Source organism: Derxia gummosa DSM 723 (assembly GCF_000482785.1).
Taxonomy (GTDB): domain Bacteria; phylum Pseudomonadota; class Gammaproteobacteria; order Burkholderiales; family Burkholderiaceae_E; genus Derxia; species Derxia gummosa.
The window spans coordinates 1-56,850 of record NZ_AXWS01000007.1 but is presented as its reverse complement, the minus strand read 5'-3'; the positions used below and the strand labels follow the sequence as shown (position 1 = coordinate 56,850).

The following is a 56,850-nucleotide window of genomic DNA, read 5'->3' as shown; positions in this document are numbered from 1 at the left end:
AAGCGCCACGGCGCCGTGAGCGTCATGCAGTACGACGACGACGGCTATCTGCCCGAGGCCATGTGCAACTACCTCGCGCGCCTCGGCTGGAGTCACGGCGACGACGAGCTGTTCACGCGCGAGCAGTTCGTGAGCTGGTTCGACGTCTCGCACCTGAGCCGCTCCGCCGCGCAGTGGGACCCGAAGAAGCTCAACTGGGTCAACCATCACTACATGAAGCAGGCTGATCCGGCGCGGCTTGCCGGCCTGGTCAAGCCGCGCATCAAGCGTCGCGGCGGTGTCGTGGAAGGCGGCGTCGATCTGGTCACCGCCGTGCTCCTGCTGCGCGACCGAGCCGAGACGCTGGAGCAGCTCGCCGATGCGGCCATGCTGTTCTACGCCCCGTTCAGGGACGACGCCGAGCTGCGTGCCCAGCATGTGACCGCCGCCGTTCGCCCGGCGATCGCTGCTTTCGCCGATCGCGCCGCAACCATTGAATGGAAGCGGGAGGCGATCGCCGCGCTCATCAAGGAAGTCCTGAAGGAGCAGGGCATCAAGATGCCGCAGCTCGCCATTCCGTTGCGCGTGCTGGTCTGTGGACAGACGCATACACCGTCGGTCGATGCGGTGCTGGAGCTGTTCGGCCGCGACATCGTGCTGGCGCGGATCGCAGCCGGCCTCGACGCAGCCTGAGTAGCAATTTAGCGACGCTGCAACACAAATGCGACAAGGGGGTTGCCAAGGCAGCGGCAGCTCCCCATAATTCGGCTTCTTCGCTGCTGACGCAGAAAAGCAAAAGCAACGAAGCGCTGCACATCGCAAGGGGGTATAGCTCAGCTGGGAGAGCGCTTGCATGGCATGCAAGAGGTCAGCGGTTCGATCCCGCTTACCTCCACCATTAACGGTGATGCGGCGATTGTGAGGTGATTCGGGTTTGAAGTGTCCCTATCGTCTAGAGGCCTAGGACACCGCCCTTTCACGGCGATAACCCGGGTTCGAATCCCGGTGGGGACGCCAAACCCGAGTCACCTCGGATGCCAGGGAAATGGCTTAGCAGATTTGCTAGGCCATTTTCATTTAGGCGACGGCAGTAATGCCTGCTTGTCTTGTTGTTGCGGGTCCCTATCGTCTAGAGGCCTAGGACACCGCCCTTTCACGGCGATAACCCGGGTTCGAATCCCGGTGGGGACGCCAGTCAAATCGTTCCGCAACAATCAGCATGATGTTCAAAGCCCGCGCATGCGGGCTTTTTCATTGCTGCTGCCGATTGCGCACCTATCAGGGGAAACGACGGATTCCCCGATGCGTCGTAAGCATTGGCCACTGCATGGCCGTTTCTCTATGGTTGACTGTGGATCGACGCTCAGACCAAGAGATTCAGACCGTGCCCAACTCCCCCGCCACCTTTACCGACCCGGAACGCGCCGCTGAGCATGTCGAGACGTTGTACGCCGACAGCATCCGGCAGTTGCGCGATGCGCTGCGGCGTTTTGTCGCCGGCGAAGACATTGGCCCGCACGTCCGCGCCTGCTATCCCTATGTGCGCGTGCATACCGATACCGTGGCCCGCGCCGATTCACGCCTTGCCTACGGCTTCGTCGCCGGCCCGGGCACCTACGAGACGACGCTCACCCGGCCCGACCTGTTCGCCGACTACTACCGCGAGCAATTTCGCCTGCTGCTGCGCAACCACGGCGTCGCGCTCGAAGTGGGGCTGAGCCAGCAGCCGATCCCGATCCACTTCTCCTTCGCCGAGCACGATCACATCGAGGGCAGTCTCACCGCCGACCGCCGCATGCGCATGCGCGACCTGTTCGACCTGCCCGATCTCGGCGCGATGGACGACGGCATCGCCAACGGCACGCACGAGACTGCGCCCGGCGAGCCGCATCCGCTCGCGCTGTTCACCGCGCCGCGCGTGGACTATTCGCTGCACCGGCTGCGGCATTACACGGGCACGGCGCCCGAGCACTTCCAGAACTTCGTGCTGTTCACGAACTACCAGTTCTACATCGACGAGTTCATCAAGCTCGGTCATCAGCTCATGGCAAGCCCGGCCAACGGTGGTGAGAACGATGCGTACTGCGCCTTCGTCGAGCCGGGCAATGTGGTGACGCGCCGTCTCGGCCACGGCGCCGAACCCGGCGATGCCCTCGGCGCACCGCCGCCGCGGCTGCCGCAGATGCCGGCCTATCATCTGGTGCGCAAGGACCGCGCGGGCATCACGATGGTCAACATCGGCGTCGGGCCGGCCAATGCTAAGACCATCACCGACCACATCGCCGTGCTGCGCCCGCATGCCTGGATCATGCTCGGCCATTGCGCCGGCCTGCGGAACACGCAGAGCCTGGGCGATTACGTGCTGGCCCACGGCTATGTGCGCGAGGACCATGTGCTGGATGAAGACCTGCCGCTGTGGGTGCCGATTCCGCCATTGGCCGAGGTGCAGCTCGCGCTCGAAGGCGCGGTCGAGGACGTGACCCGGCTTGAGGGCTACGAGCTGAAACGCATCATGCGCACCGGCACCGTCGCGAGCACCGACAACCGCAACTGGGAGCTGCTGCCGCAGCGCACGCCCGAGCGCCGTTTCAGCCAGAGCCGGGCGATCGCGCTCGACATGGAGAGCGCGACCATCGCCGCCAACGGCTTCCGCTTTCGCGTGCCCTACGGGACGCTGCTGTGCGTGAGCGACAAGCCGCTGCACGGCGAGATCAAGCTGCCCGGCATGGCCAACCACTTCTACCGCGAGCGGGTCGAGCAGCATCTGCGCATCGGCATCCGCGCGATCGAGCGGCTGCGCCAGCAGGATCTCGATCATCTGCACAGCCGCAAGCTGCGCAGCTTCGCCGAGGTCGCCTTCCAGTAACCGGGCGTGCCGCTTGACCGCCGTCAAGGCGGGTCAGGGCGTCGCGGGCGGAGCCTGCCCCTGGTTGCACACGCATCAGGAGGTAAGCCATGGGCAAGTTCATGAAGGCCGCGGTCGTCCGCGCATTCCAACAGCCGCTCGTCATCGACGAGGTTCCGGTGCCCGAAGTGGGGCCGCGGCAGATTCTCGTGAAGATCGCCGCGAGCGGCGTCTGCCATACCGACCTGCACGCCGCCGACGGCGACTGGCCGGTCAAGCCGAATCCTCCGTTCATCCCTGGCCACGAGGGCGTGGGCTGGGTCGCGGCGGTGGGCGCGGGCGTGACGCATGTGAAGGAGGGCGACCGCGTCGGCGTGCCCTGGCTCTACAGCGCCTGCGGTCATTGCGAGCATTGCCTCGCGGGCTGGGAAACCCTTTGCGGCGAGCAGAAGAACACCGGGTACTCGGTCAACGGCGGCTATGCCGAATACGTGCTGGCCGACCCCGACTTCGTCGGCAAGCTGCCCGACAAGCTCGGCTTCGTCGAGCTGGCGCCGGTGCTGTGCGCGGGCGTCACCGTGTACAAGGGCCTGAAGATGACCGACACCCGGCCCGGCCAGTGGGTCGCCATCTCGGGCATCGGCGGGCTCGGGCACATGGCGGTGCAGTACGCGCGGGCGATGGGGCTGCGCGTCGCGGCCATCGACATCGACGACGCCAAGCTCGCGCTCGCGCGCCAGCACGGCGCCGAGCTGCTGGTGAACGCGAAGGACCAAGACCCGGGCAAGGTCATCAAGGAGGCGATCGGCGGGGCGCATGGTGTGCTCGTCACGGCGGTGTCGCGCAGCGCCTTCGCGCAGGCGATCGGCGCGGTGCGGCGCGGCGGCACGGTGTCGCTCGTGGGGTTGCCGCCGGGCGACTTTCCGCTGTCGATCTTCGACATGGTGCTCAACGGCATCACGGTGCGCGGGTCGATCGTCGGCACGCGGCTCGACCTTCAGGAGGCGCTCGACTTCGCGGCGGCCGGCAAGGTGCACACCACCGCGAGCACCGACCGGCTGGAGAACATCAACGCGATCTTCGACCGCATGCGCGCGGGGCAGATCAACGGCCGCGTCGTGCTCGACATGGCTGCCTGAAGCTCCACGTCGGCGCGCGCCCGCAGACCTGCGCGCGCCGGTGTTTCCCGGGGCGGTTCCCCTTGCTGTCCCGGCTTTTTGAAGCCCTCCGCCGCGTCTGGCGAATCGCGCCGGCCGGCTTGAGGACGGCACGGTCCCGACGCCCGACGCAAGTTGACAGGCACCGCAGCACCGGCCATCCCGTGCGGATGTGACCGCGTCCGCGCCTGCGCCGCCCCGGGCTAGCATCCGGGTCATCGCCAACAATCACAGCCCCGCCATGCTGACGGCCGCCCGCTCCGCCGCCTCGCGCCAGCTCGTCTTTCTGGGCGGGCTGGTGATCGCGCTCGGGCCGCTGCTGCGCGGCCGGCCGCTGTTCCGCGCCAAGGATTTCGCGCGCGTGCTGGCCGATTGCAGCATCCACGCGCTCGGCATCACGAGCCTGGTCAACGTGCTGGTCGGCGCCATCCTCGCTTTCGTGGGCGCGGTGCAGCTCGTGAAGTTCGGCGCTGGCATCTTCGTGGCCGATCTGGTGGCGATCGCAAGCTCACGCGAGATGGCTGCGGTCATCACGGCGGTGGTGCTGAGCGGGCGCACCGGCGCCGCCTTCGCGGCCGAGCTGGCGACGATGCAGGCCAACGAGGAGATCGACGCGCTCGAAGTGCTCGGCCTGCCCGCCATCGACTACCTCGTGCTGCCGCGCGTGATCGCGCTCGTGCTCATGACGCCGCTGCTCTACGTGTACGCCTGCGTGACGAGCCTGCTCGGCGGCTTCGCGGTGGGCGCGGGCATGTTGCGGCTCACGCCCTCGGCCTACTTCGACCGCACCTTCGAGGCGCTCGATTTCACTTTCTTCGCGCTCGGCTTCGGCAAGTCGCTCGCGTTCGGCGCGCTCATCGCGCTCGCGGCTTGCTATTGCGGGCTGAATGCCTCGCGCAACGCGGCTGGTGTGGGCGACGCGACGACGCGCGCGGTGGTGTCGGGCATCGTCGGCGTGATCGCGCTCGACGCTGTATTTGCCGTGGCGGCCAATGCGATGGGGATCTGACATGGCGCTCGTCTCGGTACGCGACCTGGAGATGCGCTTCGGCGAGCGGCTGATCCAGCGCGGCATCAGCTTCGATGTCGAGCCGGGCCGCATCTTCGTGGTCATGGGCGGCAGCGGCTGCGGCAAGAGCACGCTGCTCAAGCACATGATCGGGCTGATCGAGCCGGCCGCCGGCAGCATCGCCTACGAGGGCGCCGACTACTGGCGCGCCGATGACCGCAAGCGCTTGCAGATGCGCGAGCACTTCGGCGTGCTGTTCCAGGGCGCGGCGCTGTGGTCGTCGATGACGCTGCTCGAAAACGTCTGCGTGCCGCTGGAACGCCAGGGCCGGCTCGACGCTCCGGCGCGCGAGGCGAAGGCGCGCGAGCTGCTCGGGCTCGTGGGGCTCGGCCGCTTTGCCGACTTCTTCCCGGCCGACATCAGCGGCGGCATGAAGAAGCGCGCCGGCCTCGCGCGCGCCATCGCGGGCGAGCCGAGGCTGATCTTTCTCGACGAACCCTCGGCCGGCCTCGACCCGATCAGCTCGAAGAAGCTCGACGACCTCATCCTGCGGCTGCGCGACCATTGCGGCGCGGCGGTGGTGATGGTCACGCACGAGCTGCCGAGCATCTTCGCGATCGCCGACGACGGCATCTTTCTCGACGCCGACAGCAAGCATCCGATCGCGCGCGGCAATCCGCGCGAGCTGCGCGACGGCTGCGATCACCCGACGGTGCGCGCCTTCCTGCGGCGCGAGGATGTGCCCGATCCGGTCCCGGAGCCGGGCGCGTCCGATGCCGTGGGCGCCGACGCCCTCAACTCACGCCGGGAGGCCGGATGAAAAGCAATGCCCTCAAGGTCGGCCTGTTCGTCGTGGCCGCCTTCGTGCTCATGGGGATCGGCGCGGTGCTGCTCGGCGGCACGGCGCTGTTCGCCAAGACGACGCGCGCCGTCACCTATGTGGACGGCACGGTCAGCGGCCTGTACGTGGGCGCGCCGGTCACCTTCCGCGGCGTGAAGGTCGGGCAGGTGGAGGACATCGGCATCGAGGTGGATGCGAAGACGCTCGCGGCGCGCATCCCGGTCGTGCTGCAACTCTCGCCGCGCGCGGTGCGCATCGACGGCGGCGGCGCGAAGCCCGGCTTCGATGTTGCGGAGCTGGTGCAGCGCGGCCTGCGCACCCGGCTGATGCTGCAAAGCTTCGTGACCGGCCAGGCGGCAATCGACCTCGACTTCCGACCCGACACCGCGCCGCATTTCGTGCGCGAGACCGATCCGGCCGAAACGCCGCCCGAGATCCCGATGATCAAGGACCGCTTCAGCGACCTGATCGACCAGCTCGCCGACGTGCCGGTGCGCGACACCTTCCAGCAGCTGCGCGACACGATGAAGACGCTCGACGTGACGCTAGCCGGCGCGCGAGACCTCATGGCCGCGAGCACCGCCGAGGTGGGTCGCACCGGCGTTGAGCTGCGCCGCACGCTGCTCCAGGCCAACGGCGCGCTGCGCACGGTTGAGCAGAGCGCCAACGCGACGATGGGCAGCATCCGCCAGCTGGCCGACACCACGCGCGGCACGCTCGGCGCCGCCGGCCCCGAGCTGCATGCCACGCTCGCCGCGACGCGCGAAGCCTCGCAGGCGGCCCAGGCGGCGATGACCCGACTGTCCGACCTGACCGCGCCTGGCTCGGCCGGCCGCGACGATCTCGAAAGCGCGCTGCGCGATCTTGCGCAATCGGCGCGCAGCCTGCGCGCGCTGTCCGAAACCCTCGACCAGCAGCCGAACGCGATCCTGTTCGGCAGGGAGTCGCAATGAAGCTCACCCCGATCCTCGCGCTCGCGCTGGTCCTGCTGGCCGGCTGCGCCGCGCGCGCGCCTTCGCTGCAACTCGTCGCGCTGCCGGCGGCACCGGTCGCGTCGGCCGCGCCGCAGGTGAACGGTCTCGTGCTCACGCTGCGCCGCGTGGCGCTGCCCGAGTACCTGCAATCGCGCGAGGTGCGCTTTCGCGATGGCGCGGCGGGCGTGACAAGCTGGCCCGGCAGCGTCTGGGCCGAGCGCGTGGAAGTGGGCGCGACGCGCGAACTGGCGATCGCGCTGCGGCGCGCGCTGCCGGCGGTGCTGGTATGCGACAGCGCCTGCGCCGAAGCGATGCCGACGCGGCGCGTGCTCGCGGTGGACGTCGTGAAACTCGATGTGGACCGCGCGGCGCGGCGGCTGGACAGCGAGTTGCGCTGGTCGCTGCTCGATCCGCGCTCGGTGCAGACGGCGCCGGTAACGGGCGTGGTCGCGCGCTCGCTGCCGCTCGACGGCGACAGCGCGGAAGCGGCGGCGCGCGGGCTGTCGGCGCTGCTGGGCGCGGCGGCGGAGGATGTGGCGCAAACGCTTGCAGCGCGGGCGGCGGCGGGCGGCTGAGGGCATCGCTCTGGCACAGTGCGACCGCGATCGCCGGCGCGGGCTGGCGCGGGCAAACCCACATTCCGCATCCATGTTCACTTCGACCTTCACCTTCCTGCCCGGCGACTACGACGCCGAGTTCCACGCGCTCGACGCGGTCATCGCCGAGGCGGCGCGCGGCATCGACGGCTATCTGGGCGAGGAAAGCTGGGAGAACCCGGCGACCGGGCTGGTCTCGAACGTCTATTACTGGCGCACTCGCGAGGCGCTGGACGCGCTCATGACCCATCCGGCGCACATCGAGGCCAAGCGTCGGCAGGCGAGCTGGCTCAAGGGCTATCAGGTGGTGATCGCCGAGGTGGTCGGCAGCTATGGCGACGGACGCATCGCGCATCCGCTGGCGGTAATCGGCTCGCTGGCGGGGCGCGGCGGCGCTGCTGCCGACTGATGCTCCCCGGCCGGCGGCAGACCGCTCGCGCATCAACGCCCGCGGGCGGCCTCGCGCGGGCCGGTGCAGCGCTGATCAGCGCGTGCGCACCGCCGTCTTCGGCCGGAAGGCCTTGCTGATCGCCGGATCGGTCTCGATCCACGGCCCGCCGATGAGGTCGATGCAATAGGGCACGGCGGCGAACACGCCTTCCACCATCGGCTTGCCGTCGGCATCGCGCAGGCCCGCCAGCGTCTCGCGGATCGACTTGGGCTGGCCCGGCAGGTTGATGAGGAGCGCCGCATGGTCGGGCGTCTCGCGGATCACGGCCACCTGGCGCGACAGGATCGCGGTCGGCACGAACTTCAGGCTCACCTGGCGCATCTGCTCGCCGAAGCCGGGCAGTTCCTTGGTGCCGATGGCGAGCGTCGCCTCGGGCGTCACGTCGCGGCGCGACGGGCCGGTGCCGCCGGTGGTCAGCACGAGGTCGCAGCGTTCGGCATCGACCAGCTCGACCAGCGTCGCCTCGATCACCGGGCGCTCGTCGGGGATGAGCTTTTCGACGACCTCGATCGGGTTCTTCACCGCGCTGGCGAGCCATTCGCGCAGCGCCGGCAGGCCGGCGTCCTGGTAGGTACCGGCGCTCGCGCGGTCGGAAATCGACACGAGGCCGATGCGCACCGGCTGGAGGGGGAGGGCGTCGGTGCTCATGCGTCTTCCTGATTGTCGTCGATGGCTTCGTCTTCGGCCTTGCCGCCGCCGAGCGCCGTCGCCTTCAGATGCTGGAACAGCTCGCGGAAGGCCTTGGGCGGCTTGTTGTCGGCCTTCTCGCGGCGCGCCTGGCGGATGAGGTTGCGCAGATCCTGAAGGTCGTCGATGCCGTACTCGTCGGTCCAGGCCTTGAGCGCGGCGTCGTCCTTGATCAGGCGCTCGCGCCAGCGTTCGAGGCTTTGCAGCAGCTTGACCTCGTCGCGCGACTGCTGGGTCACGATGAGGTAGCCGCGCTTCATGCGCTCGACGGTCTCGTCGTCGAGCGAGCGCATCAGCTTGCCGAGGTACTGGCGCTGGCGGCGCAGGCCGCCGTGGGCGGTGATGCGCTGCGTGTCGCGGACGGCGGTCGCAATCTCGTCGGGCATGTCGATGCGAGCGAGCTGATCCTTGCCCAGCTCGACGAGCTGCTCCGCAAACGCTTGCAGCGCCTCGCTTTCGCGCTTGAGCTGCGACCGCGACGGGCCGTAATCGTCGTCGTCATCCGGCATTTCTTCGATGCGCGATTTCATGCGTCCCCTTGCCGAGCGGCCTTGCTTGAATATGAAAATTGATGATTCATGACGTGCCTTGAAGCCTTGCGCGGCAGAAATGTTGCTGTCACGCGCTTGCTATGATAGCCGCCACCTCCCGCCGACTCTTCGCGCGACTCGCGCGCCACTGCCGAACGCCATGTCCAGCCAATTCAACTACCCGCTCGACCACCTGCGTGAACTCGCCGAGAACGTCCTCCACATCGCCAAGACACGAGGCGCCACCGAGTGCGCGGTCGAGGTGAGCGAGGGCGGCGGCATGTCGGTCAACGTGCGTCGCGGCAAGGTCGAGACGATCGAGCAGAACCAGGACAAGGGCGTCGGCCTGACCTGCTATCTCGGCAAGAAGAAGGGTCATGCGAGCACGTCCGACTTCTCGCTCAAGGCGCTGGAAGACACGGTGCAGGCGGCGCTCGACATCGCGCGCTTCACCTCGCCCGACGAGTTCTCCGGCCTGCCCGAAGACGAATTCTTCGAGCGCGAGCCGATGGACCTCAAGCTCTACAAGCCCTGGAACATCACCGCCGACGAGGCGATCGAGTTCGCGCGGCGCGCCGAGGATGCGGCCTTCGCCGTCGATCCGGCCATCCGCAACAGCGACGGCGCGAGCGTGTCGGTGCAGCACGCGCAGTTCATCTCGGCCAATTCGCGCGGCTTCATGGGCGGCTATCCGCATTCGCGCCATTACCTGACGGTCGCGCCGATCGCGCGCGTGCGCCGCGAGATGGAGCGTGACGACTGGTACACCGCCAGCCGCGACCCGAAGAAGCTCGCCGCGCCCGAGGCCGTGGGCGAGTACGCGGCGCGCCGCGCGCTGTCGCGCCTCGGCGCGCGCAAGATCAGCACGCGCAAGTGCCCGGTGCTGTTCGAGGCGCCGCTCGCGGGCGGGCTGCTCGGCAGCTTCGTGCAGGCGATCTCGGGCGGCGCGCTCTACCGCCGCACCACCTTCCTCGCCGATTCGCTCGGTACCCAGGTGTTCCCGTCGCATGTCAGCCTCACCGAGGATCCGCACATCAAGGGCGCGATGGGTTCGGCGCCCTTCGACGAGGAAGGCGTGCGCACCCGGCAGCGCGACGTGGTGCGTGACGGCATCGTGCAGGGCTATTTCCTGTCCACTTACTCGGCGCGCAAGCTCGGCATGCGCACGACGGGCAACGCGGGCGGCTCGCACAACCTGGTGCTGTCGTCGGCGCTCACGAAGCGCGGTGATGATTTCGAACGCATGCTCAAGAAGCTGGGCACCGGCCTGCTCGTGACCGACCTCATGGGCCAGGGCATCAACTACGTGACCGGCGACTACTCGCGCGGCGCGGCCGGGCATTGGGTGGAGAACGGCAAGATCGTCTATCCGGTCGGCGAGATCACCATCGCCGGCAACCTGCGCCAGATGTTCGAGAACATCGTCGCGATCGGCGCCGACCGCATCTCGCGCGGCACCAAGACGACCGGCTCCATCCTCATCGGCGAGATGATGATCGCCGGCAGCTGAGGCGGTTCAACCGCGCGGCGGCAGCGGCACCGTGTCGGCCATGTAGGACGGCACCGGTGCCGGCGTGGCGGGCGAGGGGCCGGCCACCGGCGCGCTCGTGAGGCGCTGGTTGGCTACGGCGAGCCGTTCGGCCAGCAGGCTCAGGAAGGCGCGGTTGAAGCGCAGCTGGCAGCCTTCGCTCGCGGCGGCCAGCGCCGTCGGCGAGACCCGGATGAGCGTGCAGGGCGTGACCGTGACCACATCGGCGCTGCGGCGCGCGGCGGGATGGCTCGCATCCTCGGCATGGTCGAGGCCGGCCAGATAGCCCATCTCGCCGATGCTGTCGCCCGGGCCGAGCGTGGTGATGAGCTTGCCCATCTTGGTCACGCGCACCTGACCTTCGGCGAGGATGAAGAAGTCGGTGCCCATGTCGCCCTCGGCGTACAGGCGCTGGGCATGGCCGCGGCGCTGCCAGTCGGCGAAGCGCACCACCTCCCACAGCTGGGCTTCGTCGAAGCGGTCGAAGAAGCGCAGGCTCTTGAGCAGGCTGAAGCGCTCGGTATCGGCCACTTCGCGGGCGCGGATTGAGCGCGGCTCGGCGCGCGCGGCACGGGCCAGATCGGCGGCCAGCGCATCCCAGCTCTGGTAGCGCTGGGCGCGATCCTTGGCCATCGCCTTGAGCGTGATGGCCTCGATGTTCTCGGCCACGCCCGGGCGCAGCTCGGACGGCAGCGGCGGCGTGGAATGCAGCACCTGATAGATCATGGCCGCGTTGTTCTGCGCCTCGAAGGGCAGGCGGCCCGTCAGCAGCTGGTACATCACCACGCCGAGCGAATAGATGTCGGTCTGGTGCGAGAGCGCACCTTCCGAAATCTGCTCGGGCGACATGTAGGCCGGCGAGCCGATGCCTTCCACCAGCGTCGAATCCTCGGCGAGGTTCATCGCGGTGCCGAAGTCGGTCAGCTTCACGTCGCGTACCTCGCCGTTCTCGCTGTTGACGAGGATGTTGGCCGGCTTGACGTCGCGGTGGGTGATGCCGATGCGGTGGGCGAACTCAAGCGCGCGCGCGCACTTGAACATCACTTCCACCACCTTCTCCTGCGGCAGCAGGCGCTCGGGGCGGCAGAACTGCTCCAGCGTGCCGCCCGGCACGTATTCGCTGACGATGTAGCGCAGGTCGCCCTCGTCCACCGCGTCGAGGATCATCGCGATGTGCGGGTGATGCAGCTTGCCCGCCAGATGCGCCTCGACCGCGAACAGCTTGCGGTAGACGTGGGAATAGCGCTCGTCGCGCAGGGTTTCTGACTTGGCCACCTTCACGGCCACGAGCCGTTCGGTGAACGGATCGCGGCACAGCCAGACGTTGCTCGAACTGCCCTCGCCGATGCGGCGGATGAGCTCGTACTTGCCGATGCGTTGATCCATGGACGAAGACATGAAGACGGTGCGCGCGACCTGTGTTGTTGTCGGCTCAGCCGCCCAGACGGGCGCGCGCTGCGGCGACCTGGGCGCGAACCTGGTTGGGAGCGGTGCCGCCCACATGATCGCGCGCCGCGACCGAGCCTTCGAGCGTGAGCACGGCCTTGGCGTCGTCGCCGACCAGTGCGCTGAAGGCCCTAAGCTCTTCCACGCTCAGGTCGGACAGGTCGCAACCGCGTTCCACACAGGCCTTGACGGCGCGTGCCACGGCTTCATGAGCATCGCGGAAGGGAAGGCCGCGTTTCACCAGGTAATCCGCGAGATCGGTCGCGGTGGCATAGCCCTGGAGCGCGGCGGCGCGCATCGCCTCAGGCTTCACGCGGATGCCGGCGGCCATGTCGGCGAAGATCGTGAGCGTGTCGACCAGCGTGTCGGCGATGTCGAACAGCGGCTCCTTGTCTTCCTGGTTGTCCTTGTTGTAAGCGAGCGGCTGGCCCTTCATGAGCGTCACGAGGCCCATCAGATGGCCCACCACGCGGCCGGTCTTGCCGCGCGCGAGCTCGGGCACGTCGGGGTTCTTCTTCTGCGGCATGATCGACGAGCCGGTGCAGAAGCGGTCGGCAAGGTCGATGAAGCCCACGCGCGGGCTCATCCAGATGATGAGTTCTTCCGACAGACGCGAGATGTGCACCATCACGAGCGAGGCGGCGGCGCTGAATTCGATCGCGAAGTCACGGTCGCTCACGGCGTCGAGCGAGTTGCGCGCCACGGCGTCGAAGCCGAGCGTGCGCGCGACGCGCTCGCGGTCGATCGGGAAGCTCGTGCCGGCCAGCGCGGCGGCGCCGAGCGGCAGGCGGTTGACGCGCTTTCGCACGTCGAGCATGCGTTCGGCGTCGCGCGCGAACATCTCGACATAGGCAAGCAGGTGGTGACCGAACACGACCGGCTGCGCCACTTGCAGATGGGTGAAGCCGGGCAGGATGGTGTCGGTGTTCTTTTCGGCCACATCCACCAGCGCGAGCTGGAGCTTGCCGAGCAGGCCGACGATGCGGTCGATCTCGTCGCGCAGCCACAGGCGGATGTCGGTCGCGACCTGGTCGTTGCGCGAGCGGCCGGTGTGCAGGCGCTTGCCCGCGTCGCCGGCAAGCGCAGTCAGCCGCGCTTCGATATTGAGATGAACGTCTTCAAGCGCCAGTTGCCACTCGAATTGACCGCTCTCGATTTCGTGAACAATCTTTTCCATCCCCGCGCGGATGGCCGCGAGATCATCGGCGCTCAGGATGCCGACATGGTTCAGCATCTCGGCGTGCGCAAGCGAGCCCTGAATGTCATGGCGCCAGAGGCGGCGATCGAAATCGACCGAGGCGGTGTAGCGCTGCACGAGTTCGGACACCGGTTCATCGAATCGGCCTGACCATGCTTCGTGCTTTTTGTAAAGCTGCTCTGTCATAATCTTTGAATACAAAAAAGGCGGTTGCGGTCTTGCCGGATGTGTAGCGCGGAAGCTTCCGCAGAACCGGCTGGGCGGGTTCGACGATCGCCTTGGCTTGCCCGGATTCCGGGGCCAGTCGCCGAGTGTCGGGCGGCTGACGCGAAGCAGCAGCGTGCCGTGATTGGCGGGCCGTCATGACAGACGGCCGCCGGGTGCGGTGCCAGGCTTCAAGGCGCGCCGACACGGGCGGATACATGTCGGGCCGCGATTATAGGTCGCACCCGTTTGCGCTCCCTCCCGATTCGTCGGGCGTTTCCACTACGCGAGTCCATGCGCGCAGGTTCATCCAAACCACAAGCCGAAACGATCGAAGTCTGTTCCCGCCCGCCCACCCCGGCGCCCGACTATTGCAATTTCGGGACCGTGCTGCGCGTGCTGGGGCTGGCCAATGTCGGGCTGTTCGTCTCAGGGCTGATGCGTTCGCATTCGCTCGACAGCTTCCTGCTCGCGGTACTGGAGCAGGGCGCCATCGTCGAGCCGCTCACGCTCGTGTGCATCACAACGCTCTGCTCGATCCGGGCGCGGCTCGGAGGAATCCATTCGCGCGCGCGTTCGGTCATTGCCGGTGCGATCGGTGCCGCCTGGGCGCTTGTGCTGATGCTGGCCACGGGCGCTTTTGTCGCGGTCGAATCCTGGCCAAGCCTGACGACGCTGCTGATGCGCGTGGCAGGCTTCGGACTTGCGGCGCTGATGATCGCGTGGACGATCGAGTTGCGCGCCCGGGCCGTCTCGCCCGCGCTGGCAGATGCGCGGCTCCAGGCGCTCCAGGCCCGCATCCGCCCGCACTTCCTGTTCAACAGCCTGAATGCCGCGATGTCCCTTGTGCGCATTGATCCGCCGCTTGCCGAACGCGTACTCGATGACCTCGCCGAACTCTTCCGCGCCAGCATGGGTGATGCTCGAGCGCTCGTGCCGCTCGAAGATGAAGTGCGGCTGGCGCGTCAGTACGTCGATGTCGAGCAGGTGCGCATCGGCGACCGGCTCAGCGTCGAATGGGAACTCGAAAGAATGCCGGGGAAATACCCGGTTCCCGCTTTGCTGCTTCAACCTTTGCTCGAAAACGCCGTACACCACGGCATCGAGCCCGCCGAGGGCCCCGGTCTTGTGCGAGTGCGCATCACCGGCGTTGGCCGCGAACTGATCATCGTCGTCGAGAACACCTACGATCCCGTGATACGTCGCAGGCCAGGCAACCGGCTGGCGCTCGCCAACATCCGCGAACGGCTTTCGCTGCTGTATGACTTCGAGGCGCGTCTGCGCGTCGGGGGCGACGGCAAGCTGTGGCGGGTGTCGATCACCTTGCCATTCAACCCGGAGGACGGGGACCAGGACTGAACATGAGACCACTGCGCTTACTGCTCGTAGACGACGAACCGCTCGCCAGGTCGCGGCTGCGCATCCTGCTCGAAGACCTGCGCTCGCAGATCGAGACCCGCATCGTCGGGGAGGCGGCCAACGGCCGCGAGGCGATCACCCAGATCGAAGAACTGCTGCCCGACGTGGTGCTGCTCGATGTGCAGATGCCCGGCATGAACGGTGTCGAGGTCGCGCGCCATGCGATGCACATCCGGCCGATGCCAGGGCGTCATGCGCCGCAGATCGTCTTCGTGACGGCCTTTGACGATTACGCCGTGCAGGCCTTTGACGTGCAGGCCATCGACTATCTGCTCAAGCCCGTGCGTTCGACGCGGCTCTTCGACGCGCTCGACCGCGCGCGCAAGCGCTGCGAGGAACGTGAGGCCGCGCTCAAGGTGAGCGATCCGGCCTTCAGCGAGGAGGCGCTCGAACGCGCCGCCGCGGTGGCGGGCCTGTCGCGTCGCCATATCGCGGTGACCGAGCGCGGCAAGCTCACGCTCGTGCCGGTGCTCGACATCCTCTATTTCCGCGCCGAGATGAAGTACACGACGATCCGCACGCGCGATGCCGAGTACCTCACCGAGGAATCGCTGACCGCGCTGGAAGAGGAATTCGGCGAGTACTTCGTGCGCGTGCATCGCTCGGCGCTGGTCGCGCGCAACGCGATCGCCGGTTGCCAGCGGGCGAGCCGCGAGGGCACCGAATCCGAATCCGGCGACCAGGGCTGGCAGATCCAGTTGCGCGGTCTCGACGAGACGCTGCCGGTCAGCCGTCGCCAGTGGCCGAACGTGAAGACGCTGCTGCGCGCCTGACGGCAAGGGGGCGGTGGCCGCGCCCCCGATCGCACAGGCCAGTCAGCCGGCGATGCCGGCGATCAGTGCTTCGAGCTTGACCGTGTCGATGCCGAACAGGCGGATGCCCTCGGCAAGCTTCTCGGTCGCCATGGCGTCCTCGTTGAGCGACCAGCGGAAACGCTTCTCGTCCAGATCGAGCTTCTCGATCACTTCCGGCGTGCCCGCGCCGAGCTTGCGCTCGACCGGCTGATCGGAGTTGCGCAGGGCTTCGAGCAGGTCGGGGCTGATCGTGAGCAGGTCGCAGCCCGCGAGCGCCAGCACCTGACCGACCGAGCGGAAGCTTGCGCCCATCACCTCGGTGCCGACGCCGTGCGCCTTGTAGTAGGCGTGGATGCGCCGCACCGATTGCACGCCCGGATCGTTTTCGGGTTCGAAGGTCTTGCCGTCGCGCTTCACGTACCAGTCGTAGATACGACCCACGAACGGCGAGATGAGCTGGGCGCCGACATCGGCGCAAGCCACTGCCTGCGCGAGTGAGAACAGCAGCGTCATGTTCGTGCGCGTGCCTTCGGCCTGGAGCACCCTGGCAGCCTGGATACCTTCCCAGGTGGACGCGATCTTGATGAGCACGCGTTCGCGCGGCACGCCAGCGGCGTCGTAGCGGGCGACGATCTCGCGCGCCTTGGTGACGGTGGCGGCGGTGTCGAAGGACAGGCGCGCATCGACCTCGGTCGAGACGCGGCCCGGAATCACCGCAAGGATTTCGCGGCCGAAAGCGACGAGCACATCGTCGATCAAAGCGTCGACCGGCTTGCCGGCACCATCGCGCACGACCTTGTCGAGGATGTGGCGGTATTCGGGCTTCTGCGCGGCCTTGAGCACGAGGGACGGATTGGTCGTCGCATCCTGCGGCGCGTATTGCGAGAGCAACTGGAAGTCGCCGGTATCGGCGACGACGGTGGTGAACTGCTTGAGTTGGTCGAGGCTGGTCATGGCGGACGGTAATCGCGGCGCGCCGACGGGCGCACCTGAGCCGAACCATGGTAGCGGAAGGTTGTGACGCCTTCCGTGCGGCTTCAACGTGTCACAGCACGCGCAGCGAATCGGCGTTCATCGACTTGAATGCCTTGCTGAACTCGCCGTTCTCGTAGGCCTCGTTGCGGCCCAGATGGCCTTGGTCGCGCAGGCGCTGGAGCGTGCGCGATAGCCCGCGCGCCTTGTGCTCGAACTCCTCGGCAACGTCATTCTGGCCACCAAGTCTGGCCTCGGCCGCACGCCCGAGCGCGATGCGGTGCAGATAGCGGGTCTCGACGTATTCCCGCGTGCACCAGGTTTCGCCGCGACCGTCGTCCCATACAAACTTGGTGTCGTGAATCACGGGATTGAAGGTGTTCATGGCTGCTTCCTGCGATGGCGATCGGCTTGGGGCCTACAACAACCCTGCCAATTGACCTAGTGTGCTGCATCACACGGATGGGTTTGCCCCGAAAAGGCGGGCAAGGTTGATGCATTCCACAGTGTTATGATTGTGCGGTTTACCCATCCCCGCCTCCTGTAGCGCCAATCCCCCCCAATCCTCCGCACAGCCTCGGCTCGCGCCGTCGCCGCGTCCTCTTCACGGATGCGCGCCGCGCCTGCAAGAAGCCGGGCGGTGATCGCACGGCGCTCGGTGGCAGATATCTCTTTCGGAGCCGCCCACTTGCTGCCGCTGTCTTCTTTCGGTCCCTTCGCGGGGGCCGGCAAGCATGCGCCGTCCGCAGCCATTCTCGCGCTGGCGGACGGCACCGTGTTCAAAGGCATTTCCATCGGCGCCGACGGTCACACCGTCGGTGAAGTTGTCTTCAATACCGCCATCACGGGCTATCAGGAAATCCTGACCGACCCGTCGTACTGTCGCCAGATCGTCACGCTCACGTATCCGCACGTCGGCAACGTCGGCACGAATGCGCAGGACGAAGAAGCGTCCGGCGTCCAGGCCGCAGGCCTCGTCATCCGCGATCTCGCCGCGGTCGCCTCCAACTTCCGCAGCACCGAATCGCTGAGCGACTACCTCAAGCGTCACGGCACGGTTGCCATTGCCGGCATCGACACGCGCAAGCTCACCCGCATCCTGCGCGACAAGGGCGCCCAACCCGGCGCGATCCTCGTCGGCGACGACGCCGAGAAGGCCGTCGAACTCGCCCGTTCCTTCCCCGGCATGGCCGGCCTCGACCTCGCCAAGGTCGTGAGCGCGCGCGAAGCCTACGAATGGACCGAGGGCGAGTGGATGCTCAACGACGGCAGCGGCAAGCCGGGCTTCGGCAAGAGCGACGGCCGCTTCCACGTCGTGGCCTACGACTTCGGCGTCAAGCGCAACATCCTGCGCATGCTGGCCGCTCGCGGCGCGCGCGTGACCGTGCTGCCGGCGCAGACCCCGGCGAGCGAGGTCATCAAGCTCAATCCGGACGGCGTCTTCCTCAGCAACGGTCCCGGCGACCCCGAACCCTGCGACTACGCGATCGCGGCGGCGAAGGAGCTGATCGAACTCGGCTATCCCACCTTCGGCATCTGCCTCGGCCACCAGATCATGGGCCTCGCCTCGGGCGGCAAGACGCTGAAGATGAAGTTCGGCCATCACGGCGCGAACCATCCGGTGCAGGACCTCGAAACCGGTCAGGTACTCATTACCTCGCAGAACCACGGCTTCGCGGTCGATCCGGCCTCGCTGCCCAACAACTGCAAGGTCACGCACGTGAGCCTGTTCGACGGCTCGCTGCAAGGCTTCCGCCGTACCGACAAGCCGGCCTTCTGCTTCCAGGGCCACCCCGAAGCTAGCCCCGGCCCGCACGACATCGCCTATCTGTTCGACCGTTTCACCACGCTGATGGCGGAGAAGAAGAATGCCTAAGCGCAGCGACATCAAGAGCGTCCTCATCATCGGCGCCGGCCCGATCATCATCGGCCAGGCCTGCGAATTCGACTATTCCGGTGCCCAAGCCTGCAAGGCCCTGAAGGCCGAGGGCTACAAGGTCATCCTCGTCAACAGCAATCCGGCGACGATCATGACCGACCCGGAAACGGCTGACGTCACCTACATCGAGCCGATCACCTGGCAGGTGGTGGAAAAGATCATCGAGAAGGAGCGCCCCGACGCGATCCTCCCGACGATGGGCGGCCAGACCGCGCTCAACTGCGCGCTCGACCTCTGGCACAACGGCGTGCTCGACAAGTTCAACGTCGAGCTCATCGGCGCCAAGCCGGCCGCGATCGACAAGGCCGAAGACCGCAGCAAGTTCAAGGAGGCCATGACCAAGATCGGCCTCGAATCGGCGCGCTCGGGCGTGGCCCATTCGATGGACGAGGCCTGGGACGTGCAGCGCCGCATCGGCGCCGAACTGGGCACGAGCGGCTTCCCGGTCATCATCCGCCCGAGCTTCACGCTCGGCGGCACCGGCGGCGGCATCGCCTACAACGCCGAGGAATTCGAGACCATCTGCAAGCGCGGCCTCGAAGCCTCGCCGACGAAGGAACTGCTGATCGAGGAATCGCTGATCGGCTGGAAGGAATACGAGATGGAAGTCGTCCGCGACCACGCGGACAACTGCATCATCGTCTGCTCGATCGAGAACCTCGACCCGATGGGCGTGCATACCGGCGACTCGATCACCGTCGCGCCCGCGCAGACGCTGACCGACCGCGAATACCAGCTCATGCGCAACGCGTCGATCGCGATCCTGCGCGAGATCGGCGTGGACACCGGCGGCTCGAACGTGCAGTTCGCGGTCAATCCCGACAATGGCCGGATCATCGTCATCGAGATGAATCCGCGCGTGTCGCGCTCGTCGGCGCTGGCCTCGAAGGCCACCGGCTTCCCGATCGCCAAGATCGCGGCCAAGCTCGCGATCGGCTACACGCTCGACGAACTGCGCAACGAGATCACCGGCGGCGCGACGCCCGCGAGCTTCGAGCCGACCATCGATTACGTCGTCACCAAGATCCCGCGCTTCGCGTTCGAGAAGTTCCCGACCGCCGACTCGCACCTGACCACGCAGATGAAGTCGGTCGGCGAGGTGATGGCGATCGGCCGCACCTTCCAGGAATCGTTCCAGAAGGCGCTGCGTGGTCTTGAAGTGGGCGTCGATGGCCTGAACCAGAAGACGACCGACCGCGAGGCGATCGAGGAAGAACTCGGCGAGCCCGGTCCGGAACGCATCTGGTACGTGGGCGACGCCTTCGCCCAGGGCTTCACGCTGGAGGAGGTGCACAACCTCACCCACATCGACCCGTGGTTCCTCGTCCAGATCAAGGAGATCGTGGACATCGAACTCGAGATCGAGAAGCGCACGCTGGCCGACATCGACCGCGACACGCTCTGGCAGCTCAAGCGCAAGGGGTTCTCCGACCGGCGCCTGGCCTATCTGCTCGACGTGAGCGAGGCCGAGATCCGCAAGCATCGCCACGGCCTGGGCGTGCGCCCGGTGTTCAAGCGCGTCGATACCTGCGCGGCCGAGTTCTCGACCACGACGGCCTATCTGTACTCGACCTACGAGGAAGAGTGCGAGGCCCAGCCCACCGGCGCGAAGAAGATCATGGTGCTCGGCGGCGGCCCCAACCGCATCGGCCAGGGCATCGAGTTCGACTACTGCTGCGTGCACGCGGCCCTCGCGCTGCGCGAGGACGGGTACGAGACCATCATGGTCAACTGCAACCCGGAAACCGTCTCGACCGACTACGACACGAGCGACCGCCTCTACTTCGAGCCGCTGACGCTTGAAGACGTGCTCGAAATCGTCGAGAAGGAAAAGCCGGTCGGCGTGATCGTGCAGTACGGCGGCCAGACGCCGCTCAAGCTTGCGAAGGCGCTCGAATCCAACGGCGTACCCATCATCGGCACCTCGCCCGAGAGCATCGACATCGCCGAAGACCGCGAGCGCTTCCAGAAGCTGCTGCACAAGCTGCAACTGCGTCAGCCGCCCAACCGCACCGCCCGCACCGAGGCTGACGCGCTCGCGCTCGCCAACGAGATCGGCTATCCGCTCGTCGTGCGCCCGAGCTATGTGCTCGGCGGCCGCGCGATGGAAATCGTCCATGAGCAGCGCGACCTCGAGCGCTACATGCGCGAGGCGGTCAAGGTGAGCAACGATTCGCCGGTGCTGCTCGACCGCTTCCTGAACGACGCGATCGAAGTCGACGTGGACTGCATCGCCGACGGCCAGCGCGTGTTCATCGGTGGCGTGATGGAGCACATCGAGCAGGCTGGCGTGCATTCGGGCGACTCGGCCTGCTGCCTCCCGCCCTACTCGCTGAGCGAGGCGACGATCGCCGAGCTCAAGCGCCAGACCGTGCAGATGGCCAAGGCGCTCAACGTCATTGGCCTCATGAACGTGCAGTTCGCGATCCAGCAGGTGCCGGACGAAGCCGGCGTCGTGCAGGACGTGGTGTACGTGCTCGAAGTCAATCCGCGCGCCTCGCGCACCGTGCCCTACGTGAGCAAGGCCACCGGCCTGCCGCTCGCCAAGATCGCGGCGCGCGCGATGGCCGGCCAGACGCTCGACGCGCAAGGCCCGACCTATCGCAACGGTCTCCAGGCCGAGGTCACGCCGCCGTACTACTCGGTGAAGGAAGCCGTCTTCCCGTTCGTGAAGTTCCCGGGCGTCGACACCATCCTCGGCCCGGAGATGAAGTCGACCGGCGAAGTCATGGGCGTGGGCAAGACCTTTGGCGAAGCCTTCGTGAAGTCGCAGATCGCGGCAAGCACCAAGCTGCCCGACGTGAAGAAGGGCGGCACCGTGTTCCTGAGCGTCAAGCACCAGGACCGCGCCAAGTGCTACGGCGTCGCCAAGGGTCTGGCCGAACTGGGCTTCAAGCTCGCGGCCACCAAGGGCACGGCCGGCTATCTGAACGAGCGCGGCCTGACGGTCATGCCGGTGAACAAGGTGGCCGAAGGTCGTCCGCACGTCGTGGACATGATCAAGAACAACGAGATGGTCCTGATCGTGAACACCGTCGAGGAAAAGCGCTCGGCCATCGCCGACTCGCGCTCGATCCGCACGACGGCGCTCCAGGCGCGCGTGACCGTCTTCACGACGATCGCCGGTGCCGCGGCGGCGGTCGAGGGCATGCGCGAGATGGCGCAGCTCGAGGTCTATCCGCTGCAGGATCTGCACGCGAAGCTGATGGCCTGATCCGGCCCTGAGCGGCGCGGCCGGCGGGCTTTCCGCTATCATCGGCCGCGCTTCAGACGAATTGCCCCGGGCACCACCCGGGGCGATTTTTTTGTGCCCCTGAATTCCGTAACCCACTGATTTTCAAGAGTCCGCCATGGCAACTGTCCCGATGACCAAACAAGGCGCGGAGATGCTCAAGGCCGAGCTGCACCGCCTGAAGACCATCGAACGTCCGTCCGTGATCCAGGCCATCAAGGAAGCGCGCGAGAAGGGCGACCTGTCGGAAAACGCCGAGTACGACGCCGCCAAGGAGCGCCAGGGCTTCATCGAGGGCCGCATCATGGAAGTCGAGGGCAAGCTCTCGGCCGCGCAGATCATCGATCCGACCACGCTCGATGCCGATGGCCGCGTGGTGTTCGCCTCGACGGTCGAGATCGAGGATCTCGAATCGGGCGACAAGAAGACCTACCAGATCGTCGGCGACGACGAGGCCGACATCAAGGTGCACAAGATTTCGGTGTCGAGCCCGATCGCGCGCGCGCTGATCGGCAAGTACGCCGGGGATACCGTGCATGTGCTCGCGCCCGGCGGCGAGCGCGAAGTCGAGATCATCGACGTTCGCTACGAGTAACCGGCATGAACGCGACCGCTGCATCAACCGTCGGGCGGGAACGCACTGCCGCGATGCTGCGATCACTGCGACTGCTGTTGATCACCGGCTGGTGCGGCATGACCTGGACGATCGGCTACGTGGTCGCGCCGACGCTGTTCCGCATGCTTGATGACCGGATGCTTGCCGGCAGTCTCGCGGGCGCGCTGTTCCGGCTGCAAGGCTGGACGAGCGTGGGAGTGGCATTGCTGCTGCTATGGATGACCGTGGCCGTGGGCATGAGAGGCAGGGTCATCTGGCGCGATCCTGACGTGCGCATCGTGCTGGGCATGCTGCTTTGCACGCTGATCGGCTATTTTGCGCTCCAGCCGCTGATGCAGGGCCTCAAGGAACTGATGGCGGTCCATGGCCCGGCCGTGCCCGACGAGATCCGCCAACGTTTCGGCATCGTGCATGGCGTGTCGGCCACCTTTTATCTCGCGCACAGCATGCTCGGGCTGTGGTTGGTGCTGCGCCAGGCGGGATGGCCGGCGCAGCCTTGATGCGCGGTCAGCCGCGCGATTTCTTGACCGACTTCTGGCGTTCCTTCACGCGCTTGACGAGGCCACCGGCGGTGACGCGCTCGTTGCCGAGCAGGGTGATCTTGGTGCGGGAGGGCGGGCGGCGACCGCTGCGCGACGGCTTGACGAGCAGCACCTCCTGCGGCGACTTGCCGCGCAGGCCGGCGCCGCGCGCGATGCCACGCGGGAAGGACGGCGCATCATCGGCCTCTTCCTGGCGCGGGCGGTACAACACCAGCAGCTTGCCGATGTGCTGGACCGGCGCGGCGCCCAGCTCCTCGCAGATGCTGTCGTACATCGCGATGCGTTCGGCGCGATCGTCGCCGAGCACGCGAACCTTGATGAGTTCATGCGCATTGAGCGCGGAACCGATTTCCTTCAGCACGGCGGGCGTGAGCCCGTCGGCGCCGATCATGACGACCGGATTGAGTGCATGAGCCTGTGAACGCAGTGCCGAGCGTTCCGCCGGAGTAAGAGCAAGTTTCATTCAAGTATTGTCGCATCGATGGCCAAGAAGAAACTCAACCGCAACTGGCTGCATGACCACCTGAACGATCCCTACGTAAAGATGGCGCAGCGCGAGGGCTATCGCGCCCGTGCTGCCTACAAGCTCAAGGAAATCGACGAGGCCGAGCGGCTGATCCGCCCTGGCATGACCGTGGTCGATCTTGGTGCCGCGCCGGGCAGCTGGAGCCAGTATCTGCGTGCGCGCATGGCCGGGAAGGAGAATCCGCTCGCGGGCGGTGGGGCCTCGGCCGGCACGCTCAAGGGCCGGATTTTCGCGCTCGACCTGCTGCCCTTCGAGCCGATCGCCGATGTGGTGTGCCTGCAAGGCGATTTCCGCGAGGAGAGCGTATTGCGCGAACTCGAGGCGCAACTCGGCGGCGAAAAGGTCGATGTCGTGGTTTCGGACATGGCGCCCAACCTTTCCGGAATCGAGTCAGCCGACATGGCGCGCATTGCACACGTTTGCGAACTCGCGCTCGATTTCGCGGCCGAATGGCTCAAACCCGAAGGCGCGCTGGTCGTGAAGACCTTTCACGGCAGCGGGTATTCGCAGATCGTCAAGGCATTCAAGGACCGCTTCAAGATCGTGAAACCGGTCAAGCCCAAGGCCTCACGCGACAAATCGGCCGAGACGTTCATTCTCGGGCGCGGGTTGAAATAGGGTTTTCGCCGACCCACTTACCAATTGAAGCAGGCGCGGCAAAACTTCTTTATCCGCGTGATTGAAATTGGCGAAAGCCGACCAAGATCGGATCGGTAGAATGAAACTGGGAAACGCACATGTTTCGTGCGGAACCGGGTCAGTCAGGAGCTCGAGTTGGACAAGAACATGCTCTCGAAGGCGGCGATCTGGATGGTCATCGCCCTCGTGTTGTTCACGGTTTTCAAGCAGTTCGACAACCGGCAGCGGCCGGCGGTCGATTCGGTGTCGTACACGCAGTTCATGGACGACGCCAAGGCGGGCCGGGTGCGTCGCGTGGACGTGCAGGGGCGCCAGCTCACCGTGACGAGCGCCGATGACAAGCGCTACCAGATCACTTCGCCCGGCGACAGCTGGATGGTCGGCGACCTCATGAAGTACGGCGTGCAGGTGTACGGCAAGGCCGAGGAGGAGCAGAGCTTCCTGATGACGATCTTCGTCAGCTGGTTCCCGATGCTGCTGCTGATCGGCGTCTGGGTGTTCTTCATGCGCCAGATGCAGGGCGGCGGGCGCGGAGGCGCGTTCAGCTTCGGCAAGAGCCGCGCGAAGATGCTCGACGAGAGCAACAACAGCATCACCTTCGCCGACGTCGCCGGCTGCGACGAGGCCAAGGAGGACGTGCACGAGCTGGTCGAATTCCTGCGCGATCCGAGCAAGTTCCAGAAGCTCGGCGGCCGCATTCCTCGCGGCGTGCTGATGGTCGGCCCTCCGGGTACCGGCAAGACGCTGCTGGCCAAGGCCATTGCCGGCGAAGCCAAGGTGCCGTTCTTCTCGATCTCGGGTTCGGACTTTGTCGAGATGTTCGTCGGCGTGGGCGCGGCGCGTGTGCGCGACATGTTCGAGACGGCCAAGAAGAACGCGCCCTGCATCATCTTCATCGATGAAATCGACGCGGTCGGTCGCCAGCGCGGTGCCGGTCTGGGCGGTGGCAACGACGAACGCGAGCAGACGCTGAACCAGATGCTCGTCGAGATGGACGGCTTCGAAACCGGCCAGGGCATCATCGTCATCGCCGCGACCAACCGTCCCGACGTGCTTGACCCGGCGCTGCTGCGTCCGGGCCGTTTCGATCGTCAGGTGGTCGTGAATCTGCCGGACATCCGCGGTCGCGAGCAGATCCTCAAGGTCCACATGCGCAAGGTGCCACTGGCGCCGGACGTCGAGCCGGCCGTGTTGGCGCGTGGCACGCCGGGCTTCTCGGGCGCCGATCTGGCCAACCTCGTGAACGAAGCCGCGCTGTTCGCGGCGCGCCGCAACGGTCGCGTCGTCGACATGAACGACTTCGAGAAGGCCAAGGACAAGATCATCATGGGCGCCGAGCGCAAGAGCGTCGTGATGCCCGAGGACGAGCGCCGCGCCACGGCCTATCACGAGTCGGGTCACGCGATCATCGGCAAGCTCATGCCCAAGTGCGATCCCGTCCACAAGGTGACGATCATCCCGCGTGGCCGCGCGCTGGGCGTGACGATGTCGCTGCCCGAGCGTGACCGCTACGGCTATGACAAGCAGTTCATGCTGGAGCAGATCAGCATGCTGTTCGGTGGCCGCGCGGCGGAGGAGGTCTTCCTTGACCAGATGACGACCGGCGCCAGCAACGACTTCGAGCGCGCCACGCATCTCGCGCGCGACATGGTCACGCGCTACGGCATGACCGAGGCGCTCGGACCGATGGTGTACGCGGAGAACGAGGGCGAGGTCTTTCTCGGCCGCTCGATCACCAAGACGACCAACACATCCGAAGCGACGATGCAGAAGATCGATGCCGAGATCCGCCGCATCCTCGACACGCAGTACGCCCTCACGGTGCGCCTGCTGAACGAGAACCGCGACAAGATCGAGGCGATGGTCGCGGCGCTGATGGAGTTCGAAACCATCGATGCCGACCAGATCGACGACATCATGAGCGGCCGTCCGGTGCGCCCGCCCAAGTCGAGCGGCGGCACGCCGCCGACTTCGGGCAAGGCGGGTGGCACGCCGCCGGCCGAACCCAAGGCCAGCCCCGATCCCTCGGCCGCCAATCCGGCCTGACGATCGACTGATCCGCATGAAGGCCGGCGCAAGCCGGCCTTCTGCTTTTCGGGAACAAGAAAATGAACCAGACTCCCGTGGCCCGCCCGACGCACTGGCGTTGCGGCCGCTTCAACCTGTCGCTCGAACGCCCGCTCGTGATGGGCATCGTCAACGTGACGCCGGATTCCTTCTCCGACGGCGGACGGCATTTCGCGCCGAATGCGGCGCTCGAATGCGCGCGGCGGCTGGTGGAGGAGGGCGCCGACATCCTCGACATCGGCGCCGAAAGCACGCGCCCCGGCTCCGACAGCGTGAGCGAGACCGACGAGCTGGCGCGACTGGAACCAGTGCTGGCCGACATCGTCGCGCTCGGCAAGCCGGTGTCGGTCGACACGATGAAGCCGGCGGTCATGCGCATGGCGGCCGAGGCGGGCGCTGCGATCATCAATGACGTGGCCGCGCTGCGCCTGCCGGGCGCGCTGGAAGCCGCCGCCGCGACCGACCTCGGCGTCTGCGTCATGCACATGATCGGCATGCCCAAGACGATGCAGGACGATCCGCGCTACGACGATGTGGTGGCCGAGGTCGAGGCCTTCCTGGCCGAGCGCGCGGCGGCCTGCGAGGCCGCCGGCATCGCTGCCGACCGCATCGCGATCGACCCGGGTTTCGGCTTCGGCAAGCGCACCGAGCACAACCTCGCGCTACTCAAGGCCACGTCGCGCTTCGTCGCGGGCGGGCGGCCGGTGCTGATCGGCGTATCGCGCAAGGGCTTCATCGGCAAGCTGTCGGGTCGGCCGGAGGCGCCGGCGGCCGAGCGCGTGGGTGGCAGCGTCGCGGTGGCGATCAACTCGGTGGCTCAGGGCGCGCAGGTCGTGCGCGTGCATGACGTGCGCCTCACCGTCGACGCGCTGCGGACTTGGCGCGAGATCGCCGGCTGACACGGCCGCCGACGGACCGTCGCGCCGGAAACGCGCGCCGGCCGATCCGGCTACTCTTTCCCCCCCGTTTCAATCCCCAGGAAATCCTCGATGGGACGCAAATACTTCGGTACCGATGGCGTGCGCGGCACGGTCGGCACCGCGCCGATCACGCCCGACTTCGTCCTTCACCTCGGCGCCGCCGCCGGTCGCGTGCTCGTGCATGCGCTCGGGCGCGGCAATGTGCGGCGCGACAAGCGGCCGCAGGTGCTGATCGGCAAGGACACGCGCATCTCCGGCTACATGCTGGAGTCGGCGCTCGAAGCGGGCTTCGCGGCGGCGGGCGTGGACGTGATCCTCTGCGGGCCGCTGCCGACGCCGGCGGTCGCCTATCTCACGCGCGCGCTGCGGCTGTCGGCGGGCGTGGTCATCTCGGCCTCGCACAACCCGTATCCGGACAACGGCATCAAGTTCTTCGCGCGTGACGGCTTCAAGCTGCCCGACGACGCCGAATTCGCGATCGAGGAAGCCATCGCCACCCAGCTGCGCGACGGGATGATCTGCACCGGCGCCGACGACATCGGCCGCGCGCGCCGCCTCGACGATGCCGCCGGCCGCTACATCGAGTTCTGCAAGAGCACCTTCCCCAACGACCTCGACCTGCGCGGCCTGCGCATCGTCGTCGACTGCTCGAACGGCGCCGCCTACCAGACCGCGCCCGCGGTCTTCCACGAACTCGGTGCCAAGGTGATCGCGGTTGCCAACCAGCCCGATGGCTTCAACATCAACGACGGCTGCGGCGCGACCCATCCCGAATACCTCCAGGCGATGGTGCGCGAGCACAAGGCCGACATCGGCATCGCGCTCGACGGCGACGCCGACCGCGTGCTCATGGCCGACGACACGGGCCGGCTCTACAACGGCGACGAGCTGCTCTACATCCTCGCGATGGAGCGCCGCGCGCGGCATGCGGCGTCCTGCGCCAACCAGGAACTCACGGGCGTGGTCGGCACGCTCATGACCAACCTGGGCGTCGAGAACGCGCTGCGCGGCGCGGGCTTCGAATTCGCGCGCGCCAAGGTCGGCGACCGCTATGTGCTGGAGGAATTGCAGCAGCGCGAATGGCTCATCGGCGGCGAGGGCTCGGGCCATCTCATCTGCCTCGACAAGCACACGACGGGTGACGGCACGGTGTCGGCGCTCCAGGTGCTGGCCGCCATGCGCCGCAGCCAGCGCAGCCTGGCCGAGCTGACCGCCGACCTCAGCCTGTATCCGCAGGTGCTGCTCAACGTGAAGGTCAAGCCCGGCTTCGACTGGAAGGCCCAGGCCGGCGTGGTGAAGACCGCTGGCGAGGTCGAGGCGACGCTCGGCCGGCGCGGGCGGGTGCTGATCCGTCCGTCGGGCACCGAGCCTGTCGTGCGGGTGATGGTCGAGGCCGATGACGAGGCGCTCGCCCAATCGAGCGCCGAAACCATCGCCGGCGCGATGCGCGAGGCGGTCGCGGCACTCGGCTGAGCGCCCACCGCTGACCGCGCGACCGGAAACGGCATGCGCCGTGGCCGGTCGACGGTTCGGACCGTCCCAAAGTCGTCCGTGACCGACGTCCAGCGTCGTCCCCGGCCGACGCCTGCTCGCATGGCCTGCCCGACAGGCGACTGCCGGCGCGTCTTTCAAGCTCCCGTGTATTGGCAGCACCGTGCTGCCACCTCACGAAAGGAGCACGCCATGAACGTCAGACCCGGTCACGCCGGTGCGCGCCGCCTCGTCGCGGTGCTGATTGCCGCCCTCGCAGGCGCGGGCCTCGCTGCTTGCGATCGCCATGAATCCGAACAACCGAAAACCCTCGGCCAGCAGGTGGACGGCGCGGTGGCCGACGGGCGCGCCGCGCTCGACAAGGCCGGCGCCGCCACCGATCGCGCCGCCGAGCGCGCTGGCGAGCAGGCGCGCGAACTCGCCGACGACGTACGCCAGGCCGCAGGCCGCGCCGGTGATGCCACGGCCGATGCGGCTCATGACGCGAAGGACAAGGCAGGCGCCGCCGCCGACGCCACCGGCCGGGCCGCCACCGACACCCGCATCACCGCCGAGGTCAAGACCGCGCTGGCCCGCGCGCCCGAGGTGAAGGCGCGTGACATCAAGGTGGAGACCGACGACGGCCGCGTGCGCCTCCAAGGCGAGGTCGAAACCTTCGCCGCGCGCGAAAAGGCCGAGCAGCTCGCGGCCTCCACGCCGGGCGTGCGCTCAGTGGACAGCCAGCTCATCGTCCGTCAGGGCAAGGCGAGCTGAGTCTTGGGGCGGCGGCCGTGCGAGGGCGTCGCCTTCGAGCGCACGACAACCGCGACAGCCTGCGCGGCAACCGCGCCAACCCTCAGGTACGCGATAGCTGCCGCACCGCCCGGTCCAGCCCCTCCACCGTGAGCGGGAACATCCGCCCGCCCATGATGTGCCTGATGACGTCGATGCTCTGGCGGTACTGCCAGAGCTGTTCCGGCTCCGGATTCACCCACGCAAAGTGCGGAAAGGCTTCGATCAGCCGCCGCAGCCAGACCGCGCCCGGCTCGACGTTGCTGTACTCGACGCTGCCGTTGGGCTGGAGGATCTCGTAGGGGCTCATCGTTGCGTCGCCCACGAAGATCAGCTTGTAGTCGGGCGTGTACTTGTGCAGCAGTTCGGTCGTCGGCGTGCGCTCGGCATAGCGGCGTGCGTTGTCCTTCCACACCCAGTCGTACACGCAGTTGTGGAAGTAGAAAAACTCCATGTGCTTGAACTCGGCCCGCGCGGCCGAGAACAGCTCCTCGGTCTTGCGCACGTGGTCGTCCATCGTGCCGCCCACGTCTAGTAGCATCAGCACCTTTACCGCGTTGTGCCGCTCGGGCCGCATGCGCAGGTCGAGCCAGCCGGCGTTGCGCGCGGTGCCGGCAATCGTCTGTTCCAGGTCCAGTTCTTCCGCCGCGCCCTCGCGCGCGAAGCGCCTCAGGCGTCGCAGCGCCACCTTGATGTTGCGGGTGCCGATCTCAAGGTTGGCGTCGTAATCCCGAAAGGCGCGTTCGTCCCACACCTTTACCGCGCGTCGGTGCTCGCCCTCGCCGCCGATGCGGATGCCCTCGGGGTTGTAGCCGCCGTGGCCAAAGGGGCTGGTGCCGCCGGTGCCGATCCACTTGTTGCCGCCCGCGTGCTTTTCCTTCTGCTCGTCAAGCAGCTCCTTGAGGCGTTTCATCAGCTCCTCCAGCCCGCCGAGCGACTTGGCGTTCGCCTTCTGCTCCTCGGTGAGCTGGCGTTCGAGTTCCTTGATGAGCCAGTCGAGCGGCACTTCCTTCAGCGCCTCGGCAACGCTCTCGACGCCCGCGAAGTAGTTGCCGAAGGCGCGGTCGAACTTGTCGTACAGCGACTCGTCCTTGATGAGCACGGTGCGCGCGAGCTGGTAGAACTCGTCGATCGACGGGCCGATCACCTCGGCCTTCAGCGCCTCGATGAGCGTGAGCAGCTCCTTGATCGAGACCTTCAGCCCGGCGTCGCGCAGGTGGAAAAAGAAGCCGATGAGCATTGGCGGACTCCATGGCCGATGCGCCGACGGCAAGTGCCGGCGCCGTGAACGGAAACGACGGTGGGCGCGCCGGCCTCAGCGCCCTCGATTGGCCATCGCCACCAGCTTCTCGAACAGCCCGAGATCCTGCTCGTTCTTGAGCAGCGCGCCGAGCATCGGCGGCACGACGGCGCGCCCGCCGTCGGCATGCAGCATCTCGGGCGTCACGTCCTCGGCGATCAGCAGGCGCAGCCAGTCGACCAGCTCGGATGTGGACGGCTTCTTCTTCAGGCCCGGCATGTCGCGCATCTGGTAGAAGGCCGCCAGCGCGCGCTGCAGCAGTTCGCGCTTCACGCCCGGATGATGCACCTCGACGATCTTCTCCATCGTGTCGCGGTCCGGAAAGCGGATGTAGTGGAAGAAGCAGCGACGCAGGAAGGCGTCGGGCAGCTCCTTCTCGTTGTTGCTGGTGATGATGACCACCGGCCGGTGCCTCGCGCGGACGAGTTCGCGCGTCTCGTACACGTGGAATTCCATGCGGTCGAGTTCGCGCAGCAGGTCGTTCGGGAACTCGATGTCGGCCTTGTCGATCTCGTCGATCAGCAGCACGACCGGCTGTTCGGCCGCGAAGGCCTGCCACAGCACGCCCCGCACGATGTAGTTGCCGATGTCCTTCACGCGCTCGTCGCCGAGCTGCGAATCCCGCAGCCGCGAGACCGCGTCGTACTCGTACAGCCCTTGCTGCGCCTTGGTCGTGCTCTTGATGTGCCATTGCAGCAGCGGCATGCCGAGCGCGGCGGCCACTTCCTCGGCGAGCAGCGTCTTGCCCGTGCCCGGCTCGCCCTTGATGAGCAGCGGGCGTTGCAGCCGGATGGCGGCGTTGACCGCGAGCTTGAGATCGTCGGTGGCGACGTAGTTGGAAGAGCCTTCGAAACGAGGAGCGGGACTGGTCATGGCAAGGCGATGTCGGTTGGGAGGCCGGGCGTCCGGCGGGCGCGGTGCGGCTGCCAGGGCGCCCAGCACGCAGGCGTATGGCGGACCAGCGCATTGTGCATCGCGGTTTCCGACCATGCCGCTGTGACTCCGTGTTTCACCGGGTTGGGTTCGGCGGCGTGGCGCCGGACAGTGTGCGGGCTTCGCTGTGTTGACCCGGAACCCCGGCCCCGCCAACCGTTTCCACAGGATCACGATGCGCATGCCCACCGTCCCCGCCTCGCAGGCCGCAGCGCTCGCGCTCGCCTGCGTGCTCGCCGCTCCTGCCTTCGCCCAGACCGCCGACGCGCCGCGCGGCGACCCCGAGGCCGGCCGCCAGAAGAACGCCGCCTGCATCGGCTGCCACGGCATCGCCGACTACAAGTCGTCCTTCCCGGAGGTGTACCGGGTGCCCCGCATCGGCGGCCAGTCGGCCGGCTACATCGCCAGCGCGCTGCACGCCTACAAGAAGGGCGAGCGACGGCATCCGACCATGCGTGGCGTGGCGCAATCGCTGAGCGATCAGGACATCCTCGATCTCGCGGCGCTGTATTCGGAGCAGAAGTGATGACGCCCGTCCTCAGCTTCCGTCTCGCGCTGACAGCGCTTGCAAGCCTCGCGCTGCTGACCGCTGCCGTGCCGGCCCGTGCCGGCGACATCGAGCGCGGCAAGGCTGCCGCGCAGAAGCACGCCTGCGCAAGCTGCCACGGCGCCGACTTCAACTCGCCGATCGATGCGAGCTACCCGCGGCTCGCGGGCCAGCATCCCGACTATCTGGTGCAGGCGCTGCGTGCCTATCGCAAGCCCGACGGCAAGCTGGAAGGCCGGCGCAACGCGATCATGCAGGGCATGGCGGCCCAGCTCACGACGGCCGAGATCGACGACATCGCGGCCTATCTGGCCTCGCTGCCGGGCAGTCTCGTCACGCGGCGCTGACGCGATCGGCGGGTTCCGACGCAGGCCGGGACGGGCCGGGCACCATGCGCGGGGCGATCCCGTTCAGCCCGCCTTGCGCCGCACGCAGTCCACATAGGCCTCGCCATCCGGCGGCTGGCTGCTGCGCTGGGCGGTCCAGAGCATCTCGCCCAGGCAGTCCATCGCGGCGTGATGCGCTTCGTGCAGCGAGCCGGCGCGACGCGCCAGCGTCTCCACGGCCGCCTTGATGCCGCGCGGCTGGTCCACCTGCACCTGCTCGGCCAGGCTCAGATGCATCGACAGATGCAGGAAAGGGTTGGTGCGGCCGGCGTCGATCGAGTAATCGACCTCGACCGTCGCGGCCAGATCGTCGTGGTACTCGGGATGCTCGGCGATCCAGTCGGCGGCGATCGCCTCCAGCGGTTCGAGCGGCAGTCGCTCGACATGCTTGCGCCAGGCGTTGCGGAAGAACTCGCGCACCTGGTCACGGCTCGGGTTGAACATTTTTGGCTTTCTCACCACCGGCTGGGGGTAGCCGGCAAGTAACACTTGGACATGAAATCGGCTAATTCGGTATAAACGACAGCCGATTCCTCTAGCGGGCAGATTTGTCTAATGACCAACTACAGCTTCCGGCCGGATGTTGCACCAGGCAATCGCTCTGCCGGCTGAGCCGACCGCATCCGCTGTGGATGACCGTCTCGCGTCATTGCGGGCGGCACTCTCGCACGCGCCCTGTCCGGGGCTGCTGCTGGATGAGAACCGGCGCGTGGTCGCGGTCAATGCCTCGGCCGCGGCGGTCTGGCGCGCGGCGGGCGCGCGGCTGACGCTGGCGCTGGCCGGGGTCGATCGCCAGTCGCCGCCGGTCGGTCGCATCCGCCTGTCGGGCGTCGATGATCTGAGCTGGCAGATCTGCGGCCCCTTGCCCGCGATCGTGTGGCTGCATGTGCCGCGCGAGTCCTGCCAGCCCTGCGCCGCGCTGTTCGACGTGGCACCGCCCGATCCCGCCGAAGTGCTCGCCGGCGACACCGGGCGTCGGCTCGCGCTCGTGACCGAAGGGCTCGGCCTCGGTTTCTGGGAACACGACATCGCCGATGACCGCATGTTCTGGGACAGCGGCCTCTACTGCCTGCTCGGCTGCCGCCCGGACGATCCGCGCCCGCTGAAGGACATCCTGCTGGCGAGCTTCGGTCACGACGGCGTCGCGCATGCGATGGACGTCTTCCGCGCCAACGCTGCCACCGGCCGCAGCTTCAGTGACGAACTGTGGGCGACGCTGCCCGACGGCAGCCGGCGCCGGCTGGCGATGCGCGCCATCGGCCAGCCGGGCGCGGGCGGCATGACCCGCATCGTCGGCGTGTGCTGGGACACGACCGAGCGCCACAACGCCGAACGCGCGCTCGCCGATCTGGTCGAGCGCCACCAGCTCGCCACCGAGGCCGCCGGCGTCGGCGTGTGGGAATGGAATCTCGACACCGGCACCTACCACTGGGACGAGGAATGGAGCCGCATCCACGGCCTCGGCCGGCATGCGCGCATCGGCAGCACCGCCGACTGGCGCGCCATCCTCCATCCCGACGATGCCGAGCGCGCGATGGCGCGCATGCATGCCGTCGTCCAGGGCGACGGCGACTACGAGGACTACTTCCGCATCGTCCGGCGCGACGACGGCGCGGTGCGCTCGATCCACGCGCGCGGCCGAGTCTTCCGCGACCCGCAAGGCCGTGTCGTGCGCCTGCTCGGCGCCGACTGGGACGTGACCGAGCGCATGCGCGCCGAGGACAGCGCGCGCGAGGCGCTGCAACGCCTGCGTTTCGCCGCCGACGTGGTCGGCCTCGGCGTGTGGGAATACCACCCCGGCACGCGGCGCGCGATCTGGGACGAGAAGATGTTCGAGCTCGTGACCGGTGCGCCGTCCGACGGCCGCGACGTGCGCGCCGCCTGGGAGACGGCCGTCGAGCCGGCAGACGTCAACCGGCTGCGCCGCGAGATGCGCCGCGCCCTGCTCACCGGCGGTGCCTACGACATCGACGTGCGTGTGCGTCATGCCGACGGCGAGGTGCGCTGGCTGGCCGGACGCGGCTACAGCGTCGCCGGCGAGCACGGCCTGCGCATGATCGGCGTGCAATGGGACATCACCGATCGCAAGCTGGCCGAGACCGCGCTGCGCGCGCGCGACACGGCCGAGCGCGCGAGTCGTGCCAAGGGCGAGTTCATCTCGCGCCTGAGCCATGAGGTGCGCACGCCGCTCAACGCGGTGCTCGGCTTCGCCCAGCTCATGACCGCCGACCGCCACGATCCGCCCACGCCGGGCCAGCGCGAGCGGCTCGCGCGCATCGTCGGTGCCGGCGAGCATCTGCTCACGGTCGTGAACGAGGTGCTGCACATGGCGCGTGCCGAATCCGAGGCGCCGGTGGCGACGCTGGCGCCGGTGCCGCTGCGGCCGCTGGCCGAGGAGGTGCTCGATCTGATGCTGCCGCTCGCGGCGACCGGTTCGATCCGGCTGCTGGCCGACGTGCTGCCGGCCCAGGCGGTGCTGGCCGACCGGCTGCGGCTCAAGCAGGTGCTCATCAACCTGATGTCGAACGCGATCAAGTACAACCGCGCCGGCGGCGAGGTGAGGCTGTGGATCGATCGGCCGACCGATTGTCAGGATTGCCTGGCGATCTGCGTGCGCGACACCGGCATCGGTCTGAGCGCCGAGCAGCTCGACCAGTTGTTCCAGCCCTTCAACCGCCTCGGGCGCGAGGGCGAACCGATCGAGGGCAGTGGCATCGGCCTGGTGCTCGCGCAGCAGATGGTGCGCGAGATGGGCGGCATGCTCGACGTGGCGAGCGAGCCGGGCTTGGGCAGCGAATTCCGGGTGCGCCTGCAACGGGTGTGACGCCCGGTCGGGCGGCACTGCGCTTCGGGTGGCCGCCTGGGCCGGCCGGTCTTGTGTCCCACCGGGCCGTTACGACGGGCCTGGCGGTAGCCGTCGACGGGCGGCCGGCGCTCAGTCGGCCGTGGTCTGGAGGCGCTTGCGGTGCCGCGCGAGGCGATCGCGCGCGGCCGTCACCTGCACCGCCATGTCCACGCGCTCGGCCCATTGCAGCAGCGAGCGCTCGATGGCCTTGGCCAGCGCCTCGTCGTGCTTGTCGTCGAGCTTGCGGAAGGCGTCGTCGATCTGCTCGAAGGTGAGCTGGTGCGGCGTGTCGTTCGCGGCCGTCGGCACCGCCGCGGGCGCGGGCAGGGCCTCGTACAGGGTGCGGGCGCGCTGGCGCGTGACCGGATCCGCGGTCTCGCGCTCCAGCAGATCGGCCAGCGCGATGCGCGCGAAGTCGGTCTGCTCGCGGTCGAGCGCGATCTGCGCGTACTCCAGCACCAGACCCGGACTCAGCCGCGCGCCCTTGCGCCGATGCAGGTCGTCGAGCAGGTCGAAGGCGCCCTCGGTGGCGGCGTGGTCGCCGGCCGCGAAGGCGCGCCGGTAGCCGAGCAGGGCGGCCATGAATTCACCGTCGGCCTGTTCGCCGACGCCGGCCGGCCGCCGCGCGATCACCTGGTTCGCCTCGTCGAACTTGCCCTGGGCGAGCAGCACGCGCGTGAAGGCGTTGTAGTCCTCGGCCTTCTCCAGCGCCGAATGCTCGACCCGTGCCACCAGCTGCGAATACAGCTGCTCGGCGCGCTCGGCCTTGCCGGTCGCCTCGCACAGCCGCGCCGACTGGCGCAGCCGCGCGGCATTGCGCGCCGACAGCCGCGTCGCGCTGTCGAGCACATCCAGCGCGGCCTCGTGCTTGCCCAGCCTTTCTTTCACCGCCGCCAGCTCGTCATAGGCCGCGAGCAGGCGCGGATGGTCGATCACGAGCGGCTCCAGCAGCGCCTCGGCCTCGTCGTCGCGGCCGTCGCGCGCATGCACCCGCGCCAGCGCCAGCAGCGACCACGGCGCGGGACGGACGGCGATGAGCTGTTCGAGCAGGCGGCGCGCGTCGGCCAGCCGGCCGGAGTCGATGAGCAGACGCACGCCGAGCCGGTAGGCCGAGCCGGCAAAGCGCGGCGTGTCGGTCGCCAGGCGCAGGCACTCGTCGGCGGCGTCGGCCGTCTTGGCCTCGTTGACTGCGCGGTACACCTCGTGGAAGCAGCGCTGCTTGTCGAGCACGCGGCGCAGCCGCTGGCCGAGCTGGGCGCCGGTGAAGGGCTTGACGATGAGGTCGTCGGGCTCGAAGTCGGCGCAGGCGATCACGTCGCCGCTCACGCCGCTGTCGATCGCCAGCACGAACATGGTCGACAGCGGCAGGGTGCCGCTGCCGCGCAGTTCCTCCAGCAACCGCTGGCCGTCGCGCCTGGGGTCGAGCTTGTAGGCGCAGATGATGATGTCGTGGTGGCGCAGCTTGAGCCGGCCGATCACGTCGCCGCCGTCGCTGGCCTCGGAGATCTGGGTAATGCCGAATTCGCCGAGCGTGCTGCGGATCGCCATGCGCGCGCCCGGATCGGGCTCGGCGATCATCGCGCGGCGGTTCTCGCTCATGCCGCGCATCGGAGCGCGGGCGGAAACGGGCTGGCGGACGAAGGCGGCGGCGTCGGGCATGAACTCTCGCAAGGCTTTGCAAGGCACGCGCGCGATGACGCTGCGACGGACGTGCCGGACCGCGGGCGCTGCTCTGCCCGTTGTCCGGATTGACGGCGTGGCGACGCAGTAACTTGAATGGGACGGGCGACCGTTCGGCGGCCGCCCCTGCCTACTTCACGAGTCCGTGCTTGAGCGCGTAGTGCGTGATCTCGGCGTTGGACGCGAGCTTCATCTTTTCGAGGATGCGCGCGCGATAGACCGACACGGTCTTGGGGCTGAGCGACAGCGCCTCGGCCACTTCCGACAGCCGCTTGCCCGAGGCGATGAGCTTGAGCGTCTGGAACTCGCGGTCGGACAGCTTCTCGTGCGGCGGCGTGTCGTCGTCGTCCTGGCCGATGCTTTCTGCCAGCGCCTGGGCGATCTCGGCGCTGATGTACTTCTTGCCGCCGAGCACGGTGCGCGCGGCCTGCACCATCACGTCGGGCGCGCTGCCCTTGTTGAGATAGCCGGCGGCGCCGGCCTTGAGCACGCGCACCGCGTACTGGTCCTCGGGGTACATCGACAGCATCAGCACCGGCAGCTTGGGATAGTCCTTCTTCACGAGCTTGAGGATGTCGATGCCGTTGCGCCCGGGCAGGTCGATGTCGAGCAGCAGCAGGTCGCAGCCCTCGGCGTCCATCTGCCGCACCACGTCGGAATAGGTGTCGCCCTCGGCCACCATGCGCAGGTCGGAGGTGTCGTCGAACACGCGCGCGATGCCCATGCGGATGAGCGCGTGGTCGTCGATGATCATGAGGCGGTACTGCATCAGGGCTCTCCCGCCATGTCGGCCGCCGCGTCGCCCGCGCCCGGCTCGCCAAGCGGCAGCGACAGCATCACGCAGGTGCCGCCGGGGCTGGTCGAAAGCTCGAACCAGCCGCCGAGGTGCCGCGCGCGCTCGCGCATGCCCACGATCCCGAAATGGGCGTGATGCGACGACGGCTGGTCAGGCTGCACGCCCTGGCCGTTGTCGCCGATCTCGAGCGTCAGGTTGTCGGCATCGATGAACAGCTCGACATGGGCGCTCGTTGCCCGGGAATGCTTCATCACGTTGGTCAGTGCCTCCTGGCACACATGGTAGGCCGCGTTGGCCACCGCTGGCGGAAGCGAGATGTCTTCGTGATTGCTGCGGAAGCTGGTGGCGATGCCGGTGCGGCGCGAGAACTCGCGTGCCTGCCATTCCAGCGCCGGTACCAGACCGTCATCGAGGATGGTCGGGTGGAGCTGGCTCATCATGCGCTGCAGCGAGCCGATCGCGCTGTCGACCTGGCTGGCCATGTGCTCGACGATGATCGCGCTCTCCGGGTCGGCGGCCACGCGCGGGCGCAGCGCAGCGAGCTGGAAGTTGAGCGCCGCGAGCGAGCCGCCCACCTCGTCGTGCAGGTCGCGCGCCATCGCGGCGCGCTCGCGCTCGGCCAGATGCGCCATGTGCGCGGTCATGGATGACAGCTTGCGTTCCGACTCGGCCAGCGCGCGCGCCGAATCGCGCGCCTCGCGCCGGGCGGCGGCGCGGGCCATCGCGGCCTCGATCGCCGGCACCAGCCGCGCGAGCCGGTCCTTCAGAAGATAGTCGTCGGCGCCGGCGCGCATCGCCTCGACGGCGCTCTCCTCGCCGATCTGGCCTGACACGATCACGAAGGGCAGGTCGAGCCCGCTCTCGCGCAGCGTGTCGAGCGCGCCGAAGGACGAGAAGTTGGGCAGGTTGTGATCGGAGACCACGATGTCCCAGCCGCCCTCGGCAAGCGCGGCCTGCATCTGCTCGCGGGTCTCGACGCGGCAGGCATCGCCCAGCGCGTGCGCGCGTGCAAGCGTTGCCACCAGGAAGTTGTAGTCGATCTCGGAGTCCTCGACGACGAGGACGCGCAGGGCGCGATGAGACGTTTCTTTGGCCTTGTCCATGACCCCGATTGTCGTTGATGGAGGGGGGCGCACGCACGTCAGGAAGTGGCGAATTGGGATTGGCGAACACCGCTTATCTGCCCATCCCTCCCGGGGGGGGCTGCCGACAATCCCGACACCAGAACAAGGCCCCGAAAGGCTGTGGCGAGAGTGCCGCGCCGAAGGGAATTTTATCAAGAGGACTCCGGTTGCCTCCCTCGCGGATGTGGCCGGCGAAGACCAGGACTCGTGCATGGAATCCACCACGCCAGCCAGCTTCGACGCATCGTCGGTTCACGACCTTGCAGCCCTGCAGGCGATCTCCGATGACCTCGGGCGGCTCGACACCATTCTCGGCGACGCGATCGACCGGCTGATGCAGAGCTTCGCGACCATCCAGATGCACGCCGGCGCGCGTCAGGCCCCGGAAATCTCCGAGGCGGCGATGCAGGCCTGTGTTGCCCTCCAGTTCCAGGACATGGCGACGCAACTCATCGCGCACTGCCGGCGTCGGCTTACCGACGTGCATCACGCGACGACCGAACCCTTCTCGGCCACGCACTTTCCCTCCACCCAGATTCGCGGCGCGCACGCGGGCGGACCGGTTGCCCAGAGCTCGGTCGGCGCCGGAAGCATCGACCTGTTCTAAGCCCGACTCACATTCCGCCAGGAGCCAACATGCATTCGATTCTTGCTGTCGATGATTCCGCGTCGATCCGCCAGATGGTCGCCTTCACGCTCAAGAGCGCGGGCTACCAGGTGACCGAGGCCGTGGATGGTCAGGACGCCCTTGAAAAGGCCCAGACCAAGACCTTCGATCTCGTCCTCACCGACCAGAACATGCCGAAGATGGACGGCATCACCCTCGTCAAGAACCTGCGCGCCAGCTCGCAGTACCAGGGCAAGCCGATCCTCATCCTCACCACCGAGTCGTCCGACGCGATGAAGAGCGCCGGCAAGGCCGCGGGTGCCACCGGCTGGCTCGTCAAGCCCTTCGACCCGATGCGCCTCGCCGAGGTCGTCAAGCGCGTGCTGGGCTGATTGCGCGCCGCGCGCACGGGCAGACCAACCACAACGCATCAGAAGAGGAAGCTCCCATGGGAGACATGTCGCAATCATCGGGACTGGGCGGCGGATTCGACCTGTCGCAGTTCTACAGCGTGTTCTTCGAGGAGGCCGGCGAGAACCTGGCCAACTTCGAGGGCATGCTGCTCAACGTGGACTGCGCCGCGCCGGACGACGAGGATCTGAACGCGATCTTCCGCGCCGCGCACTCGATCAAGGGTGGCAGCGCGACCTTCGGGTTCTCGGACGTGACCGAGCTGACGCACGAGCTGGAAACCCTGCTCGACCGCGTGCGCAAGCACGAGCTGTCGCTCGACTCGATCATGGTGGACACGCTGCTCGAAGCCGGTGACGTGCTCAAGAGCCAGCTCGCGCGTCACCAGGCCGGCGGCAGCGGGGCGCTGATCGACGACGCCGATCTCAAGCGCCGCCTGCGCCTGCTCGCCTCGGGCGAGAAGCTGTCGGCCGACGACCTGCCCGCGCCCGCGCCGGCCGGTCCGTCGCTGCGCTCGGTCGAGCTGGTGGCCGGTCCGCTCAAGGACGTGTCGGTGGCCGATAACCTGATGGAGCCGTTCGCCGAGATTCCCCAGCTCGGCACCATCAGCAAGGTCGATTTCGCGCCCGGCACCTCGCCCGGCGAAGGCTATGTGCGCTTCCGTGTCGATACGCTCTCGCCCGACGAGGAGCTGCTCGACCTGTGCAACTTCTACCTGAGCCGCGAGCAGCTGAAGTTCGGCCCGTGGAGCGATGACGGCGCCGCGCCGGCCGCCGCGCCCGCGCCGGCCGCGCTCGCCGACATCCCGGGCTTCGGCCTGTTCGACGACGAGCCGGCGCCCGCCGCGCCGGCCCAGCCGCCGGTGACGATCGCGCCGCCCGTGGTGGCCGCGCCGGCAGTCGTGCCGGAGCCGGTGGCCGCGCCGCGCGCGCCCTCGGTGACCGACACCCAGCCCGTCACGACCAAGCCGCGCGAACGCGCCGCCGCACCCGCCGCCGGCCTCGATTCGCAGACGCTGCGCGTCTCGGTGGAGAAGGTCGATCAGCTCATCAACCTCGTGGGCGAACTCGTGATCACCCAGGCGATGCTGTCGCAGAAGGTGCGCGACCTCGACCCGGTGCAGCACCAGAACGTGCTGGGCGGCGTGAGCGACCTGGAGCGCAACACGCGCCATCTGCAGGACGCGGTCATGTCGATCCGCATGATCCCGATGGCCTTCGTGTTCAACCGCTTCCCGCGCATGATCCGCGACCTCGCGGCCAAGCTCGGCAAGAAGGTCGAGCTGGTGACGAGCGGTGAAGCCACCGAACTCGACAAGGGCCTGATCGAGAAGATCGTCGATCCGCTCACCCACCTCGTGCGCAACTCGGTCGACCACGGCCTGGAGATGCCCGAGGCGCGCAAGCTCGCGGGCAAGCCCGAGACCGGCGTGGTCACGCTGTCGGCCTTCCATCAGGGCGGCTCGATCGTCATCGAGGTGCGCGACGACGGCCAGGGCCTGCGGCGCGACAAGATCCTCGCCAAGGCGGCCGAGCGCGGCCTGCCGGTGCATGACGCGATGACCGACCAGGAGGTCTGGCAGCTCATCTTCGCGCCGGGCTTCTCGACCGCCGACCAGATCACCGACGTGTCGGGCCGCGGCGTCGGCATGGACGTGGTGAAGAAGAACATCGCCGCGCTCAACGGCTCGGTCGAGCTGGACAGCACGCCGGGCAAGGGCTCGCGCGTGATCGTCAGGCTGCCGCTCACGCTGGCCATCATGGACGGCATGAGCGTGGCGGCCGGCGGCGAGATCTACATCTTCCCGCTTGCGAGCGTGGTCGAGTCTCTGCAACTCAGCCAGGACCAGATCAAGAGCATCGCCAGCAGCGGCCGTGTCGTGGACGTGCGCAACGAGTACCTGCCGGTGGTGTCGCTGCGCGAGCTGTTCGAGATCCCCGACGACGGCGCGCCGCCCGAATCGATCATGGTCGTCATCGAGAGCGACGGTGTACGCACCGCCGTGCTCGTGGACGAGCTGGTCGGCCAGCACCAGGTTGTCGTGAAGAACCTCGAAGCCAACTACCGCAAGGTACGCGGCGTGTCGGGAGCAACCATCCTCGGCGACGGTCGTGTCGCCCTGATCCTCGATGTGACAGCGCTTGCAAAGCAGGCCCGCCACTGAGTCCTTTCCCACCCAGACATCACTGAAGAAGGAGCCGACCATGGGCGCCATCGAAAAGTTCGGCAACGACGCGCAAGTCACCGACATCCACGAGTTCCTCACCTTCCGGCTCGGCCAGGAGGAATACGGGATCGACATCCTGAAGGTGCAGGAGATCCGCGGCTACGAGCAGCCGACCCGCATCGCCAACGCGCCCGACTTCATCAAGGGCGTGATCAACCTGCGCGGCACGATCGTCCCGATCGTGGACATGCGCCTGAAGTTCAACGTGGGCGAAGCCAACTACGACGACTTCACGGTGGTGATCATCCTCAACATCGCCAACCGCGTGGTCGGCATCGTGGTGGACAGCGTGAGCGACGTGCTGACGCTGGAGAACAACCAGATCCGCCCGACGCCCGAATTCTCGGGCGCGCTCGACGTGAGCTACGTGATGGGCCTGGGCTCGATCGGCGAACGCATGCTGATCCTGGTCGACATCGAGCGCCTCATGACCTCGGCCGAGATGGCTCTCATCGACGGCTGAACGCCGCCGACGCACGGGGTCCGCAGGCATGCGGCCCCGTCGCCCTTCCTCCAACAAGTCACAGGAGACCCGGATGGAATTCCTCAGCCGTTTCAGTGTGCGGACCCGCCTGTTCGCGGGCTTTGCGTTCGCGCTGCTGGCCATCGGCATGGGCATCGTCGCGGGCATCAGCGGCCTGAACCACATCGCCGACATCGTCGAGACGACGACGACCCGCGATGCCCAGAAGGTCGCGGTCGCCCAGGAGTGGAAGGACGTGGTCAACATGAACTACGTCCGTACCCAGGCGGTGCTCGCCTCGACCGACAAGGCGCTGATCGACCAGCTCCAGGGCGAGATCAAGAACAATTCGGCGCGTGCCACCGACCTGCAGCAGCGCATGACCGAGCTGGTCAACACGGCGCACGGCAAGGAACTGCTCGACGCCATCGGCCAGGCCCGCAACACCTACCGCGCGGTGCGCGACGAGGTGCTGCGCGGCCATGTGGCCGGCACGCCGGTCAGCGCGACCGAGCGCACCCGGCTCGAGAACGCGGCGCAGAAGTACATGGGCCAGTTCGACGCGATGCTCGAATGGCAGAACAAGCTGTTCGAGGAAGCGCGCGCCAGCGTGCGCCGCGAGGCCGGCGGCGCGGTGTGGAGCATGGTGGTCGCGGCCGTCATCGGCGCTACCCTGAGTCTCGTGGCGGCGCTGCTGATCGCGCGCTCGATCGTCGAGCCGCTGGCACGTGTGCGCGATGGCGCAAGGCGCATCGCCGCCGGCGACCTCGGCGTCGACCTGCATCCGGTCGGCAATGACGAGGCCGCGGAGATGACCCGTGCCATCGCCGCGATGCAAAGCTCGCTGCGCAAGCTGGTGGGCGATGTGCGCAGCGGCGTGCAGGAAGTGACGACCGCCTCGGCCGAGATCGCCAACGGCAGCGCCGACCTGAGCCGCCGCACCGAGCAGCAGGCCAGCAACCTGGAGCAGACCTCGGCCTCGATGGAGGAATTCAACTCCGCCGTCCAGAGCAATGCCGAGGCTGCCCGCGAGGCGAGCAGCCTGGTCGATGCCGCCACCGATGCCGCCCGCCGCGGCGGCGAGGTGACCGAGAAGGTCGTCTCGACGATGGCCGAGATCAGTGAATCGAGCCGCAAGATCGCCGACATCATCGGCGTCATCGACGGTATCGCCTTCCAGACCAACATCCTGGCGCTCAACGCCGCCGTCGAAGCGGCGCGTGCCGGCGAGCAGGGCCGCGGCTTCGCGGTCGTGGCGAGCGAGGTGCGCACGCTGGCCCAGCGCAGTGCCCAGGCGGCACGCGAGATCAAGAGCCTGATCGAGGACTCGGTGAGCAAGGTCGAGACCGGCGGCAAGCTGGTCAACGACTCGGGCGCCGCAATGAGCGAGATCGTGCGCGGCGTGAATTCGGTGTCGGCCATCATGGAGCGCATCCTCGGCTCGACGATGGAGCAGGCCGCCGGCATCAAGCAGGTGAGCGCGGCCATCAACCAGCTCGACGACATGACGCAGCAGAACGCGGCCCTGGTCGAGCAGAGCACCGCCGCCGCCGACAGCCTGCGCACCCAGGCGGTCGCCCTCGGCCGCGCGGTCGATGCCTTCCAGGCCAGCAGGAGCGCATCGGAGCCGGTACCGCATGCCGCGCCGAAGGCCGAGCCGCACAAGCCGGCCGCGCATCACGGCACGACGCATCAGGCCGCGCATCGCTCGCCGGCACCGACGGCGCACAAGCCCGCCGCGCACAAGCCCGTCACCCACAAGCCTGCCGAGCACAAGACCGCGGAGCACAAGCCGGTCGAGCACAAGGCGAGCGAACCGAAGGCGGCGGAGCACAAGCCGGCGCCGGTCGAGACGCGCATCGAGCCGAAGCTGACGTCCGAGTCCCTGGCCGAGGCGCCGGCCAAGGCAGCGCCGGCAGCCGCGAAGCCGGCGGCGCCCAAGGCCGCGCCGGCGACCCGGCCCGAACCGCCCAAGCCCGCTGCCCCGGCCGCGCCGCGTGGCGACGCGAGGATCACCACCTCCGCCGCCGCCGACTCGGACGACTGGGAAGAGTTCTGATCGCCACCTCCGTCATCGCCGAACGCGAAAGCTCCCATGTCCAACCGTGATTCCGCTGTCATCGCCGAAGCGCCCCGCGACATCTCGTTCGGCAACGACGACTTCGAGCGCATCCGCCGGCTGATCCGCGAGCGTGCCGGCATCGCGCTCAACGACTCCAAGCGCCAGATGGCCTACAGCCGGCTCAGCCGCCGGGTGCGGGCCACGGGCACCGGCTCCTTCGCCAACTATCTCGATCGGCTCGAACGCGATGGTGGCGACGAGTGGCAGGAGTTCATCAACGCGCTCACCACCAACCTGACCTCGTTCTTCCGCGAGCAGCATCACTTCCCGGTGCTGCTGGAGTTCGCGCGCAACCACATGAAGGCCAACGGCAAGCCGCCGCGCCTGTGGTGCTCGGCGGCCTCGACGGGCGAGGAGCCGTATTCGATTGCGATGACCCTGGACGAGGCCGGCTGCGGCAACGCCCGGATGATCGCGAGCGACATCGACACCAACGTGCTGGCCCAGGCCGCGCGCGGTGTCTACAAGTCGGAAAGCACCCAGTCGCTCGATGCCAACCGGCTGCGCCGCTACTTCATGCGCGGCACCGCCGCCAACTCGGGGCTGGTGCGGGTGCGGCCCGAGCTGCGCAAGATGATCGAGTTCAGGCAGGTGAACCTGCTCGATGCCAGCTGGAACCTCGGCGACGCCTTCGACGTGATCTTCTGTCGCAACGTGATGATCTATTTCGACAAGCCGACCCAGCATTCGATCCTCGAGAAGTTCGCGCGCGTGCTGCGCCCGGGCGGCCTGCTGTTCGCGGGCCACTCGGAGAACTTCAGCGACTTCCACGGCCCGTTCGTGCTGCGCGGCAAGACCGTGTACGAACGGCGCTGACCGGCAGCCCCCCGCGTCCCCTCACGCTCGCGCCACCCAACAAGAAAGGCTGCCCATGTCCGCCGGCCATCACCCCCATCCCCATCAGCGTCATGCCCAGCCGCCGACCAATGCGGCCCACGCCGGCACGGCCAGTGCCCACGCGCGACCGCGCGGCTCCGGCACGGCGACCCACTTCTACTTCGAGCGCCAGTGGAACGCGCCGGCCGTGAAGATCCTGCCGGGCGAGTACTTCGTGTCGGAGGAGGAGGTCGTCATCACGACGGTGCTCGGTTCCTGCGTGTCGGCCTGCATCTGGGACCGCACCACCGGCATCGGCGGCATGAACCATTTCATGCTGCCCGAGACCGGCGAGGCCGACTTCACCGGCGCCGCCGGCCGCTTCGGCACCTACGCGATGGAACTGCTCATCAACGACCTCATGAAGAAGGGCGCGCGGCGCGAGAACCTCGACGCCAAGCTCTTCGGCGGCGGCAACGTGATGAAGAACTTCACCACCATCAACGTGGGCGAGCGCAACGCGGCCTTCGCCGAGAAGTTCCTTCAGACCGAGCGCATCCGCTGCAGCGCGAAGGACCTGCTCGACATCTATCCGCGCAAGGTCGTGTTCTTCAGTCACAGCGGCAAGTGCATGGTCAAGAAGCTCAAGGAAGACCGCGGCGAGACCGTCGTCAAGCTCGAATCGCAATACAAGACGAAGCTCCAGGTGGCCAAGCCGGCAGTCACGGGCGGCGACATCGAACTGTTCTGACCGGAGGCCGCCATGGCAAAGACAACCGTCGTCGTCGTGGACGACTCGGCGCTCATCCGCGCCCTGCTGACCGAGATCATCAACGGCGAACCCGACCTCCAGGTCGTGGGCGCCGCCGCCGACCCCTACCAGGCGCGCGAGATCATCCGCAACACCAACCCCAACGTGGTCACGCTCGATGTCGAGATGCCGCGCATGGACGGGCTCGACTTCCTCGAGAAGATCATGCGGCTGCGCCCGATGCCGGTCGTGATGGTGAGCACGCTGACCGAGCGCGGTGCCGAGGTGACGATGCGGGCGCTGGAGCTGGGCGCGGTCGATTTCGTGGCCAAGCCCAAGCTGGGCGTGGCCAACGGCATGCGCGAGATGGGCGCGGCCATCTGCGAAAAGATCCGCATCGCGGCCAAGTCGCGGGTGTTCCGCAAGGCAGCCGTGGCGCGCGCGCCGGGCGCGGCGGCGCCGGTCAAGGGCGTGGCAACGTTCTCGCGCCACAGCACGGAAAAGATGATCGTGATCGGCGCCTCCACCGGCGGCACCGAGGCGATCCGCGAGGTGCTGGAGACCTTCCCGGCCGACTGTCCGGCGGTGGTCATCACCCAGCACATGCCGCCGGGCTTCACGGCCAGCTTCGCCAAGCGGCTCGACGGCTGCTGCCGCATCCGCGTGGCCGAGGCGCGCCAGGGCGAGCGCATCCTGCCCGGCCATGCCTACATCGCGCCGGGCGGCCAGCACATGGCGGTCGGGCGCAGCGGCGCCAACTACGTGATCGAGCTGCACGACACCGAGCCGGTCAACCGCCACAAGCCGTCGGTGGAGGTGCTGTTCAAGTCGGTGGCGAAGAACGTCGGTCCGAACGCGATCGGCGTGATGCTCACCGGCATGGGCAAGGACGGCGCGCTCGCCATGCTCGACATGAAGCGCGCCGGCGCCTTCAACATGGCCCAGGACGAGGCGACCTGCGTCGTGTACGGCATGCCGCGCGAGGCGGTGGCCTGCGGCGCGGTGGATTCGATCCTGCCGCTGGGCCAGATCGGGCCGGCGGTGATCGAGAAGCTCATGGCGGGCGGCAAGGTGCTGTCGCGCGTGTGAGCGCGGTGGCCGGGCAGGGCGTGTCGGCGCCGCGCGCCGGCCGCCCGGCTTGCGCATCGCGCAAGCGCTTCCGCCGGCGGCCGCCGGCGTGTCGGCGCCGTCCTGCGTCGTTGCCATCCGCTTACGTCTGAAGCGCCGCGCTTGCGGCGCTTTGCATTTGGGGTCTTGGGCGCGCGGGACGCGGCTGCCTAGCATCGCTGCATGCCCGACGACCCACCACCGCCCGAGATTGCAAACGCTTGCACGATGCCCCGTCCGTCCGCGTGCGGCCAGGCGCGGGAGGCGCCGCGCGATCCGGCCCGGCTGCTCGAACCGGGCCGCAACTGCTGGCGCGTCGAGCCGGCGCGCCGCGTGGCCTTCCTCGTCGATGGCGCGGCCTATTTCGGCGCGTTGCGCGCCGCGCTGATCGGCGCGCGCCACACGATCCAGATTCTCGGCTGGGACATCGACAGCCGCGTGCGCCTGCGCCGTGACGATGCCGATGACGGCTGGCCGGCGCCGCTGGCCGAATTGCTCGACGCGCTGGTACGCGCGCGGCCCGGCCTGCGCGCCCAGGTGCTGAGCTGGGACTACGCGATGCTGTTCGCGCTCGAACGCGAATGGCTGTCGCCGCTGCGGCTCGGCTGGCGCACGCACCGGCGCATGCAGTTCCGGCTCGACGGCTGCCATCCGGTGGGCGCCTCGCATCACCAGAAGGTCGTGGTGGTGGATGGCGCGATCGCCTTTGTCGGCGGCCTTGATCTCACGCGCTGCCGCTGGGACACGCCGGCTCATGCGGCGCGCGAGCCGGGCCGAGTCGATCCCGACGGCAAGCCCTATGCGCCCTTCCACGACGTGCAGATGGCGGTGGACGGCGCCGCCGCCGCCGCGCTCGGCCAGCTCTGCGCCGAGCGCTGGCTGCGCGCGAGCGGCCGGCCCGGCCTGTGCGCGCCCGACGCGCCGGCCGCTGGTGCGGGCGGTTTCGCGCGGGGTACGTCGCCCGGCGCGCCACCGTCCGCCGACCTCTGGCCCGCCGGACTCGTGCCCGACCTCACCGACGTGCCGGTCGGCATCGCGCGCACCGAACCCGGCTTCGAGGGCTGGGCGCCGGTGGCGGAGGTGAAGACGCTGCTCGCCGACGCCATCGTCGCCACCCGCGCCGCGCTCTACATCGAGAACCAGTACTTCAGCTCCTCGGCCATGGCCGACGCGCTCGCGGCCCGGCTCGCCGCGCCCGAACCGCCCGACATGGCACTCGTGCTGCCGCGCCGCCAGAGCGGCTGGCTGGAGGAGACCACCATGGGCGTGCTGCGCGGGCGCATCGACGCGCGGCTGCGCGCGGCCGACCCGGCCGGCCGCTACCGCGCCTGGTGCCCGCGTCTGGCCGACGAGCCGCCCGACGGTGGCGGCTGCCTCAACGTGCACAGCAAGGTGATGGTGGTGGACGACGACTTCGTCACCGTCGGCTCGGCCAATCTCAGCAACCGCTCGATGGGCTTTGACAGCGAATGCAATCTCGCCATCGCCTCGGGCGGCGACGCGCGCGTGCGCGACGGGATCCGCGCCTTCCGCGCCAGGCTGCTCGGCGAGCATCTGGATGTCGCGCCCGAACGCGTCGATGCCGCGCTGCGCGAACACGGCCGGCTCAACGCCGCGATCGACGCGCTGCGCGACGAGACCGCGCGTGCCTGCGTTCCGCCGATCGCCCCGCCCGAGGCCCGGCACGCGGAGGCCGCGCATGCGGCGGAGCGTCTCGACCGCGGGCAGGGGCCGCAGCCCGATGCCGCGCCCGACGCGGACGACGGCGCCGCCGCCGTACCGGGCCACGGCAGTCACCGCACGCTGGTTCCGGCCGAACTGCGCGTCGCGCCCGAGATCGACCGGCTCGTGCCCGACGCGGCGCTCATCATCGACCCCGAGCGCCCGGCCGAGACCGAGCTGCTCATGACCGAGCTGCTGCCGCGCGCCGGCCAGCGCCGGCCGGTACGCGGGCGCGTGCTGGCCTGGACGCTGATCGCCGTCGGCCTCGCGGCGCTGGCGATGGCCTGGCGCTATACGCCGCTGCGCGAGCTGCTCGACATCGGCGAGCTGGTGCGCTTCGGCGAGCGGCTCGATGCGCTGCCGTTCTCGCCGCTCGCGGTGGTTGCCTGTTATGTGCTGGCTGGGCTGGTGGTGATGCCGCTGATGCTGCTCGTGGGCGTGACCGGCATCGTCTTCGGGCCGATCCAGGGCGGGCTCTATGCGTTGGCCGGCGCGCTTGCGAGCGCCGCCGCCACCTGGGGCGTGGGCCGGCTGCTTGGCCGCCGCGCGCTGCTGCGCTGGGGCGGCCCGCGCATGCAAAGGCTTGCAATGCGGCTCGCGCGGCGCGGTCTGCCGGCGATGGTGCTGCTGCGCGTGGTGCCGGTGGCGCCGTTCAGCATCGTCAACCTGGTGGCGGGCGCGGCCCACGTCGGGCTGCGCGACTTCATGGCCGGCACGGCGCTCGGCATGACGCCCGGCATCCTGTTCACGACCGTGTTCGTCGATCGCATTGCGGCGGCGATCCGCGAGCCGGGCTGGGCCAGCTTCGCGCTGCTCGCGGGCGTGGTGCTGGTGTGCGTTGTGTTCGCGATGTTCGTCCGGCGCTGGGTCGGACGCCGGCGCGATGCGAAGGCCGCCGCTTGATCCGCCTCGCCACCTGGAACATCCACGGCGGCGTCGGTGCCGACGGGCATTTCGTGCCCAACCGCATCGTCGACGTGCTGCGCGAGCTGCATGCCGACGTGATCGCCCTGCAGGAAGTGGAGTCGGGCCGCACCGGCTTCGACATGCTGGCCTGGCTGGCCGAGCGCTGCGGCATGCATTCGGTGGCCGGCCCGACGCTCGTGCGCGGCGGCGGCGACTACGGCAATGCGCTGCTGAGCCGGTTTCCGGTCGCAAGCCGGCGGCTGCTCGACCTGAGCGTGCCGGGCCGCGAGCCGCGCGGTGCCATCGTCGCGACGCTCGACACGCCGCCGGTGCCGATGCGCGTGATCGCAACCCATCTGGGCCTGGCGCCGGCCGAGCGCCGGGCCCAGGTGCGCCGGCTGCTGGCCGAGCTGACCGAGATCGAGGCCGCCAACGGCAGCGCGCTCGAATCGGCGGCGCGCGAGACGATGGTGCTGATGGGCGACGTGAACGAATGGTCGCTGTGGGGCCGGCCGCTGCGCTGGCTGCACCGCTGGTTCGAGGACGCGCCGGCGCCGCGCAGCTTCCCGGCGCGGCTGCCGCTGTTCGCGCTCGATCGCATCTGGGTCAAGCCGAGGCCGATGCTGGTGCGGGTGGCGGCGCATCGCAGCCGGCTCGCGCGCATTGCGTCCGACCACCTGCCGGTGGTCGCGGTGGTTGATCCGGGGCCGGCCGTGCCCGGGCGCGCGGCGATGCCGCTCAGCGCGCGGGCGTGGCCGCGTCAGGCCTGACGGCCTTGCTGCCGACGACCGGGATGACGCGACCGTTGGCGTCGATGGCGGTCTGGCCCTGGGTGCGCAGACTGCCATTGCCGGCGCCGGCCGCGCGCGTCGCGCCGCCGCTGCCGGCCGGACCGCCGGTGGCGTTCGACGCGCCAGCGGGCAGGGCGTTGCCGGCCGGGGGTGCCTTGGACGCGCCGACGGCGGTGCCGCCGCGCGCCGCCGTCACCGCCGCCGCAAGGTCGGCCACCGCCGCCGCGTAGAAGAAGCTGCGGTTGTACTGGGTGATGGCGAAGAAGTTGCGCGTGCCGGCGCGCCATTCGGTCGGCGCGTTGGGCGTGGTGAGATCGACCAGCCCGAACAGCAGGTCGGGCGGCACCGTGCCCTGCACGATCACGCCGGCCTCGGCGAGGGCGTCGGCGGTCCAGCGTGCCTCCAGGTCGTGGGCGATCCACTGGTCGGGGCTGTTGCCGGGCTTCGCGGGCAGCCAGATCGGCGTGCCGGCCTGCCAGCCGCTGGCGTTGAGGTAGCGCGCGATGCTGCCGATGGCGTCTGCCGGGCTGCCGCTGAGGTCGATGCGGCCGTCGCCGTCGAAATCGACCGCGAGGCCGCGCAGGCTGCCCGGCATGAACTGCGGGATGCCGAGCGCGCCGGCGTAGCTGCCGCGCCAGTCGAGCACCTGGGCGCCGTAGTCGCGCGCGAGCAGCAGGAGCTGCTCGAACTGCTCGCGGAAGTAGGCCGAGCGGTCGCGCGGGGCTTCGGCCGGCCAGTCGAAGGCGAGGGTGGCGAGGGCGTCGGCGGTGCGGAAATCGCCCTGCATGCGGCCGTAGATGGTCTCGACGCCGGCGATGCCGACGATGACCGCCGCCGGCACGCCGTACTGCGCCTCGGCGCGGGCGAGGCTGTCGGCGTTGGTGTTCCAGAACTCGACGCCGGCCTTGACGCGGAAGGCGTCGAGGAAGCGGCCGCGATAGGCGGTCCAGTTCTTCTGCTGCGGCGTGGCGGGCGGGAGGATGAGCTTGCGCACGCGCGGCTGGGGCTCGATGCGGTCGAGCGCCGACTGGATCAGGCGGCGGTCGACATTGCCGCGCGCGGCGAATTCGTCGGCCCAGGCCGAGATGTCGGCGCGGCGGGCGTAGCTGCCGGGCGTGCCCGGCGCTGCGAGGTCGGCGCTGCCGATGGTCGCGATGGGCACGGCGGCGGTGATGACGGGGGCGGGCGCGGGGGCGGGGGGCGGCGCGTCGGCAGGCGTCGCGGCCGCCGCCGGAGCGGGGCTGGCGGCCGGGCCGCGCGTGCCGGCGGACTCGTCGGGATAGAGCGGCACGCGCGTGGCGCAGGCGGCGAGGGCGGCGGTAGCGGTCAGCGCGGCGAGCGCGGCTTGAATTCGGCGATCCATCGTTGCAGGACTTCCAGTTCGGCGGGGGTCGGCGGCCGACGATAGCGCATGGCGACGATGGCCTCGAAGATGCGGCGCGCCTGCTCGGCGGGCGCGGGCACGGGTTTGCCGGTCGGGCCGCCGGCGCCGCGCGCCGGTCGGGTCGCCCCGGCGGCGTGGCCGCCGGCATCGGTGGCGCGTGGCGCGATGGCGGCGTGGTCGGCGTCGGCCTCGGCCAGCCAGGCGATGGCGCGGCGCGCGAAGGCCTGCGGTGGCTCGTGTGGTTCGCGCACGCAGCCGGCGCCGGCCAGGCGCTGCTCGAAGTGGTGCGCGAGCCGCGTGAGCCGGTCTGGACGCGGCCGGCGCGCGGCCTGCCACAACGCGCTGGCGGCGAGCGCGGCACTGGCCAGGCCGAGCGCGGCCATGCAGGCCAGCAACAGCCGTTGCAGGTCGGGCTTGCCGAAGCCGAGACGTTCGAACAGGCCGGCCTGCTGCTCGTGGTCGTAGTGCAGCACCGCGAGGTTCCAGGCGTTCTCGATCGCGTTCCAGCGATGGCGCAGGTCACGCATCCAGCGCAGTCCCTGGCCGTTGCCGGCGAAGCGCACGAAGCGGTCGAGGCCGACCGGTTCGGGCAGGGCGCTCATGAGACCGCGCTCGACACGCTCGGGCGCGACGGCGGCGGTCGGATCGACGCGCACCCAGCCGGCGTCGGCGCCGAGCCAGATCTCGGCCCAGGCGTGGGCATCGCTCTGGCGCACCTCGACCCAGCCGTCCACCGGGTTGGTCTCGCCGCCCTGGTAGCCGGCCACGACGCGCGCCGGGATGCCGGCGGCACGCATGAGCACGGTGAAGGCCGAGGCGTAGTGCTCGCAGAAGCCGGCGCGGGTCTGGAACAGGAACTCGTCCACCGAGTCGCGGCCCAGGCGCGGCGGGTGCAGCGTGTAGCGATAGGCGTCGCGGCGGAAGCGGCTGAGCACCGCGTTGACGAGGGCGCGATCGTCGCTGAAATCGGCGCGCAGGCGGGCGGCGTAGTCGAGCGTGCGCGGGTTGTAGCCCGTCGGCAGTTGCAGCCAGAGCCGGCGCGCGAGCGGACCGTCGGGACCGCCGAGGTGGTAGTCGAGCGCGGCGCTGCCGCGCAGCACCACGCGCTCGCGCAGCGGCGCGTCGGCCTGCCAGCTGCCGGCGTCGGCCACATGCGCGCCGGGGCCGAGCGCGAGCGCGCCGTCGAGCGCGTACAACCAGCGTTCGCCGCTCGGTTCGGGCAGAAGCTGGTAGCCGACGGGTGCCGACGACGCCCGCAGCGGCTCGGGCGCGCTGGCCACGACGGTGGCGGCGAGGTTGCCCGGCGGCGCCGAGGCCGTCGGGCGCCAGGTGCGGCCGTCGAAATGCGACATGACGATCGAGCGCCAGTACAGCGCCCGGCGCTCGGGCGTGGCGCCATCGAAGCGGGCGCGGAAGGCCATCGCGCCCGAGTCGGCGAGATCGCTCATGTCGCCGGGCGACATGCTGTCGGACAGGCCGACATGCGCGCCACCGGCATCATTGGGCAGGCTCCACAGCGGCCCGGGGATGCGCGGGAACAGCAGGAAGAGCGCGAGCGCCAGCGGCAGCGCCCAGGCGGCGGTGCGCAGGCTGATGGCGAGCGCGAGCCGCAGGCCGGTGGGCGCGGCGGGGTCGGGTGGCGTCGCGGCATCGCGGCCGGCGCCCATCGTCGCGGGCGCGAGCGGCTCGGCGCTGCCGATCTGTCCGGCAGCCATCGCCGCGAACAGCAGCACCAGGCCGACCGTCACGGTTGCAGCGGTCGGGATGCTCTGCGAGAACAGGAATTCGGTGGCGGCGAGGAAGAAGCCGAGATAGGCGATGACGAAGCTGTCGCGTCGCGCCTGCATCTCCAGCAGCTTGAGGCACATGAGCATGACCAGCAGCGTCACGCCGGCGTCGCGGCCGAACAGGCTGCCGTAGCTGCGCCAGGTGCCGAGCACGACCGCGCCCACCACGATCACCAGCAGCAGCCGGTGCGGCGCCGCGCGGTGGCCGACGAGCAGCCGGCATTTCCAGCCGAAGGCGGCCAGCGCCACCGCCAGCGCCCAGCCGGGCAGATGGCCGAAGTGCGGCGTGATGACCGTGGCGACCGCGAGCAGCAGCATCAGCGTCGCGCGGCCCTCGTGACCGAGCAGCGCGAGCTGGCGGCGGGCGTGGCGGACGAGGCGGTTCATGCGCCGGCCTTGTCGGCGCCGCCGGTTTCGCCGAGGCCGTGCAGCGCGAGCGCGCGCAGGCAGGCGTCGCGCTGGGCCGGACCGCTCGCGGGCGGCAGGGCTTCTGTGCCGAGCCGCAGGCCGTAGGCCAGGCCGAGCGCGTCGGCCTCGATCACCCAGGCCGTGAGCCGCGACAGCCGGCCTTCGACGCCGAGCGCGCCGGGCAGGCTGGCGGCATCGAACCAGAGTTCGCCGCCGGTGCTGCCCTCGAACTGCCGCGCCGACAGCTGCTGGCCGTCGCTGCGCGCGAAGGCGCGCCAGGCGATGCGGCGCGGCGAGTCGCCGGGCTGGTAGGCGCGCAGATGCGCGAAGGCTTCCTGGCCCGGACCGCCGACGGGCTGGTCGCCTTCGGCATCCTCGACACCGGGCAGCGGCAGCGCGGGCGCTTCGGGCGCCGGATAGACGAGGCAGCGCGCCGCCGGCTGCCACAGGCTCCAGATGCGCCACAGACCGAAGGGAAAGCCGGTTTCGAGCGTGGCGCGCGGCGCGTCGAGCCAGCCGCGCCGCGTGGCGCGTGCCTGGATGATCGCCACGCTGCTGCCGCCGGCCGGCACGCGGGTGCGCATGCCGCCGTCCGCGCCGAGGATGCTGATGGCGTGCCGCGCGCGCCGGCGTGTGTCGGTGAGGGTGAACTCGAAGGCCGCCAGTTCGCCCGCGAACACCGGCTCGGCCCGCGCGCCGCCGAGCTTCAGGCCCGACAGGTTGGCGAAGCCCTGGTGCAGCGACACCCAGGCCGCCGAGCCGAGAATGAACACCAGCGCATGGCCGAGACTCAGTTCGTAGTTGACCGCGAGCAGCAGCAGCGCGCAGAGCAGCGCGGCGAACGCGAGGCCGGCGCGCGTCGGCAGGGTGTAGATGCGCCGGTGACCGAGCAGCAGTTCGGCCTCGGCAGGCCGCTCGAAGAAGGCGTGCCAGCGCGCGCGCAGCCCGCCGGGCGCCGGGGAAGGGGGCGTGTCCGGCGGTCGCGCGTCGGAGTCCGTTGCCACGGGCGGTGGCGGCGATGCCGTCGCGTCGGCGCGCGGCCCTCCGGCCCGCATGGCCGCCATCAGGCCTCGACCGGCACGGCGCGCATCCAGCCGGCGATCGCTTCGGCGATCTGCAGGGCGCGCGCGTTGCCGGCCATGGCGGGCACCAGCCGGTGCCCGGCCACCGAGGGCAGCACGGCCTGGATGTCGTCGGGCAGCACAAAGTCGCGGCCGTCGATGAGTGCCCAGGCGCGCGCGGCCTGCAGCAGCGCGAGGCCGGCGCGCGGGCTCAGCCCCTCGACGAAGCGGCGCGGATCGCGCGAGGCCTCGATGAGCCGCTGCACGTAATCGACAAGCATCGGGGTGACGGTCTGGGCGGCGCGCGTGGTGTGCAGCGCGCGCAGTTCGGCCGGCGTGAGGACCGGATCGAGCCGGCGCAGCATGCCGCGCCGGTCCTCGCCCATGAGCAGGGCGCGTTCGGCCTCGCGCGACGGGTAGCCGAGCGACAGCCGCATCAGGAAGCGGTCGAGCTGGCTTTCGGGCAGCGGGAAGGTGCCGAGCTGGCGCGTGGGGTTCTGCGTGGCGATAACGAAGAACGGGTCGGGCAGGCGGCGCGTCTCGCCCTCGGCGCTGACCTGACGCTCCTCCATCGCTTCGAGCAGGGCGCTCTGGGTCTTGGGGCTGGCGCGGTTGATCTCGTCGGCCAGTAGCACCTGGGTGAAGACCGGTCCGGGGTGGAAGACGAAGCGCTGCTGTTCGCGGTCGAAGATGGCGCCGCCGATCACGTCGGACGGCAGCAGGTCGCTCGTGAACTGCACGCGCTGGAAGGCGAGGCCGAGCGCGCGGGCGTAGGCGTGGGCGAGGGTGGTCTTGCCTACGCCGGGCACGTCCTCGATGAGCAGATGGCCGTCGGCGAGCAGGCAGGCGAGGCCGAGCCGGATCTGCAGGTCCTTGCCGATGACGACACCGCCGACGGCGGCGAGCACGCGCGCGGCGAGGGCGGCGGCCTGGGCGGCGTCGAGCCGGGGCGGAACGATGTCGGCGGGATTCATGTGCGGCGTGGATGGCGCTGGAAGTGAGTGATCGTTGCAGTGCGTGGCGGGACTTGCCTGCGTCGCGGGACGGGTTTTCCCGGGAGGCGAGGGTGCCATATCGGCATGCCGCGCTGGCGCGACGCGAGGGGGCAAGACATGGCTTTCGTATAATCCCGCCCCATTTTTCGTGCGCGCGGCCGGTGGCCGTGGCGCCATCAACAGCCGGTTTTCCAAGGGGAAGCGATGAAGGTTCTGGTCCCGGTCAAGCGAGTGGTGGACTACAACGTGAAGGTACGTGTGAAGGCCGACCGAAGCGATGTGGAAGTGGCGAACGTGAAGTTCTCGAT

50 protein-coding genes, 3 tRNA genes and 1 pseudogene (1 of these 54 only partly in view) are annotated in these 56,850 nt (G+C 68.9%); 37 read left to right on the top strand and 17 right to left on the bottom strand.

The annotated features are described in order from the left end of the window. The 11 genes from gltX to H566_RS22270 form a co-directional block, all read left to right on the top strand. A protein-coding gene (gene gltX / locus H566_RS0101500) for a glutamate--tRNA ligase (protein ID WP_028310030.1) crosses the window boundary here: on the top strand, positions 1–672 show its 3' end. The gene continues 738 nt to the left of window position 1, outside the view; 672 of the gene's 1,410 nt are visible here — the last part of the coding sequence; the start codon falls outside the window, past its left edge; the stop codon is at positions 670–672. Positions 673–801: 129 nt separating this feature from the next. Next, positions 802–877, top strand: a tRNA-Ala gene (locus H566_RS0101495). Between the two features lie 43 nt (positions 878–920). Next, positions 921–996, top strand: a tRNA-Glu gene (locus H566_RS0101490). A gap of 101 nt (positions 997–1,097) precedes the next feature. After that, positions 1,098–1,173: transfer RNA gene (locus H566_RS0101485), tRNA-Glu, on the top strand. A gap of 190 nt (positions 1,174–1,363) precedes the next feature. Beyond that, entirely contained in the window at positions 1,364–2,845 is a 1,482-nt protein-coding gene (locus H566_RS0101480) for an AMP nucleosidase (protein WP_245591259.1), read from the top strand. Positions 2,846–2,934: 89 nt separating this feature from the next. Then, positions 2,935–3,963 carry an alcohol dehydrogenase AdhP gene (gene adhP / locus H566_RS0101475; RefSeq protein WP_028310028.1) on the top strand — a complete coding sequence of 343 codons (1,029 nt, stop codon included), beginning with the start codon at positions 2,935–2,937 and terminating at the stop codon, positions 3,961–3,963. A 259-nt stretch (positions 3,964–4,222) separates the two neighbouring features. Then, positions 4,223–4,990: an MlaE family ABC transporter permease gene (locus tag H566_RS22280; protein WP_051377812.1), complete on the top strand. Its 768-nt coding sequence runs from the start codon at positions 4,223–4,225 to the stop codon at positions 4,988–4,990. A gap of 1 nt (position 4,991) precedes the next feature. Further along, positions 4,992–5,810, top strand: coding sequence for an ABC transporter ATP-binding protein (locus H566_RS22275; protein WP_084544633.1), 819 nt, complete (start codon positions 4,992–4,994; stop codon positions 5,808–5,810). Further along, on the top strand, positions 5,807–6,784 hold the full coding sequence (locus tag H566_RS0101460; protein ID WP_028310027.1) for an MlaD family protein: 978 nt from the start codon (positions 5,807–5,809) through the stop codon (positions 6,782–6,784). The genes H566_RS22275 and H566_RS0101460 overlap by 4 nt, the downstream gene beginning before the upstream one ends. Next, positions 6,781–7,380: a PqiC family protein gene (locus H566_RS0101455; RefSeq protein ID WP_028310026.1), complete on the top strand. Its 600-nt coding sequence runs from the start codon at positions 6,781–6,783 to the stop codon at positions 7,378–7,380. Before H566_RS0101460 ends, H566_RS0101455 begins: the two co-directional genes overlap by 4 nt. 73 nt (positions 7,381–7,453) lie before the next feature. Continuing rightward, on the top strand, positions 7,454–7,810 hold the full coding sequence (locus H566_RS22270; RefSeq protein ID WP_051377810.1) for an antibiotic biosynthesis monooxygenase family protein: 357 nt from the start codon (positions 7,454–7,456) through the stop codon (positions 7,808–7,810). A 75-nt stretch (positions 7,811–7,885) separates the two neighbouring features. Here the strand turns inward: H566_RS22270 and mog are convergent, their stop codons facing one another. Together mog and yjgA are read right to left on the bottom strand one after the other, a co-directional pair. Further along, positions 7,886–8,500 (bottom strand): molybdopterin adenylyltransferase, encoded by a 615-nt coding sequence (gene mog, locus H566_RS0101445; protein ID WP_034410264.1) that lies wholly within the window; start codon positions 8,498–8,500, stop codon positions 7,886–7,888. Next, positions 8,497–9,069 (bottom strand): ribosome biogenesis factor YjgA, encoded by a 573-nt coding sequence (yjgA, locus tag H566_RS0101440; RefSeq protein WP_028310024.1) that lies wholly within the window; start codon positions 9,067–9,069, stop codon positions 8,497–8,499. Before yjgA ends, mog begins: the two co-directional genes overlap by 4 nt. 160 nt (positions 9,070–9,229) lie before the next feature. Here yjgA and pmbA point away from each other — a divergent pair, with 160 nt between their 5' ends. Further along, the gene (gene pmbA, locus H566_RS0101435; protein ID WP_028310023.1) at positions 9,230–10,579 is read left to right on the top strand and encodes a metalloprotease PmbA; all 1,350 of its coding nucleotides are present in this window, start codon (positions 9,230–9,232) and stop codon (positions 10,577–10,579) included. Between the two features lie 6 nt (positions 10,580–10,585). On the opposite strand, the gene H566_RS22265 is transcribed toward pmbA, so the two are convergent. Both H566_RS22265 and argH read right to left on the bottom strand, forming a co-directional pair. Then, complete coding sequence (locus tag H566_RS22265) at positions 10,586–11,983, bottom strand: serine/threonine-protein kinase (RefSeq protein ID WP_084544631.1); 1,398 nt, start codon at positions 11,981–11,983, stop codon at positions 10,586–10,588. Between the two features lie 46 nt (positions 11,984–12,029). Beyond that, positions 12,030–13,427 (bottom strand): argininosuccinate lyase, encoded by a 1,398-nt coding sequence (argH, locus tag H566_RS0101425; protein WP_028310022.1) that lies wholly within the window; start codon positions 13,425–13,427, stop codon positions 12,030–12,032. Positions 13,428–13,739: 312 nt separating this feature from the next. Here argH and H566_RS0101420 point away from each other — a divergent pair, with 312 nt between their 5' ends. Together H566_RS0101420 and H566_RS0101415 are read left to right on the top strand one after the other, a co-directional pair. Further along, positions 13,740–14,804 (top strand): sensor histidine kinase, encoded by a 1,065-nt coding sequence (locus tag H566_RS0101420; RefSeq protein ID WP_084544630.1) that lies wholly within the window; start codon positions 13,740–13,742, stop codon positions 14,802–14,804. 2 nt (positions 14,805–14,806) lie between these two features. Beyond that, positions 14,807–15,637 (top strand): LytR/AlgR family response regulator transcription factor, encoded by an 831-nt coding sequence (locus H566_RS0101415; RefSeq protein WP_028310020.1) that lies wholly within the window; start codon positions 14,807–14,809, stop codon positions 15,635–15,637. Between the two features lie 42 nt (positions 15,638–15,679). Here the strand turns inward: H566_RS0101415 and tal are convergent, their stop codons facing one another. Both tal and H566_RS0101405 read right to left on the bottom strand, forming a co-directional pair. Then, entirely contained in the window at positions 15,680–16,612 is a 933-nt protein-coding gene (tal, locus tag H566_RS0101410; RefSeq protein WP_028310019.1) for a transaldolase, read from the bottom strand. Between the two features lie 91 nt (positions 16,613–16,703). Next, the gene (locus H566_RS0101405) at positions 16,704–17,015 is read right to left on the bottom strand and encodes a hypothetical protein (protein ID WP_028310018.1); all 312 of its coding nucleotides are present in this window, start codon (positions 17,013–17,015) and stop codon (positions 16,704–16,706) included. A 303-nt stretch (positions 17,016–17,318) separates the two neighbouring features. Between H566_RS0101405 and carA the strand changes: the two genes are divergently transcribed. From carA to H566_RS0101385, 4 genes are all read left to right on the top strand, one after another. Beyond that, positions 17,319–18,506 carry a glutamine-hydrolyzing carbamoyl-phosphate synthase small subunit gene (gene carA / locus H566_RS0101400; protein WP_425387916.1) on the top strand — a complete coding sequence of 396 codons (1,188 nt, stop codon included), beginning with the start codon at positions 17,319–17,321 and terminating at the stop codon, positions 18,504–18,506. Continuing rightward, positions 18,499–21,783, top strand: coding sequence for a carbamoyl-phosphate synthase large subunit (gene carB, locus H566_RS0101395; protein ID WP_028310016.1), 3,285 nt, complete (start codon positions 18,499–18,501; stop codon positions 21,781–21,783). The genes carA and carB overlap by 8 nt, the downstream gene beginning before the upstream one ends. 136 nt (positions 21,784–21,919) lie before the next feature. Then, entirely contained in the window at positions 21,920–22,396 is a 477-nt protein-coding gene (greA, locus tag H566_RS0101390) for a transcription elongation factor GreA (protein WP_028310015.1), read from the top strand. Between the two features lie 5 nt (positions 22,397–22,401). Continuing rightward, complete coding sequence (locus H566_RS0101385; protein ID WP_342668627.1) at positions 22,402–22,917, top strand: DUF4149 domain-containing protein; 516 nt, start codon at positions 22,402–22,404, stop codon at positions 22,915–22,917. 7 nt (positions 22,918–22,924) lie between these two features. Here the strand turns inward: H566_RS0101385 and H566_RS0101380 are convergent, their stop codons facing one another. Continuing rightward, positions 22,925–23,422, bottom strand: a complete 498-nt coding sequence (locus tag H566_RS0101380; RefSeq protein ID WP_028310013.1) for a YhbY family RNA-binding protein — start codon at positions 23,420–23,422, stop codon at positions 22,925–22,927. An 18-nt stretch (positions 23,423–23,440) separates the two neighbouring features. Here H566_RS0101380 and H566_RS0101375 point away from each other — a divergent pair, with 18 nt between their 5' ends. From H566_RS0101375 to H566_RS27930, 5 genes are all read left to right on the top strand, one after another. Beyond that, positions 23,441–24,103, top strand: a complete 663-nt coding sequence (locus H566_RS0101375) for an RlmE family RNA methyltransferase (RefSeq protein ID WP_028310012.1) — start codon at positions 23,441–23,443, stop codon at positions 24,101–24,103. A 168-nt stretch (positions 24,104–24,271) separates the two neighbouring features. Then, the gene (ftsH, locus tag H566_RS22260; protein WP_051378154.1) at positions 24,272–26,170 is read left to right on the top strand and encodes an ATP-dependent zinc metalloprotease FtsH; all 1,899 of its coding nucleotides are present in this window, start codon (positions 24,272–24,274) and stop codon (positions 26,168–26,170) included. A gap of 62 nt (positions 26,171–26,232) precedes the next feature. Further along, on the top strand, positions 26,233–27,090 hold the full coding sequence (folP, locus tag H566_RS0101365; RefSeq protein ID WP_034410260.1) for a dihydropteroate synthase: 858 nt from the start codon (positions 26,233–26,235) through the stop codon (positions 27,088–27,090). A 90-nt stretch (positions 27,091–27,180) separates the two neighbouring features. Beyond that, positions 27,181–28,584 (top strand): phosphoglucosamine mutase, encoded by a 1,404-nt coding sequence (gene glmM / locus H566_RS0101360; RefSeq protein WP_028310010.1) that lies wholly within the window; start codon positions 27,181–27,183, stop codon positions 28,582–28,584. Between the two features lie 210 nt (positions 28,585–28,794). After that, entirely contained in the window at positions 28,795–29,355 is a 561-nt protein-coding gene (locus H566_RS27930; RefSeq protein WP_156924257.1) for a BON domain-containing protein, read from the top strand. Between the two features lie 82 nt (positions 29,356–29,437). Here the strand turns inward: H566_RS27930 and H566_RS0101345 are convergent, their stop codons facing one another. Next, positions 29,438–30,613, bottom strand: coding sequence for a vWA domain-containing protein (locus H566_RS0101345; RefSeq protein ID WP_028310009.1), 1,176 nt, complete (start codon positions 30,611–30,613; stop codon positions 29,438–29,440). A gap of 75 nt (positions 30,614–30,688) precedes the next feature. Next, positions 30,689–31,546 carry an AAA family ATPase gene (locus tag H566_RS0101340; RefSeq protein ID WP_028310008.1) on the bottom strand — a complete coding sequence of 286 codons (858 nt, stop codon included), beginning with the start codon at positions 31,544–31,546 and terminating at the stop codon, positions 30,689–30,691. Positions 31,547–31,787: 241 nt separating this feature from the next. Here H566_RS0101340 and H566_RS28730 point away from each other — a divergent pair, with 241 nt between their 5' ends. Next, positions 31,788–32,132, top strand: a complete 345-nt coding sequence (locus H566_RS28730; protein WP_034410581.1) for a c-type cytochrome — start codon at positions 31,788–31,790, stop codon at positions 32,130–32,132. After that, a complete protein-coding gene (locus H566_RS28725; protein ID WP_028310006.1) occupies positions 32,132–32,500 on the top strand; it encodes a c-type cytochrome in 369 nt (122 codons plus the stop codon). Before H566_RS28730 ends, H566_RS28725 begins: the two co-directional genes overlap by 1 nt. 63 nt (positions 32,501–32,563) lie before the next feature. On the opposite strand, the gene H566_RS0101325 is transcribed toward H566_RS28725, so the two are convergent. After that, a complete protein-coding gene (locus tag H566_RS0101325) occupies positions 32,564–32,983 on the bottom strand; it encodes a DUF1841 family protein (protein WP_028310005.1) in 420 nt (139 codons plus the stop codon). Positions 32,984–33,167: 184 nt separating this feature from the next. Between H566_RS0101325 and H566_RS22250 the strand changes: the two genes are divergently transcribed. Further along, positions 33,168–35,363, top strand: coding sequence for a PAS domain-containing sensor histidine kinase (locus H566_RS22250; RefSeq protein WP_156924255.1), 2,196 nt, complete (start codon positions 33,168–33,170; stop codon positions 35,361–35,363). A 111-nt stretch (positions 35,364–35,474) separates the two neighbouring features. Here H566_RS22250 and H566_RS0101315 read toward each other — a convergent pair whose 3' ends face one another. From H566_RS0101315 to H566_RS22245, 3 genes are all read right to left on the bottom strand, one after another. Then, a complete protein-coding gene (locus tag H566_RS0101315; RefSeq protein ID WP_028310004.1) occupies positions 35,475–37,043 on the bottom strand; it encodes a tetratricopeptide repeat protein in 1,569 nt (522 codons plus the stop codon). 151 nt (positions 37,044–37,194) lie between these two features. Next, positions 37,195–37,833: a response regulator gene (locus H566_RS0101310; protein WP_028310003.1), complete on the bottom strand. Its 639-nt coding sequence runs from the start codon at positions 37,831–37,833 to the stop codon at positions 37,195–37,197. After that, on the bottom strand, positions 37,833–38,963 hold the full coding sequence (locus H566_RS22245; RefSeq protein WP_034410257.1) for a hybrid sensor histidine kinase/response regulator: 1,131 nt from the start codon (positions 38,961–38,963) through the stop codon (positions 37,833–37,835). The genes H566_RS0101310 and H566_RS22245 overlap by 1 nt, the downstream gene beginning before the upstream one ends. A 232-nt stretch (positions 38,964–39,195) precedes the next feature. On the opposite strand from H566_RS22245, the gene H566_RS27080 reads away from it, so the two are divergent. The 10 genes from H566_RS27080 (at position 39,196) to H566_RS22230 (ending at position 50,886) form a co-directional block, all read left to right on the top strand. After that, on the top strand, positions 39,196–39,591 hold the full coding sequence (locus H566_RS27080) for a hypothetical protein (RefSeq protein WP_084544624.1): 396 nt from the start codon (positions 39,196–39,198) through the stop codon (positions 39,589–39,591). Between the two features lie 29 nt (positions 39,592–39,620). Continuing rightward, complete coding sequence (locus H566_RS0101295) at positions 39,621–39,983, top strand: response regulator (protein ID WP_028310002.1); 363 nt, start codon at positions 39,621–39,623, stop codon at positions 39,981–39,983. Positions 39,984–40,039: 56 nt separating this feature from the next. Continuing rightward, positions 40,040–42,166, top strand: coding sequence for a chemotaxis protein CheW (locus H566_RS0101290; protein WP_028310001.1), 2,127 nt, complete (start codon positions 40,040–40,042; stop codon positions 42,164–42,166). 40 nt (positions 42,167–42,206) lie between these two features. Next, on the top strand, positions 42,207–42,692 hold the full coding sequence (locus H566_RS0101285) for a chemotaxis protein CheW (protein ID WP_028310000.1): 486 nt from the start codon (positions 42,207–42,209) through the stop codon (positions 42,690–42,692). A 73-nt stretch (positions 42,693–42,765) separates the two neighbouring features. Next, complete coding sequence (locus H566_RS30320; protein ID WP_028309999.1) at positions 42,766–44,751, top strand: methyl-accepting chemotaxis protein; 1,986 nt, start codon at positions 42,766–42,768, stop codon at positions 44,749–44,751. Between the two features lie 36 nt (positions 44,752–44,787). Next, positions 44,788–45,630: a CheR family methyltransferase gene (locus H566_RS0101275; protein ID WP_034410254.1), complete on the top strand. Its 843-nt coding sequence runs from the start codon at positions 44,788–44,790 to the stop codon at positions 45,628–45,630. Positions 45,631–45,685: 55 nt separating this feature from the next. Further along, entirely contained in the window at positions 45,686–46,381 is a 696-nt protein-coding gene (cheD, locus tag H566_RS22235) for a chemoreceptor glutamine deamidase CheD (RefSeq protein ID WP_084544622.1), read from the top strand. A 12-nt stretch (positions 46,382–46,393) separates the two neighbouring features. Continuing rightward, on the top strand, positions 46,394–47,470 hold the full coding sequence (locus H566_RS0101265; protein WP_028309997.1) for a protein-glutamate methylesterase/protein-glutamine glutaminase: 1,077 nt from the start codon (positions 46,394–46,396) through the stop codon (positions 47,468–47,470). Positions 47,471–47,716: 246 nt separating this feature from the next. Beyond that, the gene (locus H566_RS0101260) at positions 47,717–50,113 is read left to right on the top strand and encodes a VTT domain-containing protein (RefSeq protein WP_028309996.1); all 2,397 of its coding nucleotides are present in this window, start codon (positions 47,717–47,719) and stop codon (positions 50,111–50,113) included. Further along, a complete protein-coding gene (locus H566_RS22230) occupies positions 50,110–50,886 on the top strand; it encodes an endonuclease/exonuclease/phosphatase family protein (RefSeq protein ID WP_169732474.1) in 777 nt (258 codons plus the stop codon). The genes H566_RS0101260 and H566_RS22230 overlap by 4 nt, the downstream gene beginning before the upstream one ends. On the opposite strand, the gene mltB is transcribed toward H566_RS22230, so the two are convergent. The 4 genes from mltB to H566_RS0101235 are packed head-to-tail and all read right to left on the bottom strand — an operon-like array spanning position 50,855 to position 56,521. Next, a complete protein-coding gene (gene mltB / locus H566_RS22225; RefSeq protein WP_051377801.1) occupies positions 50,855–52,270 on the bottom strand; it encodes a lytic murein transglycosylase B in 1,416 nt (471 codons plus the stop codon). The genes H566_RS22230 and mltB overlap by 32 nt on opposite strands. Then, a complete protein-coding gene (locus H566_RS22220) occupies positions 52,234–54,465 on the bottom strand; it encodes a transglutaminase TgpA family protein (protein ID WP_051377800.1) in 2,232 nt (743 codons plus the stop codon). Before H566_RS22220 ends, mltB begins: the two co-directional genes overlap by 37 nt. Beyond that, positions 54,462–55,490 carry a DUF58 domain-containing protein gene (locus tag H566_RS22215; RefSeq protein ID WP_051377797.1) on the bottom strand — a complete coding sequence of 343 codons (1,029 nt, stop codon included), beginning with the start codon at positions 55,488–55,490 and terminating at the stop codon, positions 54,462–54,464. The genes H566_RS22220 and H566_RS22215 overlap by 4 nt, the downstream gene beginning before the upstream one ends. A gap of 59 nt (positions 55,491–55,549) precedes the next feature. Next, the gene (locus tag H566_RS0101235) at positions 55,550–56,521 is read right to left on the bottom strand and encodes an AAA family ATPase (protein WP_084544619.1); all 972 of its coding nucleotides are present in this window, start codon (positions 56,519–56,521) and stop codon (positions 55,550–55,552) included. 225 nt (positions 56,522–56,746) lie between these two features. Here H566_RS0101235 and H566_RS28720 point away from each other — a divergent pair. Next, positions 56,747–56,850 (top strand): annotated as a pseudogene (locus tag H566_RS28720) (electron transfer flavoprotein subunit beta/FixA family protein); the annotation flags it as partial.

Excerpts from the sequence above, each read along its gene's own strand:
- cheD (WP_084544622.1), top strand. The coding sequence starts at position 45,686 with ATGTCCGCCGGCCATCACCCCCATCCCCATCAGCGTCATGCCCAGCCG.
- adhP (WP_028310028.1), top strand. The coding sequence starts at position 2,935 with ATGGGCAAGTTCATGAAGGCCGCGGTCGTCCGCGCATTCCAACAGCCG.
- mltB (WP_051377801.1), bottom strand. The coding sequence starts at position 52,270 with ATGGATCGCCGAATTCAAGCCGCGCTCGCCGCGCTGACCGCTACCGCC.
- H566_RS0101415 (WP_028310020.1), top strand. The coding sequence starts at position 14,807 with ATGAGACCACTGCGCTTACTGCTCGTAGACGACGAACCGCTCGCCAGG.
- H566_RS0101325 (WP_028310005.1), bottom strand. The coding sequence starts at position 32,983 with ATGTTCAACCCGAGCCGTGACCAGGTGCGCGAGTTCTTCCGCAACGCC.
- H566_RS0101285 (WP_028310000.1), top strand. The coding sequence starts at position 42,207 with ATGGGCGCCATCGAAAAGTTCGGCAACGACGCGCAAGTCACCGACATC.
- H566_RS0101455 (WP_028310026.1), top strand. The coding sequence starts at position 6,781 with ATGAAGCTCACCCCGATCCTCGCGCTCGCGCTGGTCCTGCTGGCCGGC.
- H566_RS22275 (WP_084544633.1), top strand. The coding sequence starts at position 4,992 with ATGGCGCTCGTCTCGGTACGCGACCTGGAGATGCGCTTCGGCGAGCGG.
- H566_RS0101385 (WP_342668627.1), top strand. The coding sequence starts at position 22,402 with ATGAACGCGACCGCTGCATCAACCGTCGGGCGGGAACGCACTGCCGCG.
- glmM (WP_028310010.1), top strand. The coding sequence starts at position 27,181 with ATGGGACGCAAATACTTCGGTACCGATGGCGTGCGCGGCACGGTCGGC.
- pmbA (WP_028310023.1), top strand. The coding sequence starts at position 9,230 with ATGTCCAGCCAATTCAACTACCCGCTCGACCACCTGCGTGAACTCGCC.
- H566_RS27930 (WP_156924257.1), top strand. The coding sequence starts at position 28,795 with ATGAACGTCAGACCCGGTCACGCCGGTGCGCGCCGCCTCGTCGCGGTG.
- H566_RS22270 (WP_051377810.1), top strand. The coding sequence starts at position 7,454 with ATGTTCACTTCGACCTTCACCTTCCTGCCCGGCGACTACGACGCCGAG.
- argH (WP_028310022.1), bottom strand. The coding sequence starts at position 13,427 with ATGACAGAGCAGCTTTACAAAAAGCACGAAGCATGGTCAGGCCGATTC.
- H566_RS0101375 (WP_028310012.1), top strand. The coding sequence starts at position 23,441 with ATGGCCAAGAAGAAACTCAACCGCAACTGGCTGCATGACCACCTGAAC.
- H566_RS0101310 (WP_028310003.1), bottom strand. The coding sequence starts at position 37,833 with ATGCAGTACCGCCTCATGATCATCGACGACCACGCGCTCATCCGCATG.
- H566_RS22280 (WP_051377812.1), top strand. The coding sequence starts at position 4,223 with ATGCTGACGGCCGCCCGCTCCGCCGCCTCGCGCCAGCTCGTCTTTCTG.
- H566_RS0101420 (WP_084544630.1), top strand. The coding sequence starts at position 13,740 with ATGCGCGCAGGTTCATCCAAACCACAAGCCGAAACGATCGAAGTCTGT.
- H566_RS0101340 (WP_028310008.1), bottom strand. The coding sequence starts at position 31,546 with ATGACCAGTCCCGCTCCTCGTTTCGAAGGCTCTTCCAACTACGTCGCC.
- tal (WP_028310019.1), bottom strand. The coding sequence starts at position 16,612 with ATGACCAGCCTCGACCAACTCAAGCAGTTCACCACCGTCGTCGCCGAT.
- H566_RS0101275 (WP_034410254.1), top strand. The coding sequence starts at position 44,788 with ATGTCCAACCGTGATTCCGCTGTCATCGCCGAAGCGCCCCGCGACATC.
- yjgA (WP_028310024.1), bottom strand. The coding sequence starts at position 9,069 with ATGAAATCGCGCATCGAAGAAATGCCGGATGACGACGACGATTACGGC.
- H566_RS0101405 (WP_028310018.1), bottom strand. The coding sequence starts at position 17,015 with ATGAACACCTTCAATCCCGTGATTCACGACACCAAGTTTGTATGGGAC.
- carB (WP_028310016.1), top strand. The coding sequence starts at position 18,499 with ATGCCTAAGCGCAGCGACATCAAGAGCGTCCTCATCATCGGCGCCGGC.
- H566_RS0101235 (WP_084544619.1), bottom strand. The coding sequence starts at position 56,521 with ATGAATCCCGCCGACATCGTTCCGCCCCGGCTCGACGCCGCCCAGGCC.
- H566_RS28725 (WP_028310006.1), top strand. The coding sequence starts at position 32,132 with ATGACGCCCGTCCTCAGCTTCCGTCTCGCGCTGACAGCGCTTGCAAGC.
- H566_RS0101345 (WP_028310009.1), bottom strand. The coding sequence starts at position 30,613 with ATGCTCATCGGCTTCTTTTTCCACCTGCGCGACGCCGGGCTGAAGGTC.
- H566_RS0101460 (WP_028310027.1), top strand. The coding sequence starts at position 5,807 with ATGAAAAGCAATGCCCTCAAGGTCGGCCTGTTCGTCGTGGCCGCCTTC.
- H566_RS0101295 (WP_028310002.1), top strand. The coding sequence starts at position 39,621 with ATGCATTCGATTCTTGCTGTCGATGATTCCGCGTCGATCCGCCAGATG.
- ftsH (WP_051378154.1), top strand. The coding sequence starts at position 24,272 with ATGCTCTCGAAGGCGGCGATCTGGATGGTCATCGCCCTCGTGTTGTTC.
- H566_RS22245 (WP_034410257.1), bottom strand. The coding sequence starts at position 38,963 with ATGGACAAGGCCAAAGAAACGTCTCATCGCGCCCTGCGCGTCCTCGTC.
- H566_RS22220 (WP_051377800.1), bottom strand. The coding sequence starts at position 54,465 with ATGAACCGCCTCGTCCGCCACGCCCGCCGCCAGCTCGCGCTGCTCGGT.
- H566_RS27080 (WP_084544624.1), top strand. The coding sequence starts at position 39,196 with ATGGAATCCACCACGCCAGCCAGCTTCGACGCATCGTCGGTTCACGAC.
- mog (WP_034410264.1), bottom strand. The coding sequence starts at position 8,500 with ATGAGCACCGACGCCCTCCCCCTCCAGCCGGTGCGCATCGGCCTCGTG.
- H566_RS0101260 (WP_028309996.1), top strand. The coding sequence starts at position 47,717 with ATGCCCCGTCCGTCCGCGTGCGGCCAGGCGCGGGAGGCGCCGCGCGAT.
- H566_RS30320 (WP_028309999.1), top strand. The coding sequence starts at position 42,766 with ATGGAATTCCTCAGCCGTTTCAGTGTGCGGACCCGCCTGTTCGCGGGC.
- H566_RS22265 (WP_084544631.1), bottom strand. The coding sequence starts at position 11,983 with ATGGATCAACGCATCGGCAAGTACGAGCTCATCCGCCGCATCGGCGAG.
- H566_RS0101315 (WP_028310004.1), bottom strand. The coding sequence starts at position 37,043 with ATGCCCGACGCCGCCGCCTTCGTCCGCCAGCCCGTTTCCGCCCGCGCT.
- H566_RS0101380 (WP_028310013.1), bottom strand. The coding sequence starts at position 23,422 with ATGAAACTTGCTCTTACTCCGGCGGAACGCTCGGCACTGCGTTCACAG.
- H566_RS0101290 (WP_028310001.1), top strand. The coding sequence starts at position 40,040 with ATGGGAGACATGTCGCAATCATCGGGACTGGGCGGCGGATTCGACCTG.
- H566_RS0101265 (WP_028309997.1), top strand. The coding sequence starts at position 46,394 with ATGGCAAAGACAACCGTCGTCGTCGTGGACGACTCGGCGCTCATCCGC.
- greA (WP_028310015.1), top strand. The coding sequence starts at position 21,920 with ATGGCAACTGTCCCGATGACCAAACAAGGCGCGGAGATGCTCAAGGCC.
- H566_RS28730 (WP_034410581.1), top strand. The coding sequence starts at position 31,788 with ATGCCCACCGTCCCCGCCTCGCAGGCCGCAGCGCTCGCGCTCGCCTGC.
- folP (WP_034410260.1), top strand. The coding sequence starts at position 26,233 with ATGAACCAGACTCCCGTGGCCCGCCCGACGCACTGGCGTTGCGGCCGC.